The organism is Vibrio sp. L3-7 (genome assembly GCF_963898195.1).
Taxonomy (GTDB): Bacteria; Pseudomonadota; Gammaproteobacteria; order Enterobacterales; family Vibrionaceae; genus Vibrio; species Vibrio echinoideorum.
In genome coordinates this window covers 1-57,671 of record NZ_CAWQUW010000005.1, presented here as the reverse complement: position 1 = coordinate 57,671, position 57,671 = coordinate 1, and the positions used below count along the sequence as shown (strand labels likewise).

General features: G+C 43.5%; 29 protein-coding genes (1 of these 29 running past the window's edge). 17 read left to right on the top strand and 12 right to left on the bottom strand.

Annotated elements, in window-relative coordinates; genetic code table 11:
• Both AACW75_RS05525 and AACW75_RS05520 read left to right on the top strand, forming a co-directional pair.
• Positions 1-627, top strand: the 3' portion of a protein-coding gene (locus AACW75_RS05525; RefSeq protein WP_017076730.1) for a FadR/GntR family transcriptional regulator. 96 nt of this gene lie to the left of the window's left edge; only the last 627 of its 723 coding nucleotides appear in the window; its start codon lies beyond the left edge, outside the window; it ends in the stop codon at positions 625-627.
• Between the two features lie 270 nt (positions 628-897).
• Positions 898-2,265 (top strand): MATE family efflux transporter, encoded by a 1,368-nt coding sequence (locus AACW75_RS05520; RefSeq protein ID WP_145570310.1) that lies wholly within the window; start codon positions 898-900, stop codon positions 2,263-2,265.
• 396 nt (positions 2,266-2,661) lie between these two features.
• Here the strand turns inward: AACW75_RS05520 and AACW75_RS05515 are convergent, their stop codons facing one another.
• Positions 2,662-3,699 carry a polysaccharide lyase family 7 protein gene (locus tag AACW75_RS05515; protein ID WP_017076732.1) on the bottom strand — a complete coding sequence of 346 codons (1,038 nt, stop codon included), beginning with the start codon at positions 3,697-3,699 and terminating at the stop codon, positions 2,662-2,664.
• A 538-nt stretch (positions 3,700-4,237) separates the two neighbouring features.
• Between AACW75_RS05515 and AACW75_RS05510 the strand changes: the two genes are divergently transcribed.
• Both AACW75_RS05510 and AACW75_RS05505 read left to right on the top strand, forming a co-directional pair.
• Positions 4,238-5,098 carry an oligogalacturonate-specific porin KdgM family protein gene (locus AACW75_RS05510; RefSeq protein WP_135456463.1) on the top strand — a complete coding sequence of 287 codons (861 nt, stop codon included), beginning with the start codon at positions 4,238-4,240 and terminating at the stop codon, positions 5,096-5,098.
• 192 nt (positions 5,099-5,290) lie between these two features.
• The gene (locus tag AACW75_RS05505) at positions 5,291-7,216 is read left to right on the top strand and encodes a LamG domain-containing protein (protein ID WP_145570169.1); all 1,926 of its coding nucleotides are present in this window, start codon (positions 5,291-5,293) and stop codon (positions 7,214-7,216) included.
• A 592-nt stretch (positions 7,217-7,808) separates the two neighbouring features.
• Here the strand turns inward: AACW75_RS05505 and AACW75_RS05500 are convergent.
• The 6 genes from AACW75_RS05500 to AACW75_RS05475 form a co-directional block, all read right to left on the bottom strand.
• A complete protein-coding gene (locus tag AACW75_RS05500) occupies positions 7,809-9,377 on the bottom strand; it encodes a polysaccharide lyase family 7 protein (protein WP_237297663.1) in 1,569 nt (522 codons plus the stop codon).
• 394 nt (positions 9,378-9,771) lie between these two features.
• Complete coding sequence (locus AACW75_RS05495; protein WP_145570167.1) at positions 9,772-11,523, bottom strand: polysaccharide lyase family 7 protein; 1,752 nt, start codon at positions 11,521-11,523, stop codon at positions 9,772-9,774.
• 256 nt (positions 11,524-11,779) lie between these two features.
• Positions 11,780-13,651, bottom strand: coding sequence for a methyl-accepting chemotaxis protein (locus tag AACW75_RS05490; RefSeq protein WP_237297681.1), 1,872 nt, complete (start codon positions 13,649-13,651; stop codon positions 11,780-11,782).
• A 1,161-nt stretch (positions 13,652-14,812) separates the two neighbouring features.
• On the bottom strand, positions 14,813-15,694 hold the full coding sequence (locus tag AACW75_RS05485; RefSeq protein WP_017076738.1) for an NAD(P)-dependent oxidoreductase: 882 nt from the start codon (positions 15,692-15,694) through the stop codon (positions 14,813-14,815).
• A gap of 604 nt (positions 15,695-16,298) precedes the next feature.
• Positions 16,299-18,377, bottom strand: coding sequence for a DUF4962 domain-containing protein (locus AACW75_RS05480; RefSeq protein WP_145570166.1), 2,079 nt, complete (start codon positions 18,375-18,377; stop codon positions 16,299-16,301).
• Between the two features lie 218 nt (positions 18,378-18,595).
• On the bottom strand, positions 18,596-20,374 hold the full coding sequence (locus AACW75_RS05475) for a sodium:solute symporter family transporter (RefSeq protein WP_017076740.1): 1,779 nt from the start codon (positions 20,372-20,374) through the stop codon (positions 18,596-18,598).
• Between the two features lie 974 nt (positions 20,375-21,348).
• Here AACW75_RS05475 and AACW75_RS05470 point away from each other — a divergent pair.
• From AACW75_RS05470 to AACW75_RS05455, 4 genes are all read left to right on the top strand, one after another.
• Entirely contained in the window at positions 21,349-21,819 is a 471-nt protein-coding gene (locus AACW75_RS05470; protein ID WP_017076741.1) for a hypothetical protein, read from the top strand.
• A 25-nt stretch (positions 21,820-21,844) separates the two neighbouring features.
• Positions 21,845-22,771 carry a tripartite tricarboxylate transporter substrate binding protein gene (locus AACW75_RS05465; protein WP_017076742.1) on the top strand — a complete coding sequence of 309 codons (927 nt, stop codon included), beginning with the start codon at positions 21,845-21,847 and terminating at the stop codon, positions 22,769-22,771.
• A gap of 84 nt (positions 22,772-22,855) precedes the next feature.
• On the top strand, positions 22,856-23,311 hold the full coding sequence (locus AACW75_RS05460) for a tripartite tricarboxylate transporter TctB family protein (RefSeq protein WP_017076743.1): 456 nt from the start codon (positions 22,856-22,858) through the stop codon (positions 23,309-23,311).
• Between the two features lie 9 nt (positions 23,312-23,320).
• Positions 23,321-24,820 (top strand): tripartite tricarboxylate transporter permease, encoded by a 1,500-nt coding sequence (locus AACW75_RS05455; RefSeq protein WP_145570165.1) that lies wholly within the window; start codon positions 23,321-23,323, stop codon positions 24,818-24,820.
• A gap of 218 nt (positions 24,821-25,038) precedes the next feature.
• Here the strand turns inward: AACW75_RS05455 and AACW75_RS05450 are convergent, their stop codons facing one another.
• A complete protein-coding gene (locus AACW75_RS05450) occupies positions 25,039-25,755 on the bottom strand; it encodes a FadR/GntR family transcriptional regulator (RefSeq protein WP_017076745.1) in 717 nt (238 codons plus the stop codon).
• A gap of 265 nt (positions 25,756-26,020) precedes the next feature.
• On the opposite strand from AACW75_RS05450, the gene phnD reads away from it, so the two are divergent.
• The 4 genes from phnD (at position 26,021) to phnE (AACW75_RS05430) (ending at position 29,641) form a co-directional block, all read left to right on the top strand.
• Positions 26,021-26,977 carry a phosphate/phosphite/phosphonate ABC transporter substrate-binding protein gene (gene phnD, locus AACW75_RS05445; RefSeq protein ID WP_145570164.1) on the top strand — a complete coding sequence of 319 codons (957 nt, stop codon included), beginning with the start codon at positions 26,021-26,023 and terminating at the stop codon, positions 26,975-26,977.
• A 143-nt stretch (positions 26,978-27,120) separates the two neighbouring features.
• Positions 27,121-27,939, top strand: coding sequence for a phosphonate ABC transporter ATP-binding protein (gene phnC / locus AACW75_RS05440; protein WP_145570163.1), 819 nt, complete (start codon positions 27,121-27,123; stop codon positions 27,937-27,939).
• Entirely contained in the window at positions 27,936-28,799 is an 864-nt protein-coding gene (phnE, locus tag AACW75_RS05435) for a phosphonate ABC transporter, permease protein PhnE (protein WP_237297662.1), read from the top strand. The genes phnC and phnE (AACW75_RS05435) overlap by 4 nt, the downstream gene beginning before the upstream one ends.
• An 11-nt stretch (positions 28,800-28,810) precedes the next feature.
• Positions 28,811-29,641 carry a phosphonate ABC transporter, permease protein PhnE gene (phnE, locus tag AACW75_RS05430; RefSeq protein WP_145570162.1) on the top strand — a complete coding sequence of 277 codons (831 nt, stop codon included), beginning with the start codon at positions 28,811-28,813 and terminating at the stop codon, positions 29,639-29,641.
• 75 nt (positions 29,642-29,716) lie between these two features.
• Here the strand turns inward: phnE (AACW75_RS05430) and AACW75_RS05425 are convergent, their stop codons facing one another.
• The 3 genes from AACW75_RS05425 to AACW75_RS05415 form a co-directional block, all read right to left on the bottom strand.
• Positions 29,717-30,553 carry a fumarylacetoacetate hydrolase family protein gene (locus AACW75_RS05425; protein ID WP_145570161.1) on the bottom strand — a complete coding sequence of 279 codons (837 nt, stop codon included), beginning with the start codon at positions 30,551-30,553 and terminating at the stop codon, positions 29,717-29,719.
• Between the two features lie 303 nt (positions 30,554-30,856).
• The gene (locus tag AACW75_RS05420; protein WP_017076751.1) at positions 30,857-33,010 is read right to left on the bottom strand and encodes a heparinase II/III domain-containing protein; all 2,154 of its coding nucleotides are present in this window, start codon (positions 33,008-33,010) and stop codon (positions 30,857-30,859) included.
• Positions 33,011-33,012: 2 nt separating this feature from the next.
• The gene (locus AACW75_RS05415; protein ID WP_029225293.1) at positions 33,013-35,211 is read right to left on the bottom strand and encodes a heparinase II/III domain-containing protein; all 2,199 of its coding nucleotides are present in this window, start codon (positions 35,209-35,211) and stop codon (positions 33,013-33,015) included.
• Between the two features lie 333 nt (positions 35,212-35,544).
• Between AACW75_RS05415 and AACW75_RS05410 the strand changes: the two genes are divergently transcribed.
• From AACW75_RS05410 to AACW75_RS05390, 5 genes are all read left to right on the top strand, one after another.
• Positions 35,545-35,880 (top strand): cupin domain-containing protein, encoded by a 336-nt coding sequence (locus AACW75_RS05410; RefSeq protein WP_010438329.1) that lies wholly within the window; start codon positions 35,545-35,547, stop codon positions 35,878-35,880.
• A gap of 34 nt (positions 35,881-35,914) precedes the next feature.
• Positions 35,915-36,847, top strand: a complete 933-nt coding sequence (locus tag AACW75_RS05405) for a sugar kinase (protein ID WP_017076753.1) — start codon at positions 35,915-35,917, stop codon at positions 36,845-36,847.
• Positions 36,848-36,920: 73 nt separating this feature from the next.
• Positions 36,921-37,547, top strand: coding sequence for a bifunctional 4-hydroxy-2-oxoglutarate aldolase/2-dehydro-3-deoxy-phosphogluconate aldolase (locus tag AACW75_RS05400; protein WP_010438323.1), 627 nt, complete (start codon positions 36,921-36,923; stop codon positions 37,545-37,547).
• Between the two features lie 1,038 nt (positions 37,548-38,585).
• Positions 38,586-40,352, top strand: a complete 1,767-nt coding sequence (locus tag AACW75_RS05395; protein ID WP_017076754.1) for a sodium:solute symporter family transporter — start codon at positions 38,586-38,588, stop codon at positions 40,350-40,352.
• A gap of 285 nt (positions 40,353-40,637) precedes the next feature.
• On the top strand, positions 40,638-41,402 hold the full coding sequence (locus tag AACW75_RS05390; RefSeq protein WP_017076755.1) for a transporter substrate-binding domain-containing protein: 765 nt from the start codon (positions 40,638-40,640) through the stop codon (positions 41,400-41,402).
• A gap of 136 nt (positions 41,403-41,538) precedes the next feature.
• On the opposite strand, the gene AACW75_RS05385 is transcribed toward AACW75_RS05390, so the two are convergent.
• Positions 41,539-57,671, bottom strand: a 16,133-nt coding sequence (locus AACW75_RS05385; protein WP_237297661.1) for a T1SS-143 repeat domain-containing protein, incomplete at its 5' end; no start/stop codon positions are given.

Genomic DNA, 57,671 nt, shown 5'->3' with positions numbered 1-57,671 from the left:
GAAAATCAGAAGTTACCCAGCGAAATGGAGCTCTGCGAGATCTTTGGAGTAAGCAGAACAGCACTTCGAGAGTCAACAAAGCTGCTTTCTGCAAAAGGGCTCATTGAGTCAAAGCCTAAAGTCGGCACTCGTATAAAACCAAGAACACAATGGCACTTTTTAGACCCGCAATTACTCTATTGGATTCAAGATTTAGAAGACACTAAACCCTTCTTATCTCAATTCTTGGGTTTAAGAAAAGCAATAGATCCAGAAGCGTGCGCTCTGGCGGCAACCAACGCAACTGTCGAGCAGCGTAAAGAGCTTTCTATTCTTTTCCAAAAAATGACACTCGCAGCTAACAGCTTTGACTATGAAGAATGGACAACGCACGACCATTTGTTTCACCAAACGATTTTTCTGTCGACTGGCAACCAGTTTTACATCCCGTTCGCAAATATATTGTCGACGATCTTCAAGCAGTTTATCGATCATTCCGCAGAAGGCGGACGCTTCTGTCTAGAAGAACACAAAGCAATATACGATGCGATCATGTCCGGCAACGCAAAGCAAGCGCGAGTCGCTTCTCAATTATTGCTTGATGATGAAAATCAAAAATTATCTAAGGTTGAATTAGCGTTCGCATAACCAAGACTTACTAGAACTGATTCGTGTTGATCAAAATGAGTGCTTTCTTAAGCACGAATCAGTCCTGTAGTTAATGTCTGCTGCTGTAGATGTCTCAGCTTTAACTGTCAGCTTACTCTAATGGTCAGTTTTACCTTAATCGTTAGCTTTCTTTAGCCGCCAATTTTGTTTTAGTTATCAATCTTGTCTTAACCATCAATTACCGTAGTGTTTCATCTTTAAACGTTGAACTCAGGTCATCTCAGTGAAGCTTACGGTTACACACATAAGGTGTTGTTTGTGTCTTCGCAATCGTACGTAAGGAAAAATTTCTCTCTCGCCTGGCCCCTAGCCTTAAACGCATTACTGATGCAGTCGATGTTAATGATCGATACCTTGCTCGTATCTCCGCTCGGTGAAATTCCTCTCGCCGCAATGGGTATTGCCACGACCATCATCGCCTTTGTGTTGGGCATCCAAATGGCATTGGCGAATGGTACACAACTTGTACTCAGTCGTGCTGTGGGCTCTGGTATCGCAGCTTCTCTTTCCAAAGCATTTTGGGCAGGTTTATTCATCAACCTCGGCGTTGCAGCGATATTTTGGCTTCTACTTACCTTTTTCGAACAACCTTTGATTCAAGCCTTAACCGACGATAAAACGCTTCATCTTGAAATCAGCCACTATCTGGATATTTCCAAGTATATAGTGATTTTCACGGCATTAACGCAAGTCATCATCGCGCTGTTTAATGGATTAGGAAGAACCAAAGTCCCCTTTAAGGGTTACTTGATCGAATTACCGATCAACGCTGTGCTCTCTTACGTACTTATTCATGGCTTCACTAATTTTGAAGGCATCGGCGTACAAGGTGCAGCGCTTGGCAGTGTTATCGCTATCACCATCCGTTTAGTGTATTTAATTCTGTGTGTGCACTACGATTCATCCGTTTCACTGAAATTGGATACTCAAAAGTCAGAATTCATCACCAACATCCGTCGCCACTTTATTGAGATATTCCCAGTAGCAGCGAATGTGACCATGCTATCGATTGGCGCGACGATTTATCAATTATTGTACTCGCAACTCAATATCAACGCGTACGTTGCGATTACCTTAGTTATGCCGTGGTTACGAGCTGGGACTCAGTTCATTACCGCTTGGGCGCACTCTTCCGCTATTACGATCAGCCAAGCGATCGGCTCCAAGAAAATGGGAGACCTAACTAAAAATGTTGATACCAGTATCGATGTCGCGGTAGGTATTTCTGTCATTTGTGCCGTTATGTTTGCCGGTTTAAGTGTGGTGATTGGCGACGTATACCCAGACTTAGATCCTTCAACCTATCAAGCACTGGCTGTTATTGCCCCACTCTACATATTCTTGCCGATCGTTCGGGGCTACAACACCGTGCACGGACATGTCTTGAGAGCGCTAGGTAAAACCACAGACGTATTTAAAATAAATTTTACAGGCCAATGGATAGTTTCAATCCCTTTGTGCGCATTGATTATCTTTGGCTTAGATGGCTCTATTTTTTGGGCATTTGCAGTTCAACCTTTCGAAGAGATAGTCAAAGCGTTCCCGTTTAGACACTTAGCGCGTAAATCTTTGAAAGAGTTTGATGCAAACAAAGCCAATGAGTTGATGTATGACTAAACGCCGTCGTTCCCTCTAAGCTCTAAGTTCTAAGTTCTAAGTTCTAAGTTCTAAGTTCTAAGTTCTAAGTTCTAAGCAGTTTGATTAACAGCCTTGTCCTTTGACAAGGCTGTTTTGTTTTAGATTTCATATTTGATTGGATTCTAGTTTGGGTTAATCAACCCTCTTGGGTTAACTAATTCTCGACAGCAAGAGTGAGATCCATTCATAAACCTCAATAAGCAGACTCCATATGACATTAATCAAGACCAGCAAACCGTCTTGATGTGTTGGATGCATTAATAAACACAAACGCCATATATAAAAGGCTCAAATAAAAAAAGGCCACTTAACATTGAGTTAAGTGGCCTTTAAAAATGCTTGATGAGCTAGCTTATTGCCTGCTCTATTTCGTATCTATTTACCGTTAAGCTTAAGTGCAGAGAAGGTCACACTGTTGTAATCACCATTCTTTTTATCAACAGCGAAATCGCCAGTGCCTGCACAACCCGGCCCCCAAACAGGGTGAGTATCATTTACGCTACATTGGCCGTATGCGCCAGCTTTGTAATAAAAATCATCTTCAGCATAGCCCGTTGGGGAATCAAGTTCATCGATACCTTTACTCAAGTCGATTTCGTACTTAACCGTATCGTGACGAGCCGTTTCAAATGTCAGGTACATCATGGTGCCTTTCACTTCCACTTTGTAACTAAACTCTTCACCTAGTGCAATGCCCGCTTTACCCGGCTCTGCTGGATTTTCCCATGTATTACCCCAAACAGGATAAGCAATATCAGCACGGTTAGGATCTTTCTTCTCTAGGTTACGTTCATAGTTCCAAAATACTGATCCCATCTCTTGATCAGGAAACTTCTTATAGAAGATCTTCAGTGGTTCATTGCCATGTCCATACCCAGTTCCCGCTTTAATAAGCTCGTTGTGTTTCTTAGCGTGTATTTGACCAACAACCACTGAATGAGCTGGATATCTCTCTGGGAATTTAGCGTTTACAGAGACATGATTGACTTTTAATGTCGCTTCCAACGTTCCACCTACCGCACTGTATTCAGTGGCAGATGGGTGGCTAGACAGTGCCCATTGGTTTCCCTTATCAGCAGTATCAATCGAGAAATCTGCACCACGTGGCATCTGACGCAATTCAGAGCGTGCATTTTTCGAGTTTTTAGTCGTAATAGCTTGATTCTGTACTTCAAATACAAGGTGGCCGTCTTTATCCAGATGAAAGAAGTCACTATGTGAGTAGCTCATCATCGCTACCCCTTCTATTTCATCAACACGACCATCTTCATTAATATCCGAAGGAATCGTTATTTTCCAATTACGCATATCAAACTTATCAGCAGGCACTGGATCAGAAACACCGTTATTTGCAAAAGTAACCATTGGCACAGTCGCTAATAACGCCACTGCTAATATGTTTTTCTTAAACATGACTCATCCTTTATCGTTAACCAATACCAAGTAACACTCTCAGTATAAAAACTACGTTAAACACCAATTCGTAATAATGACTATTTATTCCGACTTAAATACCACCTAAAAAGCAACAACACAAAAACGACTGATTAACACTTCTCTAACGCCAACTTTAAAATAGCTAACCTTGAATTTACCGTGCAAGTGATCATACCCATCAACCAACTCTGTTACTTGTATGCCATTAATAGTTATAAATTGAATTATTTGTCTTATTTTAACACATTGGTATCAGTTGATTTACGACGTTTATAAATATGAGATCCAAGTCATTATCGATTTAAAAAACAGAGTGATAATTGAGATATTCATAGCATTTAGCTATACATTCAGGCGATTATTCAGAAGTTTTTGATAGATCTCACAGAAATTTGACCCGGTAATAAATATCATATTTGTCATACATTAATTTAATACCACGTAAGGTGTTGATTTGTGAGCCATGGGTACATTGGATGTATCCAAAATAAAAAAATAATAGTGAGACAAAGGTATGAATTCTGTTACAAAAATTGCTGCAGCTGTTGCATGTACTCTTTTAGCGGGCACAGCTACTGGTGCAACTCTTGATTATCGTTACGAGTATCGTGCTGCGACGGATTATACAAAAACAAATGGCGATACTGCTCACGTAGACGCTCGCCATCAACATCGAGTTAAGCTAGGTGAAAGCTTTAAGCTGTCAGACAAGTGGAAACACTCTACAGGCCTGGAACTTAAGTTCCACACTGATGATTCTTACTACGATGAAGATTCAGGTTCTGTTAAGTCAGCGAACAGCCAGAGCTTCTACGATGGCAACTGGTACATCTATGGTATGGAGATAGATAACACTGCGACATACAAAATAGACAACAATTGGTATCTACAAATGGGTATGCCTATTGCTTGGGATTGGGATGAGCCTAATGCTAACGATGGCGACTGGAAGATGAAAAAGGTTACGTTTAAACCTCAGTTCCGCGTTGGCTATAAAGCAGACATGGGTTTAACAACCGCGATTCGTTACCGTCATGAATATGCTGACTTCCGTAACCATACGCAATTTGGTGACAAAGATTCAGAAACTGGCGAACGTTTAGAGTCAGCTCAAAAATCAAAAATCACACTAACCGGTGCTTACAAAATTGAGTCTCTACCTAAACTTGGCCTTTCTTACGAAGCAAACTATGTAAAATCTTTGGACAACGTACTTCTTTATAATAGTGATGACTGGGAATGGGATGCTGGCGTAAAAGTAAACTACAAGTTCGGTTCTTGGAAACCGTTTGCTGAGATTTGGTCGTCAGATATCAGCTCATCTTCTAAAGACCGCGAAGCAAAATACCGTGTTGGTGTTGCTTACTCATTCTAATTAGAAATAGTCAATTTATTAAATACCCCCTCTCCTCTTGTAATTTTCTGGGGCATATTTTAATTACTTTAATTTAAATAATAGGATGTTCTAATTTAGATTAGTTTCATCCTAATAAATATTTAACGGCTATTCATTATCTATTTCTTATGTGATTTACATATGGATTTAATATCATAAAGAGAATTTTTTATGCAGATTTCTAAAGTCGCTACTGCTGTCGCTCTTTCGACAGGTTTATTATTTGGTTGTAACAGTGATGGTTTACCTATTCCGACGGATTCAGGTGCAGGCAGCCAAGAATCAGTACTAACAACGGGTTACTGGCAAATCAGTGATGCCAATTCATCTTCAATATCAGCCTCGTCAAACGCTGACCTACCAAACGTTTATGTTTTCCAAGAAGATGGTAATCATAAATACTATGACGATGATGATGACTTAGGCACGTACACAATTAAAGATGCAAGTGCTTCTACCAATAATTATGATGAAGAAGCCGGAACAGTATCTTTCACGTATTATGAAACTGGCACCTCGACTCTTGAAATTTTAGATGGCGTTTTTTCTTTCGATGACGCAGGTGTGCTGAGTATTTCAGACAAAACTAATGGAATTGACTACTCTGGCTCTGATCAAGCAGCAACTGACGCCGTACAAGAAGCTATAAGTGAAGCCAATGAAGCAAGTGGCATTAATGGTTATGTTCAAATTCTAGACACCAACAATGGTGGCGTAAAGAATGATGTGGGTGAACTACGTTTGAAACTGTCTGACAACAGCACAGGAGCAACTGTAGACAGCATCGCATCAGGAAAGGTAACTGTTGATTTAATCTACCAAGTCGATGAAGACACAGAGCAAGAAGCGAATGGTTCAGGCAATAACTCTTACGTTAGTCTCTACGCTTCAGGTACATCTAACACTAACTTACACGGCGAAGTGATTTTTAACGCTGGAGAAATTTTCTACCGTTCTACAGTTACCGATAGTAGTGGTAAGCCTCAAATTCCTGATGAGCCTGTAGGCACTTACACTTTAGGTGAAGATCTCGCGGTTGAAATCAGTTGGGCGAGCGGTTACTACACATTCAAGGTAAATGACACCGTATACGACAATGGTGGCAACGGTTTTGAGGCTTTCGACAAAACTGCCGTTACTATCGTGTCATTAAAGCTTGGTGATACTTCCAACACAACACACTACGAGTTGAACGCTGACAACTTTAAAGTTTATTCGAATGACACAACTACTGATGAGTTGGTGTTTGAAGATAACTTTAACAATTACCCGAATGGCCAAGCGCTATCAGGTAATCCGTACAACAACAATACTGCGGAAGCAACAGTGATTGTTGACGGTGGCAGTACTGAGCCTGAGCCACCAGTAGATGGTGACTTTCCGGTTGCGTTAAATGAGTACACTTTTGACAACGCTGACTACACAACTGACAGCGGTAGTGCCGACAATGATTTGACCAGTAAATCAGGCTCTCCTTTGATCACTACGACCTCTGGAGCTGCAGGTACTGGAGCTATGCATATTGACCAAGATTCAGCTACAGGTGGAGGCTATGGTTACATTTACTACAATGCAACTTCGGCAACTACTACTGGAGCTCAAGCCATTGAGGATTCATTCTCTGTAGAGACGGTTATTAAAGCAGATCGTTTTGGGTATGATTCCGACGTTTCACTTGTTGATTTTGCAGAAACTAGTGATTACTTAGGGTTTAAACTCTACCTCGAGTCATCAGACAACTCCATCAAGTTTAAGGTTTACGGCGGTCTTGATGCAGACGACAAGGGCTTGAGTACAGAAGCGAAGTCTAGTGAAGGAGACGTTTATCTTGTTGAAGATAATTGGTATCACATCTTAGCGACTTACAACCACTTAGATTCGACTGCTAACTTATATATCGATGGTACTCTTGCTCACTCGAAAAGCGTCGATTTTTCTGTTATTGAAAATACAACAGATGACAAATTTATTCTTTTAGGTGGCTCTTCTAGTAGTGATAAAAACTTCGATGGGTCGGTGGACAATATCGCAGTTTGGAATACAGTTCTGACTGATGTACAAATTCAAGAACGTGTAACTCAATTTACTGCTGAGTAATAACTCTTTGATTACGTCAATAGCCTCTAGTTCTACTAGAGGCTTTTTTGTAATCGGTATTCCAATATATACCTCGAACCTAATCACCTAAATCTCTAAAATCTCCTTAACTTCAAAAGTAGTAACCTCCTAACCTCTCCATCCTGTTATTTGGGCTTTTAATAGCCAACTCAATTTCAGTTTACCAATACAAACCCCGTTGTTTATTCAATGACTTCCAGAACTAATCATCCTAGGTGCAAGGTATTATCAGCCAATGAATTGCCCTTAGTATCTAGTGTTAAATATAAGTATTGATAGCGATATGGCGATCAGTTTGAACAAACCAAAAGCAACCTAAGCCAATGTTTAACACTCACCCTAGATTGTTAATCTATGGCTTATTGATGCAGGTCTATGAACGAATGAAAGGCTATGCGTTGGATATTAGATTAGGGATCGGAAAGAGGATATTCAAAACAGAAGTTAAGGTCAGCCACCAGCTTTTAACCTATATGTTTATCTTTAACAACTGATGGTTTCTGCCCAAATAACAGACACAAAAAAGCCTCCGAACTCTAGGAGTTGGAGGCTGTGTTTTTATACGGTTAGATTACTTTTGGTATTGATCGTGCGATACGTCTAGTTGGTAGAAAGTCGCTTGTGAGTAATCGTCTAGGTCGCCGCTGATGTTTTGGTTGTAAACACCTGCTTTGAAGTACATATACTTACCACCTGCGTCGTAGCCGCTTTCGCTCATATCAACCACTTGCACTACGTCGTCTTTGCCTTCACGCATTAGAGTGACAGTCATCGTGTTACCCTTAACTGCGATGCGGTAGCTGAACACTTCGCCAAGCGCGATACCATCTTCACCCACTTCAGCAGTCATGCCACCAACTAGAGGGTAGAAGTCCTCTTTAGTCGCATCTTGACTCTCATGTGCAAAGTAAACCGCACCCGTTGCTTGGTTTGGCAGTTTACGGTAGTACAAACGAATTGGCTCATCGTTTTGATCGTGAATCTGACCAATGATAAAGCGGCCTACTTCGTTAGCATTACCTGTCGTTGTTGCGTGATCGATTTTCAAGGTAGCTTCTAGAACACCATCGATACCCGCTGCCGCTTCTAAATCTGATTCAGGCGCGCTTGAAAATACCCAGTTGTTCTTGTTAACACCCTTAGTGCTAATAGATTGGTCACCACGGCGCATCATTTCACGAAGCTCAGTACGTGCGTACTTAGTGTTTTTAGATGTACGTACACCCTTCACGTAAGCCTTGAATACTAGACCGCCATCGTCAGCGGTATAGAAGATTTCAGGGTGTTGGTAACCGTTTGCAAGGTTCCACTCAGAAACATCATCAGGCTTGCCATTTTTATCATGATCGAAAGGCTGAGATAGGTACCAATGAGTCATATCAAAGTTTTCGCTAGGTGCATTACCTGCTAGAGGTGTCTCAGGTAAGCCCGCTGGTAGAGGTAGCGCAGTGCGTGTTTCACATTTCACTGCTGTCTCACAAGGGTAAACCGCTGCGACACCGAAATTACCAGAACGTAGGTCTTTACGTGCTGCTTTACGCGCTTTATCCGCTGCTTTCATTTCAGCGATCATTGCTTGCTCTGCTGCTACTACTGCTGGAGTAATAATCTGGCTAGTAGGACAAGCGTTAACATTACAGTTAACAGCGGCTAGTTCAGTCACACTGTTCCAACCGTTTTTGGTGTTACCGTGACCAACATATCGTACGTAACGGGCTTTAACCGCAGGCTCAAATTGGAAGCGCTCTAAACCGATCGCTTTACCAGAACTCATTTGGTTCTCAAGCACTGTCGTCCAGCTTTCGCCATCAACACTAACTTGAATATCAAATTTAGATTGACGCTCGTTACCTTTGCTAAATGATGCTTGAACAGCGTCAAATTCTTGAACTGAACCATAGTCCAACATTGCCCACTCGCCGTCACCCGCTGAAGACCAACGTGTTGTTAGATCTTGGTCAAACAGGCGATCTGGGCCGTTACCATCATGGCTGCTAGCCGTCATAGCAACCGGCGTTAGGAGAGCTTCACCGGTTTCTTTGTTATTCGGGAAATCAACGCTAGGCGTGCTAGTACTCGCACAACCAACCGCAAGTATAATAGAAGAGGCAAGTAAGCTTTTTAGAATGATTTTTTTCATATTAAATCCATTATTATAATACAAAGGCAGTATTTGTAGGTGACATAAAAATCAGCAAACACGAGCTATAAGGCAATTCCTACCTCAATATTTGCGATAACATGGAAATATTACGTAATCTTATAATACAAATAAAACATTTCATTGAATAAATGAGACTGAGGACACTTTCCGTTTTACCATACTTTAACTGGATCACATTTCTTATTGATAAAAGACAAGGTATAAAAAATAGGAATGCAATATCGGTAGATAAACGGAAAGAAATCATCCGTTTAAAATGACGATTTTTTAGTTAAGTTGATCAATTTTTCAGAGAAAAAAGACCACATGATTAGGATCTAATGTGGCCTTTTTTTTAATATCAGTTATCGCTATTCAAGCATCGGCTCGGTCAAAAATGCACAGCTCGTAAAGAACTAAAGCTCACATCAAACACCTCATCTACATAGTCACTATCTGGCTTAAATTGGGGATAAATACCCGCCTTGAAATAGAAGGCGATATCTGTGGATGTCCAATCTGACGTTAGCGAAACAGTATCGCCATCTTTGTCTTGGTAATCCTCACCCCAAGGAATCAAGTGCGAAACAGTATTGGTTCCATCTGAATCATGGGTCGCCAGGTAAACACCGTCTTCGTCAGCACGAATCGTATATCGCCACTCTTCACTGGCTGTATATGTACCCAATTCAACACTGAATGGTTCGCAACCGCTGCAATCTTGATTATTGCGCTCAAAATCGGAGTTCAGTATTACTCGTACTGGCTTATCCTCTCCTTCCCAAAGAAGTTTCACCAATGCTTGATTAATCTTCCAACCATGAATTTGCCCAAGTACCACTTTTGGATCTTGGTTATTGATATTCGGGTAGTCTTCGATGCGTAAAGTTGCCGTTAGCTCATGGCTGGTTTTATTGGTTCTGGTGTCATTCAAATACCAGCTTGTGTCTTCATCACTGGTGCTGCAATCGGGTTGTGTATTGCTTTGATACAACTCCCTTAATTCAGAACGAATATAGCTAGAGTTTTGAGTTGAGGTTCCATACCCCATATCGGTTCTAAAATGCATCCTCCCTTCATCAGTATTGAAATAAGACAGGTTAATATCGCTGAGGTAGACATCACGGTCATCTGCGAGAAGGTCTTTGCTCGACTCGCAACGCTCAGGTTCTAATTCAGCAGCACTATCGCCGCCACTTCCATACCAAGTGTCTTTGCTAGCAGGAATCGTCAACTTCCAATCACTAATATCCCAATCGTTTGAGCCATTGATTTGAGTTGTGGTATATCTCAGCGCTTGGAAATAGGCCGTGGCTTCACCATTTTCAAACTGGTTATAGATACCGGCTTTGAAATAGCTCAGGAGATGTTCCCAATAGGCGATATCTTGGTTCACTTTTACTTCATCATTCACTTTGATCGCCAATGTATTCTGGTAAATAGAAAGATCAAACTTAGTAAAGCTATCAAGATCCGCCTCTCCTAAATCGTACCGATCATAAGAAGTGGCATAACAATTTGAAGAGTCTGAAGCACTGCTACAATCAATGGCGTTATTTTTCATTACCGCCCAATAGTGGCCTGTAATGCCATCTCGCTCTTGCTCCCAAACCACACGTAATAACGGATGAGGAATATAACCCGTTCCACTCTCGTCCGTACCTTTATTATGTATCTGTAACAGCGTCACTTCATCGTGATCAGCAGGTGAACTTGCCATTGAATGTTCGATATCTGGTAGGCTTATTTCTGCATACAGGCTTCGCCTCACACCGGATTCATTAACATCGAAGTTTCCTCCTTCGCGAACTTCAGATCGCATCTTATAGTTAGCCATTTTAAATATAAGATTCTCAGTCTCTTCATCAGCGTAAAAATAATCGCTGATGTAGCCATCGAAATCGCCATCTTTAACTTCAGAGGTTTTATTGCCTTCTTCTCCATTAGGATCAGATACCTGAAGATCGGAACTAGAAAGGATGTTTTGATACTTAGCGATATCGTAAGGTGCGACAACGCCATAAGACGTCCCTGGATTGCTGCTATCAGAAGGGTCATTGCTGTCACTTGAACTATTTGAACTGCTTCCACCGCAGCCATACGTAAGCGAAGCGAGCACGACGACAAAAATTGGCTTATTCACATTTATCTCACTTATCCATAAGAGTTAAGTGATAATGTATATTTGTACTATTTTATGTCAATTGAGTAATTATCAGAATGTGAGATGCGACAAATCAAGTGAAATGAGCAATGAATACGGCGTTTTCATATGATAGGGACGCAAAAAGGCCACTCTAAACGCGAACGTTATTGAGTGGCTTTCATTTTGATAAATAATTTTAAACCATTGAAAATTAATACCAATTAACACCTATTAGATGTTAGTTTTAAGTACACTAAACTTTAAAGCTGCTCATAAGCTCACTGACGCTACCATTAAGTGTTTTGATTTCTGCCGACTCTGTCAGTTGATCTTGGCTTAACTTGTTCAGCTCCTCAACGAAGCTTTCAATCTTGTGCATGTTCTTAGCAATACTCTGAATCAATGCATTTTGCTCCACAGAAGACCCAGAAATATCGTTATTGAAACGGCTCACGGTTTCCATCTGCTCAGTTAGCTTAGCCAGCATGTTTACCGCTTGGATAACTTGAGCACGAGTCATCTCACAATTACTCTTGGTCAGTTCAATCGATTTAACTAGACCATCCGATTTCGACTGTAAACCCAACAGCGCTTCTTCTATTTCCGAGGTGCTGATTTGTGTACGATTAGCCAGTGCACGAACTTCATCAGCCACCACAGCAAAACCTCGACCGTGTTCGCCGGCACGCGCTGCTTCGATCGACGCATTCAACGCCAGTAAATTGGTTTGTTCAGCAATACCGCCGATCACAGAGACAATCGACTGTATACTTTGCGTTTCGTTGGCCATAGAGCGAATGTCGTCGGAAGTCGTACACACTTGCTTTTCAAGGTCACTGATATACGTTTCAGTCACCGTATTGATTTGCTTGGTCTCATCACTGAACGCAGCCGCATCTCGCGCTGCGTGTGCCGCCGATTGAGAGCTCTTCTCTACTTCGTTTGACGCTTCTGAAAGCCCATTAATCGCAGAGACAACTTGAACGGTTTCGTCTGTGTGAACTTTCAATACATCGCTGGTTTCTTTACAACCTTCTCGAATACTTAAGACTTTGGTATCCAAATCTGAGTTCTTGAATTTCACGTCTTTAACCATTTCTTGCAAGCCAATGATGAACAAGTTGATGTCTTTAGCGATATGCCCTAAGTCATCATTACCCTTCTCTACCAACCTTTGAGTTAAATCACCATTACCTTGAGACAAATCATGAACAATCTTACGAAGTGATACGATTGGGCGGTAGAAACGATTCAGAAGCAATATCATCAATATCACCGAACCAAATACACAAGCAACAATCAGAATTCGAGTACTCGACATCACACCATTCAATTGGTCAAGAGCTAACTCGGGGTCGATACTGGATATCATGTACCACTCTTTTTGGTTACCGATATCAACCTTTTTAGCCATCAAGATTCTTGAGTAACCATTAATCACGCCTTCAATAAACTGATCAGGCAGTTCTATCGCGCTGTTTAATTTCATACGAGTATCCGCAGAAGATATATTGGTTTGCGGAAGCACGTTCTCTATTGTTGAAGCAACAACCATCCCTCTTTCATCAACAATGATGCCTTTCGCTTCGTAAATGCCATCCAACTGTTCGAGTTGCGCTTTTAAGTCATCAAATCGAATGTCTGCCATGATTACGCGGTCTTGATACGAATACGTCACACCAATCATAGGTACTTGAGTACTCTTAGTGAAAAATAGGTCACTAAAAGATAAACCTGACTTCAGTTTCGCTTGTTGATACCAAGGGCGAGTCGTTGGGTTGTACTTTTCTTTTAGCCCAACACCGTTAGGGAAAGACTCAGAAGGCCGAGATGTATAAGAACGTCCGTCGTCGAAACCCACCACAATTTTGTCAATGCCCCCTAGCTTAGCGGCATAATGCATAAGCGCTTCGTTAGGTACCTGGTATGGTGACTTCATGAACTCTTGTGCAACTGAATTTACGGTATCGATGGTTCTCTGAACGGTATTTTCAATGTGATTAATTTCTATCGTTAGCGAGTGGTCGATCTCGTTGTATATCGTTTGGTTGACCTGATCTGTGGCCAAGTCGAGCGTAAACCAGTTCGTAAATACCAGAGCACTGGAACTGACGATCGCCACCATCAAAATCAGCTTACCTTTGAACCCTAGAGACAGTTTTGAATTCATAAAACTCATTATCCGTACAACCTATATCTATTATTTTCATCCGAACAAAGTGGTTATTTTTTGCATTATCGTAGATACGGTGAAACGCAGCGTATTCATGTCGACACATCCGTACAACCACAACTTCAACTTCAACTTCAACTTCAACTAATATTGTATGTTTAATTAACTATCCTTTCTGTGAGCGACTTTGATATATTTAAAATGACTAAAAACACTCTGTGACATAGGTATCAGTTATTAGTCTTAACTTTTATCAACCTATAGTAAAAAGGCAAAAACTTGTAATTAAATCGAATCCACTGCGATAAGTTGGTATTTTCGTCGATAATCCACCTCACTAAAATCAATTTTTCTGCGTTATCTGTTTGCGTAGAAAAGTGAGGAACAACTCACACTTTCGCAAACCAACCATTCACTAAAGGCATTAAGTTTTAACATTTATTTGTAATACAATAACCCCTAAGGTATGGTGTGTTTGAATCAAAACTTAAGTTCTTTCTGGATACTTTTGTTCAATTCAAAGTGGTAATTGAAGCAATTTGCTTTGAGGTCATTGAACACTTTTAACGTAGAGACTGTCGGGGGATCTCGTTAATCGTTATTTCACTTTAAATTGTTCATCCTTTTTTTCAGACGGCTCGTCCGAGCACGCCCACATAGTCACCAGCTGTGTGGGCTTTTTTTTGCTTTCTTTTTAAGTATTCGATCGATGAGTAATGCAACGTCAGTGTAGGTTTTAAACGTTTGAGACGGATATGCTAGTAGCTTAGTTTACTAAAAGTTCTGTTTACCAAAAGATTGACGATTGGCTTACTGAAGGGAGAGTTGCTTGAAGATTTATGACGTTGAAAGTTGAAATCAAAGTAGAACTAACTAGAACAAAGGTAAAAGTAAGAACAGAAATAAATAGAGCTTTGCTTGGGTAACGCAAAGGAAATGAGGCACAAAAAGGAAGAAACAAAGCGAGCTTGAAAGGAAGAAAGGAAGAAAGGAAGAACGCAAGAAACGGTTATGAATGGATTTACGAAAAAGCAGAACTGCAGATAAAAACGAACCTCGCCGAGGTATCGCCGCCTAGAAGACAAGCAATACCCTAGCGAGGTCGTACGTCGATTACTTCTCTAGTTTAGCGAAGTAGTCGAAGATTACTGGTACGTCGTTGTTACCCATGCCTGCATCAACAGCAGCTTGTAGGCTTGTTGCAGTACCTTGAGCGATTAGAGACTCAGTACCTAGCTCGTCACAAAGAGCAAGGAAGTAACCAAGGTCTTTGTTTGCGTTTGCAACAGAGAAACCTAGCTTCTCTTCGCCGTCTACTGCGTAGAACTTACAGAATTGCATGAACGGAGAGTTAGATGGACCTGCAGACATGATATCAAACAGTTGTTGGCCATCAACGCCAGCGCGTTGAGCAACAGCGAAAGCTTGAGACATAGTCGCAACAGTTGTCATACCCATGAAGTTGTTCACAAGCTTAGTAACGTGACCTGAACCTAGAGCACCTAGGTGGAATACGTTTTCGCCTTGCTCTTCAAGAACAGGTTTAACTTTGTTGAAAGTTTCCATGTCACCAGCAGCCATGATGTTCAGAAGACCATCTTTAGCGTGTGCAGGAGTACGGCCTAGAGGAGCGTCGATCATGCCCGCGCCTTTTTCAGCAAGAGCTGCGCCGATTTTCTTAGTAGAAGCAGGGATAGAAGTACCGAAGTCTACTAGTACTGCGCCTTCTTTGATGCCCGCTAGAACGCCGTCTTCGCCGTATACGATTTTTTCAACAACAGCTGAAGTTGTAAGACAAAACTGAACAATGTCACTTGCCGCAGCGAGTTCTTTAGCAGAAGTGAATGCAGTCGCATTGCCACGGTCAGTAACGCGAGCAACAGCTTCAGCGCTTAGATCCATTACGTTTACGTGGTAGCCGCGCTTTTGCAGGTTTTCAACCATGTTGCCGCCCATAAGACCTAGGCCAATGAAACCAATTACAGGTTTAGTCATGTTCAAACTCCAAATATAGTATTGTATGATTATATGCTCATTATAATAACTACGTCTTTCTCGTTTCGCAATAGTTTTAGGGCATTCATTCGATGGTTAAGCGTAAGTTGTGACGGCGATACAATTTACGAGAAAATATGGCTTACGTTTTATATTTACCGGAACTATATCACCCTTAAAAAGCCGTTTATTTACAAAATGCCACACGCTATAGCTCATGCGATTAATATGAACAAACTACGCCTCAACCTACTTTAAGTTCACTATTCTCTTTTCAGCCTGTGACTGAGATTGTTCACTGTAAATAAGTGATAAAAAGCTCTTGGAAACTACAAAGCCATACTTACGGAGCTCGTATACGACTCCTGTACATTTTCATTCAACATAATTGTTGAATACATGTCCTGTCTTGGCCTACATCAGATTAATCAGGCTCTGCTCTGCACTATTGATTTGGCATCGAGAGGCCAATAAGTGGACTTCTGGCACGATTCCAACTTACATGGAGGTACATTTGCACCGCGTCTCCCATTTTCGCTAGGCAAAAAAAACTCCGAGCTTTCGCCCGGAGTTTTTAATATCTAGCTTCTGTTATTTCAACAAATTACAGTTCGATTGAAACCGTTTCGCCGTCAACAGTTAGCTCTAGCGTGTTGCCTACAAGCTTATGTGACACTTCAACTGGCTCGCCTTCGTTCTTATTAGGAACGAGAAGCGTCAAGATGTTGTGCTCTTTAGAGGGCTTGAATTCCACTTCAACGTGACGGTGGATTTCAAGATCTTTGAACTCGTATGGGTCAACTTCGCCAAAGCCTTCAACGTTCTTCACTGAAGTGATGTTGTCAGCAGACTCGTTGATGAAGTTTACGTCTAGGTGCGCAACTTCGCCGCGGATAGTGAAAGACTTATCAGCTACTTCGTTTGCGAAAGTCGTGTGCATTAGCCAAGTCATGTCTTTCTCTTCAGAAAGTATTGCCTTGTCTTGCATTACGAATACTTTACCTTGAACAAACCAGACCTTACGTTTGTAAGATTCGATTTCAGGAACGAAGTACTTGTAAGATGCCGTTGCATCACCTTCAACCATCTTCACATCAGATTCAGTGTCGAAGTCAGAGATAGTGCCGCCCGCTTCGATACAGAAGCGATCTTGGTGGTTTTCGTAGCCTGTATTCTTGTTCTCGCCGTACTGACCTTTACCGTCAAATAGTGGAAGGTTTTTAGAGAACGTTTGACGACGCCATTTCGTGTGCATGTCTACACCGAAACCACCGTAGTAACCTGTTACTGACGCTAGCGTTTCACCAAATGCGTGAAGCGTAAATGCGTTTTGGTCACCGTGAGAGTGGCTGATTGAGCCAAACGGAGAACATTTGAATACCATGTGAATATGGTTATCACGCTCAGTCATCTTGTTGTGGAATGCAGCCCAACCCGTGATTGGGAATACTTTCAACAGTGGATCGTTTGATGGTGCTTTCTCTTCAGGTGCATCCCAAAGGAAGTTAAAGCGAAGATCGTCGTAGCCGAAATCCCACCAACCAAAGTTGTAGAATTTGGTGTGTGCTTCAGTATCACGGCCTTTCAGTTGGTTGTAGTACCAAACGTACTCAGGCTTCTGGTTAACACCTGCGTAGTGCTTGATGTTGTAAGCCAATTTTAAACCTGGGAAATCGCCGATTGAAGACTGGTCACAGAAGCTCGCGCGCTTAGAGTGAACAGGCATACAATAAAGTGGGAAGTCACCGGTGTTTTCGTAGAATGTTTTGTTAAACATGTCTACACCACAGTATGCTTTCAACAGGTCGAATGCTTCGCCTAGGAATGCAGTTTGTGTGTTCCAGTAATCAGGGCCTTCAGCCCAACCGCCGTCTACACCGCCCCATGGTGGGTAGTGTACTGCGTAGTATTCTAGCGCGTAAGCGATGTACTCGCCTGCTTTCGGGTGATCGTGGTAAAGCGCGATACACGTTGGGATGATAGCAGAAGAAATAGAACGAACACCGTGGCTGTTTAGCGGGTTGTTCAATAGATCAACCGTCACTTTCAGGTGGTGCATGATTTCGTCTAGACGCTCAATCAAAGCATCTTGAACTTGCTGACGTTCTTCATCTGCGAAGTAGCCGTGTAGCCAGTCGTAACCCCAAGCCATTGCAGCGATGACACGGAAAGCCGCTTCGTCGTTGTAGCCACGAGAAGTCACGCCTTCTGGATCGTACGTAGACAGTTTTAGAGTCCAAGCTTTTGCTTTAGCAATGAGCGCTTCGTCTTCTTTTACAACACCAGCAATCGCTAGGTTACGTGTCGCGTTCAGTGCCATTTGGCAATCAACGTACATTTGACGCCAATAAGGACGCCATAGAGAAGCTTTACCTACCGTCTCAGCTGGGTATGCTTGAGGCTCTTCAAAAGGCGCAGTCTCAAGAAACTTAACGGTAGAGTTGTTGTAGAAGTCATCAAACATGCAGTGAGCTTCATCAGCTTTCACTTTTGCTTTGAATTCTTCTAGCTGATCAGCTTGAACAAGAAGACGCGGACGTGCTTCGCTCAAGGTGTCTAGGAATGATAAGTCGAAGTCACGTGTTTGAACTTCGATAGGGAGTAGGTCTACAAGATTACCTGCTGAAGTATCATTCTCCAGCTTCATCTTCCTGATTGCATCAAGAGATTTTTGGTCGCTCATTCTAACTCACTTATTTTTCAAGTTGATTGAAAGGAATTAGCAACAATATACGTCTTATTGTAGGACAATTGAATGTATTTCGATTCGATCGTACAATTTTTTACAGTTTTCGTGATTTAGGTCTGATGTTGTAAGCCAGGCGCGTTTACTCACTTCGCAAAACAAAAAATGCGACGCTCTTTCGAGTCGTCGCATTTTGTCTAAACGTTCGCTAGCTATTAGCTTTCAGTTACCGCTTTAGCTTGCTTGCCGCCGTCATCGACCGCTTTCACAAGTAGAACACCGACACCACCAACTATCACACCACATAAGATGAAGACTAGGCGTCCCCACATTGGGTTAGTCAGAAGAGCCATCAACATGATACCAACACCCGCTACCGCAATCAGTTTACCAAGCATTTGACGTTGTTTGTTATCCAACACTTTTTGCTCTGCCGATTCAGCTACTAATGGTGTATCTAAGTTGCCAAAGAACTTATCAACATCCGCTTGACGTTCTTTTGATAGAGGCTTGTAGAACATCGTAGATAGTACGAAGAAGCCACCAGTTAGCGTGATGTGAGCAATCAGACCAATCGCAACTTTAACATCAGACCATTCACGTCCTGTTAGAGTATCAAGACCAAACGCCGCTGCTACCATCTCTGCGTCGATAACAAAACCAACCACATAAGATACGATACCACCAACAACTAACGTACCCCAACCAGCCCAGTCCGGAGTCTTCTTGATGAAGAAACCAAGGAATGCAGGAATCGTCATAGGGAAGCCGATTAACGCACCTACGTACATCATCGTATCAAACAGGCTCAAACCTTTTAATGAGTTGATGAACTGTGCGATTAGGATAATAGCGAAACCAAATACCGCTGAAGTAATTTTAGATACGGTTACTAACTCTTTCTCTGATGCTTGACCTTTACGAACGATTGTTTCGTAGAAGTTCTTAACAAAGATACCTGAGTTACGGTTTAGACCTGAGTCCATTGAAGACATTGTCGCTGCAAACATCGCGGCAACTAATAAACCAACCATACCTGCTGGCATGTACTCTTGTACAAAGTATAGGTAAGCAAAATCACCCGCTTTTTTACCTGCATTCGGGTAAGCCGCTGATAAATCGACACCTTGACCTGCAATGAACCAAGAAGGCATGAACCAAATAAACACACCACACAACATCAACACACAAGCAAGCAGTGCGGCTTTCTTTGCATTCTTTGAATCTTTTGCTGCTAGGTAACGGTATGAGTTAAGCATGTTGTTCGTGATTGAGAACTGCTTAACGAAGATGAAGAATGCCCAAATCGTAAAGATGCTTAGGTAGTTGATGTTGTTGCCCCAAAGGAACGAACCACCATCTTGTACTGGGAAGTTGTTAACAATCTCACCAACACCACCACCTTGAACAACCGCTACAACCGCACAAGTTACCGTTACCGCCATGATGATAACCATCTGCATGAAGTCAGATGCGATTACCGCCCATGAACCACCTGTTACCGACATCGCCAATACCACTAGGCCAGTCACCCAGATAGTCATGTTCATGTCGAAACCGAAGATACCCGAAGCGATGATTGCTAATGCGTTTAACCACACACCCGCAGATACCACTGAGTTCGGCATTGAAGACCAAGTGAATACTTGCTCGTTCGTTGCACCAAAACGCATACGAATCGCTTCGATTACCGTAACAACGCGAAGTTGACGGAATTTCGGCGCGAAGTACGCGTAGTTCATGAAGTAACCAAAAGCGTTGGCTACGAAGATGACCGCTACTGCAAAACCATCGTTATACGCTTTACCTGCCGCACCGGTGAATGTCCATGCACTAAACTGGGTCATAAAAGCGGTTGCACCAACCATCCACCACAACATATTACCGCCCCCGCGGAAGTAGTCACTGGTGGTACTTGTAAATGTTCTAAACATCCAACCTATCGCAATCAAGAATAGGAAATAAATGCCGACAATAATCGTGTTGAGTTCCATCGTGTATCCTTTGTCCGTTTTAATTTGTTACGAGGACTATAGGAAATTCGACTCTTTATTTGTAGTACAATAATCCAAATAAGTGATGGTGATCTTATTTTGATTGATTAAGTTAATTATATATATGACATAGGATGGAATATGGCTAATCCATTAAGGAAATTGTTAGGGTTTTAGGTAAAAACCCAAAAGATCAAACACTTAAAATAAATTGAACTTTAAAAACAACAACTTAAAATGAAAGTGAGACTTTGCACACTTATTAACAAATACAACCAAACACATATAAACATAAAGACCTAAAAAATAATAAAAGAGAATCCGTGACCAAACCCACATCATTCATCACACAATAAACCAGTATTTTCTATCGAAACCGAGTGGGTAATATCATTAGAATTCAATTCAAACTTGTGTAGTGCTCTTATCTTTAGATCTAAATAAAAATGGATGTGAAATCACCTCTATTTAGACCATTTCCGGATGAGTTAAGAGAGGGAATTTAAGATGCTGTCTCTGGGATTGATAAAGAGAACATGCAAAGATTAGGGGTATTGAGCAACCCGAATAGTTTAAGAAAGATGGAAAATGATTGAACCAAAACAGTGCAACACGCTTCCTAAAAACAAACAGGTTAGCTCGCTAGCATGTCCGTATGTATCCATTGTTTTATAGGGTGCTCTATTATCACGCCAAAATTTTCGCCCTTATGAATTAACAGAACGGTGGCCATATGATGGTGAGTTTATACCTAATAAATAAGCCAAAATAAACTGGAGCTGAGTGCATTTATATCCAGTTTAATAAAAGACCAGAATCACACTATTTTCGACACAATATGGTTAAAACAAGATCGGAGTCTAGTTAGTAGACTTCCGCTTGTGATCGCTCCCCACTTCCAAGCCTTCATGAATTGAAGAATTATTGTCATACAATATTCTATATACATCTAATGAAACGTAAGGACATGTAGCATGCGATCAATGAAAGACATCACTCAAGACGCTATCGACATCGTAAAACCCTCTATCGACAAGCTTTTTGAAAGAACCAATAGAAAAGAACTGCATATTGTCGTTATGAATCCCCACCTCAAACCTTGGGAAGCCTCTTTCGAAGACGCCATTCTTTATGAGGAATCTTTAGGAGACCCTGGTAATTGGACTATCAAATTTGATCACCTTGCTCGTAAGAAAGCTCAACAAGCATGGCGAGAATCTACAAGTAATCTAACACTGCACTCACAACACCCATCCTCACTACGTGACGAAGACTTATTGTTCTACGGCTCATTTGTTTACGGAAATGTTGTTGTTGCCTGCAGTGGCGTTCAACAATGGTATGACATGCTAATCAGTGGCTGGATAGCGGTGGCTATTGAACAGTTAACAATGCACGAATACCAAACCGAAAAAGCTGAAAACCCTACAAAAACATATCGCTAATAATTAGAAACAGAAGGTACTTATTATGAGTAAACTATTAAAATCAATCATGCTAGCAGCTGGTATTCTTGTTTCTGCAACATCGATTGCAGCAGACTACCCTAGCAAAAACATTCGCTTGGTTGTGCCATTCGGTGCCGGCGGTGGTACAGATGCTGTTGGGCGTACTCTTGCCAATAGCGCCAAAGACATTCTGGGACAAAATATTTCAATCATGAACCGTACTGGTGGCGCTGGCGCCGTTGGTATGAGTTTTGGTGCCCAGCAGCGAGCTGACGGTTATACATTAACAGTAGTAACTCGTGAAATCGCTTCGCTTCCTCAAATGGGTTTGATGCGCCATACAGCAGACGACTTTAGATTGATTCGTTTAGTCAACTTAGACCCAGCAGTAGTATTGGTTGCAGCAGATAGCCCATACAACACCATCAATGACCTAATCAAAGAAGCCAAAGAAAACCCAGGCAGCGTAAAATTTGCTTCAACTGCTGCGCCAAACTTCTACCTCATGTCTTTAGAAAAAGACCAAGGCATTAAATTAAACGCTATCCCTTACAACGGTGCGTCTGAAGCAATTCCTGCCGTATTAGGCCATCACACAGACGTAACAATGGTTACACCGGGTGAAGCTATCGCTCAACTTCGTTCAGGCCAGTTAAAAGCATTAGGTGTCATGTCTGAAGAACGTATTCAGTACATTCCTGATGTTCCTACTTTGAAAGAACAAGGTATTGATGTTGTAACAGGTACATGGCGTGGTATTGGCGCTCCAAAAGATACGCCTGATGCGGTAATTGAGAAACTAGGTGCTGCATTTGATGAAGCAATGGCAAGTGAGGAGTTCAAATCTTTCATGGCGAAAGGTGCGATGACTATTCACAATCTTGATGATAAAGCATTCACTGCATTCGTTGCAGAAGATACAAAGTCACTTACTGAATTAATTCAATAATCTCAACTCATAGGCACAACGACAAGTTGTGCCTTTTTATCAGTTTGTATCTTTCCCTTGCTTTACTTTTTAGGGTTAAATTCTATGTCTAACGCCAACTTAAATCGAAATGTCGTCTTCCCTTCCATAATCATCATTCTTAGCGCAATAGCACTCGTGTTGATTACTCAGTTTGATCGTCCTATGTATCAAGATGCCAGTGTCGATGCGAAATTTTTTCCAATGATGATTGTGATTGCTCAAATTGCTATCTGCATTGTTCTCATCGTTCAACACAAACTTAAAGGTGTATCAGAACAACAAGAAGCGATGGTAAGTAAAATGTCCATCTTCGGCGTTGCTTATCTTATCGGCTACGCATTGCTCATCAGTGTCGTTGGTTACCTTTACGCTAGCTTGATTGCATTTATATTTTACCTTGTTTATTTCAAAGTTAAGAAGCCAATTTATTACGTTGTCGCCGTTGTTTTTGTGTTTGCGGTTTACTATTTATTTGGCGAGGTGTTCTACATCGCGCTTCCTGAAGCAATGTGGTCATAGGAGGTCATAATGTTTGAATATCTAATTGATGGTCTCGCGACAGCTGTGAGCTTTGCTGTACTTCCTGTCCTTGTTTTTGGTGTGCTAGGTGGGGTTATTTTAGGTGCATTACCAGGACTAACCGCAACAATGGGCGTTGCGATACTCCTTCCGTTTACATTTGGCATGGAACCAACTTCAGCCCTTGTGATGTTAATCGGTGTGTACATTGGTGGTATTTACGGTGGTTCGATTGCCGCAATACTACTTAAAACACCAGGGACGCCAGCTTCAGCAGCAAGTGTACTCGACGGTCACACAATGGCTGTTAGAGGGCAAGCTGCCAGAGCATTAAGTATTTCTGCTGTGGCTTCATTTATTGGCGGATTATTAAGCACTATCGTTCTTATCGCAATTGCTCCCAAATTGGCGACGTTCGCACTGCGTTTTAATGCACCAGAATATTTTGCACTCGCTCTGTTTGGTTTAACTATTATTGCGAGTGTTTCTTCAAACAACATTTTCAAAGGATTATTAGCTGGCACGATTGGGTTGTTGGTTTCTACCGTTGGACTCGATCCAATCAGCAGCGTACCAAGATTTACTTTCGACATTATGGATCTCTACAGCGGAATCAATGTCATCCCTGTTTTGATCGGTTTGTTCGCTCTTTCTGAAGCGTTAAACCAACTAGAAAAGCTGTTCTCCGAAAAGAAAGTCGTTGCGCCGAAATTTGATCACAAACTATTGAGCAAAAGCGATCTAAAAGAAATGCTACCAACAGCCATAAAAAGTGGTTTGATGGGAACAACAATCGGATCTGTACCAGGCGCTGGTGCTGATATTTCTGCATTTGTTTGTTACAACGAAGCAAAACGTTCGTCGAAAAACCCAGAAGAGTTTGGCAACGGTTCAGTTCGTGGCCTAGCGGCGGCTGAATCAGGCAACAACGGTGTAACGGGTGGTTCATTAGTTCCATTGTTAACACTTGGCGTTCCTGGAGATGCCGTCGCAGCGGTTCTATTAGGCGCTCTAATTGTACAAGGCCTAACACCCGGCCCTCTTCTATTTGCACAAAATCCAGAAGTGGTTTATGGCGTTTTCAGCTCAATGCTAGTCGCTAACCTTGTGATGCTGGTGATTGGTTTACTGGGTATCCGATTCTTTTGCCGCATTATTGAAGTGCCAAAGATCATCATGATCCCAATTATTGTCTTCCTATCGATTGTTGGTGCTTACGCGATTAATAACTCGATGTTTGATATAGGGATTGCGATCGGTTTTGGCTTACTTGGGTTTGTCTTAACTAAACTGGATATACCTTCTTCACCGATTTTGCTTGCGATCATCTTAGGGCCAATGGCAGAAACCAACTTAAGAAAATCACTATTGATGTACGACGGCAGTTGGTCTTTCCTTTATGAGCGCCCTATCGCTCTAGCGTTTATCTTGTTGGCGGTATTATCTGTTTACTCAACATTAAAGATGAAGAAGAAGCAGAAACGAAAGCAAGCTGAAGAACATCCATAATGAGCCGCTCGTTTAACCTATAACGTTCAAATAAGTCAAAGCCAGAGACACGTGTCTCTGGCTTTTTTCGTACACAAAAAGCAATGATTTTCGTAAACGACAGACAACAAAAAAGGCATGCGCTTGGCATACCTTTCTAAGTCGTTATTTTGAACAAAGCTGTCATTTCAATCTGAAATGGCTCAGACGTACTTTAAACCATTTCTATTACGCATCTACTACGCAGTCACCAAACGGTGGTTAGCATCTTGCAAGTGAACGGCAGAAGCAATTCTCGCCTTGTCACAATCACCGGCCATGATAGCTTCATAGATTCTACGGTGTTCATTGATACACGTACTTCCTTCTTCAGAAGAGTGCACGATGAAGTTGATGAACATCGTAGTCAGAATGTTACCAAATGGCAGGTAAAAATCGTTTCCTGTCGCATTAAAGATCAAGCTATGGAAACGAGTATCAATGTCTGTCCAACGCTCTTGGTCAAACACTTCAGCTTCATCCACTTCTACCATCTTTTGGAAGATCTCTGAAAGCTCGATACGTTGTTCAGCAGTCGCAAATTTTGCCGCCAATGCACACGCTTCAGGTTCAATCGCGCGGCGAAGACCCAAAAACTGTGAACAAAACTGATCGACGTCGGTTAAGCCGTCCATCCACTCAATCAGTTGAGGATCAAGGAAGTTCCAGTATGCACGGTCCACTACACGAGTACCGATTTTCGGGCGGGACTCTAGCAAACCTTTAGAAGTTAGCAGTTTAACTGCTTCACGAAGTGCCGTTCGGCTGATACCAAACTGTTCACACAACGCCATTTCACCAGGGATAATAGAACCTTGTGGCAAATTGCCAGACAAAATTCCACGAGCGATTTCGCGTGCTACTTGCACGTGTAGGCTACGCTTCGAGCCCGAAATTGAATTAAAAGTGCTAGCCATAAGTTCGCTTATTTATATGTTATGTTTATGTATTATTTAAGGAGTACTATAACAGTATTTCAACCTACATCCAATTGAGTAAAATCAACGCGGATAGTGCCCGATTAATTTACTCAACTAATCAAATGCTTAGAAAATATCTAATTCCAATTAGCTAGAAACACTATGTTACACCATTCATAAATCCGTCATCAAAATGCATCGGTTCTGTCATCCTCGATTTCTATACTCCATCCCCAACAGATAACTCAATTGGACTGAAATCATGAAACCGACAAAAACAAATCTCACGCTTAAAACCGCTATGACTGCTGCGCTGATTTTTTCTGGTTCTGCATTAGCAATGGACACGCGATATGAAGACCGTTCAGGAAACTTAGTGGCCGATATACCCCAAGATGAATCACAATGGGTTGATCCAAACACACTAATTTTTGCTTACACACCAGTTGAAGACCCCGCAGTATACGCTGATGTGTGGAGTGAGTTTTTGAGCCACCTTGAAAAAACAACGGAAAAAACGGTTCGTTTCTTCCCAGTACAAAATAACGCAGCTCAAATTGAAGCCATGCGTTCAGGTCGCCTTCATATTGCTGGCTTTAACACAGGTTCAACCCCTCTAGCCGTTAACTGTGCAGGCTTTGCACCTTTCACCATGATGGCGGCTGAAGATGGCTCTTTCGGTTACGAAATGGAAATTATCACTCACCCAGGCTCTGGTATTGAAAAAGTAGAAGACCTGAAAGGCAAAAACCTAGCATTTACAGCGCAAACCTCTAACTCTGGCTTCAAAGCACCTTCTGCGATTCTAGATGCTGAATACCAACTTCAACCGGATCGTGATTTTAAACCTGCGTTCTCTGGCGCACACGACAACTCTATCTTAGGCGTGGCGCACAAAGATTACGACGCAGCAGCTGTCGCTAACTCTGTCTTGAACCGCATGCTTTCACGCGATGTCGTAAAAGAAGAGCAAATCAAGAGCATCTATAAATCACAAACTTTCCCAACTACCGCATACGGCACGGCTCACAACTTAACGCCAGAACTACAAGAGAAGATTCAACAAGCATTCTTCACGTTTGATTGGGAAGGTACCAAGTTACAAGAAGAGTTCGAGCGCAACGGCGAAGCGAAGTTTGTTCCTATTACTTACCAAGAGCATTGGGAAGTGATCCGTACTATCGATACAGCAAACAAAGTGTCTTACACGTGTAGCTAAGTTCAACCGAACTAAAAAGCCAATCACACATTGATAAAACTAACTGCAGGCTTACGCGCCTGCAGTTACTCACCACTCTCAGCGGTTTGCTTCCCATGTCAACCTCACGCGAACTCTTAGTAAACCATCGCTATAGGAATTCTATGTCTACTCTTACCCTTAAAGGGCTTACCAAGCACTACTCCAGTTCTGATAAAGCCCTGACCAACGTTAGCTTGTCGGTGAATGCCGGCGAGGTCGTTGGATTGATTGGCCCATCTGGTGCGGGTAAATCAACGCTGATTCGCTGTATTAACCGACTAACCGAGCCCACCAGCGGCGAAGTTATCTTCTCCAACACCAACCTTGAGACACTGTCTAAGCGACAACTGAGACATTCACGACGTGAGATTGGGATGATTTTCCAAGAATACGCACTGATTGAGCGCTTAACCGTCATGGAAAACGTGCTTTCGGGCCGTTTGGGTTACGTGAATTTCTGGCAAAGTTTTACTCGCCGTTTCCCAGAGTCGGATATTCAGGCGGCTTATGCCCTACTCGACCGAGTTGGCTTATTAGAGCACGCAAATAAAAGAGCCGATGCACTGTCGGGAGGACAACGCCAACGTGTTGGTATTGCACGTGCGTTAGCTCAAAAACCGAAACTACTATTGATCGATGAACCAACGGCCGCGCTCGATCCGCGTACGGCACGTCAAATCATGCGATTGATCAGCGAGGTTTGTTCTGAGCAACAGCTCCCTGCCATCATCAATATTCACGACGTTCAGTTGGCAAAACAATTTGTTGACCGAGTTGTTGGCTTAAATGCAGGCTGTGTGGTATTTGATGACACACCAAACCTTTTGACTGAAGATGTATTAACACAGATCTACGGTGAAGAGGATTGGAGCCAACAAGCAGAAGAAGAGGCCGATGACCTAATCATCACAAGCCCTCGCTTGTCTGAGGCAACAATATGATTCAGCCATATCCAAAGCAAGCTCAACATCATTCAAAATCAGCTCAACAAGATCCCAAGTTAGCTCAGCAATACCCAACACAGTGGACAAAGCCACCACTGATTTCAAATCCATGGTTACGTTGGAGCTTAGTTATCATTGTTGCGGTTTACTTATATCTCGCGACGCAATCGGTACACGTCAACTGGACTCGAATTTACGAAGGCAGCGAACGTGGTTGGCAGTTCATTTTGGCCTTCATGAATCCAGATTTCGGTGGACGTTGGGACAACATCTCGCAAGGTTTGATTGAAAGTTTAACCATGACACTCACGTCAACCGTGGCAGGCGTCATTCTGTCCATTCCGTTTGGATTAGGTGCGGCCAAAAACCTTGCCCCGACTCCTGTTTACCTATTCTGCCGCTCGTTTATTTCTGTCGCTCGCAGCTTACAAGAGATCATTGTTGCGATTTTGTGTGTGGCTCTGTTTGGCTTTGGTACGTTTGCGGGTTTTGTCACGCTAACATTCGCTACCATTGGCTTTCTCGCAAAGCTGTTCGCCGATGAGATTGAAGCGATAGATCCTGCACCACTCACCGCAATGCGCGCAACTGGCGCAAGTTGGCTACAACAAGTGAACTATGCGATTCAAGCGCAGGTAATGCCACGCTTTATCGGGCTTTCGATGTACCGACTCGACATCAATTTTCGTGAGTCTGCCGTGATTGGCATTGTTGGCGCAGGGGGTATCGGCGCAACATTGAACACCGCGATGGACCGTTATGAGTACAGTGCAGCCGCCGCTATTCTATTGATTATTATCGTGATTGTGATGTTGTGTGAATACCTATCGACCATCATCCGTAAGCATGTGCAGTAAGGAACGACTAAATGAGCACGCTAAATGACACACCTTCAAGCGCCATGAATCGTACCCAATGGCAGCGTTACGACAGCAAACAGAGCCTAATGCTTTGGCTCGGTTGGCTTTGCTTTGTTGCTTTAACCGTTTTTGCCTGGCAGGTCATGAATAAAGAGACTATCTGGTATTTTGTAACGGATTCACCTAATCAACTTGCTGATATTTCTTCACGCATGTGGCCACCAAGATGGAGCTACTTAGAGTCACTTTGGAGCCCGATGTGGGACACGATTAATATCGCAACACTTGGCACCCTATTAGGGATCGTACTCGCGTTTCCAGTTGCGTTCTTAGCCGCACGCAACACAACACCAAGCACGACGTTTATTAGGCCTATCGCACTGTTCATCATTGCGGCAAGTCGTTCGATTAACTCATTGATTTGGGCTTTATTATTAGTGGCGATCATCGGCCCAGGGCTACTAGCCGGTATTATCGCGATTGCGCTGCGCTCGATTGGTTTCGTGGCTAAGTTGATGTACGAAGCGATTGAAGAAGTGAACGTCACTCAGATGTCGGCGATTCAATCGACGGGGGCGTCTCCACTGCAAGTGTTGAACTACGGCATTCTTCCGCAAGTAATGCCAAGTTTCATCGGCACGAGCTTGTTCCGTTGGGATATCAATATTCGAGAATCAACAGTGTTAGGTTTAGTTGGTGCTGGCGGTATTGGATTGAAACTGCAAGAGTCAATGGCGATGCTGGCATGGCCTCAAGTAACGGTGATTTTCTTTGCGATTCTAGTGACAGTAGTCTTCTCTGAATGGTTAGCTGCCAAAGCAAGAAAAGCTTTTATCTAGATAATAGAGCATCTCGAAGCCTACTCACTGAGTAGGCTTTTTGTTTAATGGAAACCCTATAAATTAATCCCACAATTAGAACCGCACTTCATTAGTGACCGTCCCTACACCTTCGATCGTCACCGACACTTCATCTTTATCAGACAATGCATGGGTTCTCCCCGGCGTACCCATGAACACTAGGTCACCCGGCTTTAAGGTAAAATAGTGGCTCAAATAACTGACGACTTTGCGCGGCTTGTGGATCATAAACGAGGTGTTCTCTTGCTGAACGATATCGCCGTTAACACGCGTTGTAAGTTCAACATTGTTATAGTCAATGCCTTTCACAATAGTGTGACCAATCGGTCCAAACCCATCCGATGCCTTGGCTCGCAACCACTGCAAATCACTGTTCTGCCAACTTCTTTCCGTTATATCATTACCCACCGTGACACCGAAAATTGCATCTTCTGCATCTTCTTGACTGACTTTACTGATTTCTTTGCCAATCACGACCACCAGCTCACCTTCAAAATGCACATTCTGAGCATCAAAAGGGGCGTGAATGGTTTCACCCGATAAAATCAAAGAAGACGGCAGTTTCAAGAATAAAGGAGGCGGTAAATCAGGATGAGAAGCAGCATGACTCACGTAGTTCATACCAACGGCAAAGACTTTCTCTGGCTCAGTAGGAAGCAACAGTTCAACTGATTCAAGTGGAATCGAGGTTTTTTCAATTGAATATTTGCTAAAGATGTCACCATTGATTGGAAAAATAGCGTCTTTAACCAACTTTCCGTAGCTGTTTTTGTCTTGATAATGGTAACGCACGAATTGCTCTGTATTTACATTGTTTTGCGTGCTATCCGCAACAGCATAGGCGGAACAAGAAGCAGTAAGTATTATCGCCAACCCTTCAATTAACTTCATGATTTATCCTTAATTATTTCATTTCTAACACATACTGTAGCCTACACATCGACACCACATTGACTGTTATCAATTATTTAATACGTTCTCCTTATCTGCTCACATTATTCCCTTTTCTACCGACATAAAAAAACCGAGCAACTCGCTATGAGTTACTCGGTTTGACTTATTCCCGATGTTTTCAGTCGTTGTTGGTTTCAACGAACGATTTTTCAATCACGACTGAATTTCAATGTGATGCTTCGTTCCCGCAAAGCACCACATCAATACATGTCATCGTTAAACGACATGTATGTTAATCATTTACAGTTGAGCAAATGATCCTTCCCACGAGTATGTCTCACCCGCGAACTCAACAGTGTGAGTTGCTTGCTGCGTGTCTTCAGCTTGGTTTGAGATACCGTAGTGGTAAGTGTTGCCAGAAGTAGTCTGAATGCGAACAACAGTCCCGACACTGTTATGACCCACAACAGACACTGATTTAACTAGACCACGAGCGCCTACAGAGGCTTCGATAGACTCGTTAAAGTAACCATGCGTTTCTAGTACAGAAGCAAACACGTGGTTTTGACCAGACTGACGTAAGATGAACGCAGGCTCACTCTTAAGGTTGAAGTCTGGATCGTTAGCACCAGTGCGAGCAAAAATCACTTCGCTGCCCGCATTCGCGCTGGTTACTAGGCTGTAGTAGCTGCTGTCATGTAGCCAGCTAACTAAAGAACCTTCTTCGTTCACTTTGCCTGAAGCAACGTTCCATAGATGTTGGTAACCGTTATCTTCACCTAATGGCTTAAGCGTTTTTTCCATGTTGTAATCAAAGTCAGTACGGATGATCTGCCCAGAGTGGTGAACGGGTAGGTCGTACTGGTGCTCAGCGTCAGCTTCAATGCGGTATACATCGATAACTAATGGCTTCTCGAACTCAGGAAGTTCAGCAAGAATCACGCTGCGTTGCATGTCTATGCCTGTGTAGTACTCAGAAATTGTGCCGCTCATGCCTTGCAGAGATTGGTCGTCTGCTACGAAGAAGTGCTTCTGACCAAACTTAGACTCAGCCAATGCTGTGTTGAAGTTGTTCTGCGTTTTCTGATCAACCGTTACTGTGTTGTGAGCAACCGTCTGCTTACAGTAAGACTTGTTCTCTGGAATGTAACGACCGCCAAATTTAGGCTCAACGTTTACCCAGCGACCGAAGCCGTAATCGTGCAGTACTTCGTGGCCACGGTTGAATACGCTTAGGTGCAATCCATCGTAGTGACCGTGGTCTAGAGCAGAGTGGTACTGGTGATCGCTGCCGTGTTGACCAAACCAGATCAATGCCATCGTGTCGTCATCTTGTTCGTCACGGTGACGAAGGATGCTTACGCCGCCTTTTTCGCCTTCAGGGCCATCGGTTACAAACAGGCTACCCCAGTTGAATGCTTTGATGTCGTCTGCTGAATCAACCGCGTCAGACAATGTTTTACCTGAAGCATGAACCCAAACGTTTTGTTGGTGGTTAGCCATACCAAGCAGAGTTTCAGTCTGCTCGTAACGGTGGTAACACACGGACGTTGCCATGATAACGCCTTCATCGTTGATAGAGATTGTCTTCGATGAATCGTTCAGAGCTGGCAATGTACCGTCTGGGAATGCGGTTTTGAATACAGAGTAAGACGTTGTCTTGATCACTGAATCGTTGAATTCATAGATACCAACTTCAGGCTGACGACGTTCAATCGCTTCTGCGAACAGGTAGATTGGACGTAGAGAGAAACGGTGGTAGTAAGGACCTTCCATGTAGTAGCCGTCTGGCGAGAACAGTTGGTCAAGTTGCGCTAAGAAACCGCCGCTTACTTTATCTAGTTTCAGGCCGTAAAGCGCTTTGTCTACAGATTCTTGGTCGTTGATCGCGTAACCACAGATACCAACCGCTGCCACTGCCCATAAGCCGTGGTTGTGTACGATATCGAAGTCGTGTGCGTAAGTAACAACGAACATTTCGATCATTTGCTTAAGAAGATCGTCTTCGATCAGGCGCTTCTGCTCTTCAGAGATTGTGTGGTAAATACAGCTGTACGCACAAGAAGCGTAAAGCATCCACATGTTCTCGTTCAACGTTTGGTGGAACAGCTTACCCGGAGGGTTAGAGTCACGGCTTACGTTGCTTTCCAATGTTGGGTATACCGTCGCGTACGCTGTTAGCATATCAACGATGTAATCACGGTACTTAGTTTCCTCAGTGATAAGGAACAAACGGCCCGCTAGATCCATGTGGATGTAGTTTTGCTTATGACGGTTATGTTCGTAACCGCCGCCTTCACCGTGACCTGGTACTTCAATGCCAACTTCAGCCATGTAAGCGTCAGTTTGTTTAATGTCGCGAGTCAGTGCGTTACCTAAAAGGCTATCCTTGCCAAGTTCTTTACGAAGCTCTGCTGCTTCATCAAAGTTAAGTAAAAGTGGTTGATAGCTCATTATTATTTCCCCTGCTCTGCTGTACTTGCTAATTCTGGATTTAAAATTGTTTCTACTGAGTAGAAGCCCGTCCAGCTGTATACTTTGCCGTTCAGTTCTACTTTGTGTTCAGTGCTGTCAGTTGCGCCAAGTTGGTTGCTGATCATCACTGTCACGTTTGATTTCTCTGTCGTAATCTCTACTACTGAACCTACATTCGTGTGAGCAACAACATTGATGTTTTTCACAACACCACGAGCGTTTACTGATTGCTCGAATTCTTCGTTAAAGTAACCGTGTGTTTCTAGAACAGAAGCAAACAATGTTGTTTCGCCTTTGCTGCGTAGAATGAATGCAGGCTCTGAACGTAGGTTAAAGCTTGGATCGTTAGCACCAGTGCGAGTGAAGATGATTTCTCCGTTCTCGTTTGAACTTGTACCCAACCAAGTGTAGTACGTGTTGTTTTGTAACCAGCTAACTAACGCAGTGCCATTCACTTCACCACTTGCTACATTCCATAGGTGTTGGTAACCGAAGTCACTACCTAGTGTATTTAGCTCTTTGTTTGCTTGGTATTCGAAGTTAGTGCGAACAATTTGACCTTGATATTGATGAGAGTAGTCAAATTGGTGATCGCCTTCGCCGCCTTTTGTAGAACCTAAGCGGTACAAGTCTAGCAATAGCGGAGACTCAAACTCTTCAAGGTCTAGCATGAACACGCTGCGTTGCATGTCAAAACCTTCGTAGTGATCGTTAGCAAATGCGCTCATGCCAGTGATTTTCTCGTCTTCAACTTTGAAGAAGTGAGGTAAACCGTGTACCGCGTCTGCACGTTCAACGTCAAAGTTGTTCTGACATTTTTCATCAATCGTTACTGCGTTATGAGCAATCGTTTGACGAGCGTAAGATTTGTTTTCGTCTAGGTAACGACCACCGAATTTTGGCTCAACGTTAACCCAACGACAGAAGCCGTATTCACGTAACACTTCTTGACCGCGGTTGAAGAAAGAAATACCCAACGTATCGAAGTTGCCGTGGCCCATGCCGTGTTGGCCGTAGTTCATAACAAGTTGAGAAACGTCGCCTTTCTTATCCTGCATACGGATAAAGCCTTGTGCGCCGTTGTGGCCTTCAGGACCCTCGCTCAATTCAACACTTGGCCAGAAAGGCATACCGATTTCTTGTTTAGCTGAAGCCTCTTCGTAGGCTTTAGATAGCTCAAGACCACATGGGTGCATCCATACTGCGTCTTGAATCTTCGCCATACCAAGAATGTTTTGGTCAACGCCACTTTCAGAAGAGTAATGCTTGCTGTAAACGCTAACCGCTACTTGAACACCCATATCTGTGATGCCCATAGTACGAGACGCATCGTTTAATGCTGGGAATTCACCGTTCGGGTAAGCCGTAGAAAGCATTGCTTGTACTGTGTTACCAATCACGCCGCCTTTGTAGTTGTAGATATCAACTTCAGGCATGTGACGGTGAATAACTTCAGCAAATACACACGTTGGACGAATCGCGTAACGGTGATAGTAAGGACCTTCCATGTAGTAACCAGAAGGTGCAAACAGTTGAGAAATTTGCGCTAGGAAACCGCCAGTATCGTTACGGTCGATGCCGTACACTGACATTTCAAGGTACTCGCGCTTGCCTAGAGCAAGACCACAGATACCCACAGCGGCTACAGCCCAAATTCCGTGGTTGTGAATGCGGTCGAAGTCGTGTGCGTATTTAACCGTGAACATTTCTAACATTGGTTCGAAAATGCGAGACTCAATGTTGTCACGTTGTTCTTGTGTCATTGTTGAAGCAACACAAGAGTAAGCTAAGCTTGAGAACATTAACCAGCAGTGCTCGTTCAGGATTTGGTGGAACAAACGACCTGTTGGGTTAGTGTTTTTCTGTACGTGGTAATCAAACGTTAGATATTTGTCTGCGTACACTTCTAATAATTTTGTAACGAAGTCAGCGTATTTTTGCTCTTTAGTGATCAAGAACATGCGACCAGCTAAGTTCATGTACGTGTAATTTTGCTTATGGCGGTTATGCTCGTAACCCCCTGCTTCACCGTGACCTGGAACATCAATAGGTAAACGCATAAACGCTTCTAAGTCTTTCGCGTTCGCTGCAATGGTTTTGCCCATTAAGCTAGAACGGCCCACTTCAAGGTGAAGTTGCTCAATTTCTGCTTCAGTCAACAATACTGGTTTGGTAGTCATATTCTTTGTCACCCTCAATAAAGAGTTTATCTGTTTAAACTTTGATTAAATTTTCAAACTCCATATAAAGTAATACAATATGAGCTTTAATCATACCTATTCGGTGCTAAATGATGAGTAGAATCACATAAATCACCATAAGTCATTGATGTAGTTAAATAATGACAAATATCGAGCATTTGTTAAGTTGTTGATTTATTTACGCTATATAAAGTATCACTTGATCAATATCACACAATTTTAGATATATTGTATTACAATTAGGCTCATTCCCTTATTATGAATGTAAGCTAAGTAACACTTAAAAGATTTAAACAGATTAGGAGATACACAATGAACTCTTTCTTTATGCTAGATGAAAATCCATGGGAAGAACTTGGTGGCGGTATTAAACGTAAAATCGTTGCTTACACTGACGATCTAATGGCTGTACACCTGTGTTTTGATAAGGGTGCCATTGGCCATCCTCACACACACGAAATTCATGACCAAATCGGTTATGTTGTTCGTGGTAGCTTTGAAGCTGAGATCGAAGGCGAGAAGAGAGTACTTAAAGAAGGCGACGCTTACTTCGCTCGTAAACACATGATGCACGGTGCTGTTGCACTAGAGCAAGACAGCATCCTTCTTGATATCTTCAACCCTGCGCGTGAAGACTTTTTAAAATAATGAATAGCGCAACCTCAGTTGCTAAGGTAAGCATATGAAATCATTAAACATCGCGGTCATTGGCGAGTGCATGGTTGAGCTACAAAAGAAACAAGATGGGCTTAAGCAAAGTTTTGGTGGCGATACGCTAAATACTGCACTTTACCTGTCACGCTTAACAAAAAAACATGGCATCCAAACAAGCTATGTAACAGCACTTGGCACTGACCCATTCAGTACTGACATGTTAGAAAAGTGGCAAGCTGAAGGTATCGACACAAGCTTGGTGGCTCAGCTCGATCACAAACAACCAGGGCTTTATTACATCGAGACCGATGAAACTGGTGAGCGTAGCTTCCACTACTGGCGTAGTGATGCTGCAGCGAAGTTCATGTTTGATCAGCAAGACACGCCTGCTCTACTTGATAAGCTGTTCTCTTTTGATGCGGTTTACCTAAGTGGCATTACGCTTGCTATCTTGACAGAAAATGGTCGCACACAGCTGTTTAACTTCTTAGACAAATTTAAAGCTCAAGGCGGTCAAGTATTCTTCGACAATAACTACCGTCCTAAACTTTGGGAAAGCCAACAAGAAGCAATTTCTTGGTACTTGAAAATGCTTAAGTACACCGACACGGCTCTACTAACGTTTGATGATGAACAAGAGTTATACGGCGACGAAAGCATTGAACAATGTATTGCTCGTACGTCTGAGTCTGGTGTGAAAGAGATCGTGATCAAACGTGGCGCGAAAGACTGCTTAGTCGTCGAAAGCCAAAGTGCTCAATATGTAGCTCCAAACCCAGTTGACAACATCGTAGATACTACGGCTGCTGGCGACTCGTTCAGTGCTGGCTTCTTGGCTAAGCGTTTGAGTGGCGGTAATGCTCGTGACGCAGCATTTGCAGGTCATATTGTGGCAGGAACCGTGATTCAGCATCCAGGTGCTATCATTCCTGTAGATGCGACGCCTGATCTGTCTCTATAATTACGCACTTTATATATTAATCAAGGGTTTGCTTAGTTAAAAGCAAGCCCATAATTAACGTGAGAAAGAATTCATGACTACATTAAATGAACAACTAGCAAATCTAAAAGTAATTCCTGTAATCGCTATCAACCGTGCTGAAGACGCTATCCCTCTAGGTAAAGCACTTGTTGAAAACGGCATGCCATGTGCAGAAATCACACTACGTACAGAATGTGCAATCGAAGCGATTCGCATCATGCGTAAAGAGTTCCCTGACATGCTAATCGGTTCAGGTACAGTACTGACTAACGAGCAAGTTGACGCATCTATCGAAGCGGGTGTTGATTTCATCGTAAGCCCAGGTTTTAACCCACGTACTGTTCAATACTGTATCGATAAAGGTGTTGCTATCGTACCGGGCGTAAACAACCCAAGCCTAGTTGAGCAAGCAATGGAAATGGGTCTTCGCACGTTGAAGTTCTTCCCTGCTGAGCCTTCTGGCGGTACTGGTATGCTTAAAGCACTAACAGCGGTTTACCCTGTTAAATTCATGCCTACTGGCGGCGTAAGCTTAAAGAATGTAGATGAATATCTATCTATCCCTTCTGTACTTGCGTGTGGCGGTACTTGGATGGTTCCAACTAACCTTATCGACGAAGGTAAATGGGACGAACTAGGTAAGCTTGTTCGTGATGCTGTTGCTCACGTTAACGCTTAATCTGTTTTAGATTTCGTGATAAAGCCTCACTTCGGTGGGGCTTTTTGTTATCTGAGGTTTTTCAATAACTGGATTTTGTTATCTAAATCTTTTGGGTAACTGAAGTTTGATCGTTGATAGTTTGAGGCTGTTACCTGAAGAGCACGACGCTCAAACAAGTTAAGACCTCTACAATACATTCCCGTTTATCAGGCCATCCACCAGCTTTGTGACTGGTAATTTGTAATTTTGTGCACGTGCTATTTCACTGTGCTAAAACGCCTTACACGACCTGGCAAACACTCTAAGCACTCACTTATGTAATCTAACTCACTCGACTCATACCGTGTCTTGAGCCCTGTATCGACGCATCCGCCCTTACTCACCATTAAGCATACAAACCTCTTACATATAGTTAGAAATCGCCATGAAGCAATACAAGGCTTATGGCTATGATTATCGCTTATCGCTTATCGCTTATCGCTTATCGGATATCGGATATCCGATATCCGATATTGGGTATAATTCTCGCTAGCGCCTACTCCAATTTCGAGCGGTTGGACAAACCAAGACTCTAAACACAAGAACAGCAGAAAAATTGAGCGGATAAATCGCGTAGATAAATAGTACGGATAAATAATGAGCAATTCAGGGCGTGAAATAGAAAATAGCGACATAAAAACAATAAGCTACACTTAAATGCTAGAAACAATATTTTGCGATTTAGTACGGAGATTTAACGTGAATCCCGTCGCACAACCACGTTCAGTTGTAGCACATTTGTTACGGTTATAATTAAAATCTTATAAATAAGGCAAACTAAAGCCTTATTACTTATATTGTAATACATATAAACATTTGAGCTTCAATTTATCTTGGATCTAGAGCAATTCATAAAAACAATTAAAGACAATAAAAACAGCAGGTTAAGACAGCCTGTCGTGTGTACTCAAAAATCAATGCGACCTAGATCATACTAAAGACATATTGTAGTACAAATAAACCTTTGGACGCGTTAATCTAAGCCCAGTTAATTATGATATTTAAAAGGCTGAAAAGATGACTATTGATACTTTTGTTGTTCTCGCCTACTTCTTCTTTTTAATCGCTATTGGTTGGATGTTCCGTAAGTTCACCACGTCGACTAGTGATTACTTCAGAGGGGGCGGCAAAATGTTGTGGTGGATGGTTGGTGCAACCGCCTTCATGACACAGTTTTCAGCATGGACGTTTACTGGAGCCGCAGGACGCGCATTCTCCGATGGTTTTGTTATTGTAATTCTGTTCTTAGCCAATGCATTTGGTTATTTCATGAACTACATGTACTTTGCCCCAAAGTTCCGTCAACTTCGTGTTGTAACCGCGATTGAAGCAATCAGACAGCGTTTTGGTAAAACTTCAGAGCAGTTCTTTACTTGGTTCGGTATGCCGGACAGCCTAATTTCTGCAGGTATTTGGCTAAATGGTCTAGCAATCTTTGTTGCTGCTGTATTTAATATCCCTATGGAAACCACCATCATCTTCACCGGTGCTGTGTTAGTCATCATGTCGGTAACTGGTGGGTCTTGGGCCGTTGTCGCATCTGACTTCATGCAAATGCTAGTTATCATGGCGGTTACGATCACTTGTGCGGTTGCTGCTTACTTCCACGGTGGTGGCATTACGAACATTGTTGATAATTTCCAAGGTGACTTCATGTTGGGGAATAACCTCAACTATGTAAGTGTATTCGTACTATGGGTTGTTTTCATCTTTGTGAAGCAGTTTGGTGTAATGAATAACAGTATCAATGCTTATCGTTACTTATGTGCTAAAGACAGTGAAAATGCGCGTAAAGCGGCAGGCTTAGCATGTATCCTAATGGTTGTTGGCCCTCTTATCTGGTTCCTACCACCTTGGTACGTAAGTGCATTCATGCCTGATTTCGCATTGGAGTACGCTTCAATGGGTGATAAAGCGGGTGATGCTGCTTACCTAGCATTCGTACAAAACGTAATGCCAGCAGGTATGGTTGGTCTATTAATGTCTGCGATGTTCGCTGCAACAATGTCTTCTATGGATTCAGGTTTGAACCGTAACGCTGGCATCTTTGTAATGAACTTCTATAGCCCTGTTCTTCGCAAGAATGCAGAGCAAAAAGAACTCGTGATTGTAAGTAAGCTAACGACAATTCTGATGGGTATAATCATTATCTCGATTGGCCTATACATTAACTCGTTACGTCACTTAAGCTTATTTGATATCGTAATGAACGTGGGTGCATTAATCGGCTTCCCAATGCTTATTCCAATCTTCCTAGGTATGATTATTCGTAAAACACCAGATTGGTCGGCTTGGACTACATTGATTGTCGGTGGTTTTGTTTCTTACATCTTTGGTATTTCTCTACAAGCAGAAGATATTGAACACCTATTTGGTTTAGAGCAACAATTGACTGGTCGTGAGTGGGCAGATCTTAAAGTTGGCTTAAGCTTAGCTGCACACGTAATCTTTACTGGTGGCTTCTTCTTAGCAACTCAATTCTTCTATAAACCTCTATCAACTGAGCGTGAGAAAGAAGTTGATACATTGTTTACTAACTGGAATACACCACTTGTTGCTGAAGGTGAAGAGCAACAAAACCTAGATACTAAACAGCGTTCAATGCTTGGTAAGCTTATCAGCACAGCAGGTTTCGGTATTCTAGCAATGGCTCTAATTCCAAACGAACCAACAGGACGCTTGTTGTTCCTACTATGTGGTTCGATGGTACTAACCGTTGGTATCCTACTGGTTAACGCATCTAAAGCCCCGGCTAAGATGAACAACGAGTCAGTTGCTAAATAGCTAAACAGCTAAACAGCTAAACAGCTAAACAGCTAAACAGCTAAGCAGCTAACAAGTTAAACCAAAATGAAGCCCATGTTATTCGATAACATGGGCTTTTTGTTTGTCTACGGTTTATCAAAATTGAACTTGGTACGTACACGCCTCTATTTTCAAGACTCTATGCAAATCCCCCAACCTTCCCTCGGTGTTCATCTTCTTGACAACCATTTCCAATGGTTTGATCTCTTTCTACTTTTCTTTCTGTTACTTTGAACAACAACACAAACACAACAGATAATTACAATGACAAAAACATCACTATTACTCGCTTCCATTACTCTGGCGCTCTCTGGTGTAGCACAAGCTGACCAATTAGAAGACATCCAAAAATCAGGCACACTTCGCGTTGGCACCACAGGCGACTACAAACCTTTCTCTTACTTTGATGGCAAGAGCTATTCTGGTTATGACATTGACGTAGCTAAGCATGTTGCAGAGCAGCTGGGCGTCGAATTACAGATTGTCCGTACTACATGGAAAGATCTGCTAACCGACCTCGACAGCGATAAATACGACATCGCGATGGGCGGTATCACACGTAAAATGCAGCGTCAGTTAAACGCAGAACAAACTCAAGGCTACATGACCTTTGGCAAGTGTTTCTTAGTTGCGAAAGGCAAAGCAGAACAATACAACAGCATTGAGAAAGTGAACCTTTCTTCTGTGCGTGTTGGCGTCAATATCGGCGGGACTAATGAGATTTTCGCGGATGCTAACTTACAAGATGCGAGCTTTACACGTTACGAGAACAACCTAGATGTTCCGCAAGCCGTTGCGGAAGGTAAAGTTGATGTGATGGTGACAGAAACCCCTGAAGGTCTGTTCTATCAAGTGACTGATGAACGTCTTGAAGCTGCTCGCTGTGAAACACCGTTCACCAACAGCCAATTCGGCTACCTGATTCCAAAAGGTGAACAACGTTTGTTGAACACGGTGAACTTCATTATGGATGAGATGAAACTAAAAGGCGTTGAAGAAGAGTTCCTGATCCACAACTCTCTTAAGTAACCTCTTTTCGATTTATACAGTGACCAAAAAATAGGCCAGCATTGCTGGCCTATTTCGTTATGGTTTGATGGTTCGCTTCTAATCGCTATCGTGCCCTTAACTATCGAACACGTAACTAGCGCTCACCTATTTAACTTTAACCGTGAGTGATGACATTCTGCTGTACTAACGCATCCAGAATGTCTGACGGCATGGTGCTGCTTAGCGTCAACTGAGGTGCAAGATCTTCAACCACAATCACCTGTTCCGTGGTACCTAAACCATCAGACTTGATCGTAAGCTCAATATCATCCCCTTCCACTTTCGCGTCTATCTGTTGCAGTAACGCCGTCATGTCTGGAGATGTGTTCTTCAGCTCTGGCAATACTTCGCGCAAGTCGATCTGGTCACCTTCAGATAGGCTGAAATCGGTAATGGTGTCTTCAACGCCATCTTCGATATTAAGCCATACGAACGAGTCCATACCATCGCCACCAGTTAGAATATCTGAACCACCGCCGCCAATCAGTGTGTCGTTACCATCACCGCCAACAAGCGTATCGTCACCCGCGCCACCTTCCAGTCGGTCATTTCCAGAACCCGCAGTTAGGTCAGTCGCATTCGCGCTAGCCAATAGTTGAATATCGTCAGTTTCCGAAGCCAGATTAATATCGACCGCGTCAGACACAATATTCAGGTTAAGGTCGATTGAAGCTGATGTCGCCGTATCGTTGTTGTCAGTCTCTTCAGAAACCGCCTCAACTTTAAGCGTGTAACTACCCGGAGTTTGAGAAAGCCCTACTGCTTGCAAGCTATCGATCGCATCTGCCGTTGCCACCCAAACACCACCACCGAGATCGGTCACAGAACCAACGTCACTAGTGATTTGAGCACCAGCAGGCACATCGCTGATATGCAGCGTTAGCTCCTCAGTAATGTCCGTTAAGGCAGCGATAATTCCAACCAAAGGAATGCCACTCGCACTGACTGACTGACTCGCGGTAATATTTCTCACGTAATTAGACGCAGTATCAACCGACAAGGTTGGTGCATTCGCGACTGGCGTCACCGCGATATTGTAAACCACAGGCGTCGTCTCTATCGCGATACCCGAAGGGTTTCCGCTGTCTTTGGCGACAACTTCTAAGCCAATGCTATTGGTTGGAGACAGGCTCGCATCAAGGTAGACACCGTTTGGACTGGTTGGCGTATCAATCAGCGCATTTAGGTCACTCAAAGTGCCAACTAAGATAACCGAACCGGTGTTGTTGCCGTTGACCATCACCGTCGTCACTGCAGGAAGTGATACGTTCAATGTACCGTAATCCACTGTCAGCGTAACGGTCATGAGATCATCAGAAAATGTATCAACATAATCAGGGTCACTGACATTGATACCACTCAATAGCTGACCAACATCCTCGTTAATAATAGTAGTTACACTGTCACCATTAACAACAGGTGTATCGTTCACGCCGTCGACAATCGCGGTAATCTCTGCAGTATCCGTTAGGAAGTCATTAGCGCCGTTGGTGGTACCATCATCTTCAACGGTATAGGTGAATTTAACGTTACCGTTGTATTCATCAGCCGCCGTAAATATCCAGTACGGGCCAGAAATCATAGCGTCATCAGCACCACCTACGTTCTCGAAGCGCTGTAACTGGCCTTGGCCTTCATCGAGCACCAGATTAGTCACGGTAATCGTGTCATTTTCCGGGTCGCTTGTCGCAGCAATTAAATCGCCCTCTTTAATGATCAACTGACCTTCTTCAAGGATGTTTCCTAAGTCGATATCCGTTGCCACCGGCTGATCATTCACTTCCGTTACCACAACACTGATTTCAGCAGTATCCGTTAAGAAGTCATTCGCGCCATTGGTTGTGCCATCATCTTCCACGGTATAAGTGAATTTAACGTCACCATTGTAATCATCAGCTGCAGTGAATACCCAGTATGGGCCATTGATCGAGTTGTCATCTACACCGCCAACATTTTCAAACTTCTGAAGCTGTCCCTGACCTTGGTCGATAGCAACCCCAGTCACTGTAATCGCATCGCCTTCAGGGTCTGTCGTCGCAGCAATTAGATCTTCCGCTTTAATGATCAACTGGCCTTCTTCTGGCATGGTGCCTAAATCAACATTGGTTGCCACTGGTTGGTCGTTGACTTCTGTCACTACAAGGTTGATTTCCGCATTGTCTGTTAGGAAGTCAGGCGCACCGTTGGTGGTACCATCATCAATAATCGAATAACCAAGCTTAACATCGCCATTGAAGTCATTGGCTGCCGTGAATATCCAGAATGGGCCTGTAACCGTAGCGTTGTCAGCACCACCTGCGTTCTCAAAGCGCTGTAATTGACCTTGACCTTGAGTAAGAGTCACGCCCGCTACTGTGAGGTTATGATTTTCTAAATCAGAACTTGCTGTAATCAAATCACCTTCAACAATCACAAGTTGACCCTCCTCGGCAATCGAGCCCAAATCAACATCGGTAGCGACCGGAGCGTCATTCACTTCTGTCACTTTAATGGTGAAAGTAGTTTGATTGGTTTGAGCGGTATTCGGATCACCCGCGTCAATCAGACCGTTATTACCACCGTCATCAAGCGTTGCATTGATCGTAACCAACCCATTCTGATTAAGGTAGTTCTGGTCAGGGTCTGGTTTGAATGTCACAGCCCCATTGGTCAAAGCGGTATTGATGTCAGCTTCTTTACCTGTAATCACAAGCGAGCCATCAGCCTGCAATACAAACGACACGTCAGGTGAGCTAGTGAACTCAAACACGCCTTGCGCTCCCGGCAATGTTGGATCCACTTGCAACGTAAGAATATAAGGCGCATCTGGGTTATCAAAGTTAGCGTCAACATCGTAGATACTAAAGTTGTCGATAGCGATACTGATGTCTTCCGGCGTTTCAATGTTGGTCACATTCACAAACGTCGGTTGATCGTTAATAGGATCAATCACCAAATCAACATCGAAACTGGTTGGCGTACCCAAGTATTCCGTATTGTCAGCGTCTGTATCCACAGAACGCACCGTAATCTGCAGTGGTCCAGTGATGCCAAGCGCATTGCCCGCATCGCTGTTGTGTTCACCCGAGTTAAATACGATCTTATCGAGCGACTGAGCCGGAACATCAAGTGTCCATAGTTGTGTTGCCGGATCGTAGCTAGCCAATGTCGTACCGTCTGGATAGAAAATAGAAGCATCTTGAGGCACACCCGCCACTTCAACCCGAAATGTTTCTGGTGCGTTTTCGGTAAACGTTCCGCTTCCTGTTGCCGACAGCTCTTTGTCCAAAATGGTCGCATTGATTTCGATATCAATATTTTGGCCTTCATTGCCTGTAACAGAATCGGTCGGGTTGGTATCAACATCGTCACCAACAGGTACTACATGCAGTTTGAAGCTTGGTAAGTTTGCCGCCGCTGTAGGTACACCCAGCAAAGATTCCTGAGTGAATACTTCAACGCCAAACTCGGCAGTTCCACTGAAGTTTTTAGGCGGTAAGATCGAAATCTCACTCAGGTCGAATGAAAGCCCTGAAGCTTGAGGCAGTTGAACACTCCACTCTCCATTACCGTTATTTTTCACGGTGTATGTCGAGCCAGCATCCGCACGCATCTGGAAACCATCAGGAACATCCGTAAACTTAATCGAAACAAACTGCTCTGATCCATCAAGGTCAGTCAGTGCGATCGATACAGGCCCCGTTCCTGACAAAGAAATAAGCTGGTCTTCGTTACCGGTAATCTCGATAACATCCGGATCGCTGCCCGGACCTGTAACAAGTACATCATCGACAACAGGAACAACATCAAAGCTAACGCTTGTATTAAAAGTATCGCTGTCGGTCGCAGTGCCGGCAGGTGAAGCAGGATCATTATAGGTTGCTGTATCAGTGACTGTTCCGCTGACATTAACCTGCACTTGGTTAATATCATTACTCGTTGGGTAGTTTGTTACAGCTCTAAAGAGCACATTATCTAGAGCACCTGCCGCTATTTCAGCCTGATTAAACGTGACAGATGTACCTAATGAGGTACCCGTATTGTCATAGAATGCACCAATTGAAGGGTCGTCCAACGTTAAAGTAATAGACGTAAACTCTTCTTGACCACCCTCGATGCCTGAAACTTGATCCGAAATGGTCGAGTTGAAATCGAGCTGAATATAGGTGTCTTCGTAACCAACTGGATCTTGTCCACTCTGACCATCAGTATCGACAGGGTTAAAGGCATCATCAAAAGATCCCACGACAGTGACATCGATCGTTGGATCCGTCTCTGCATCAGGTGCAACTTTGATGACGACTTCAGTAACTAAGGTTTTCTCATCACCAGATTGTAGATCTTTGGTCACTATGGTCATCGGCAACCTAAAGTCACCTGAGTAGTTTGGTGGCAGGTTCAGTAACAAGCCCGATGAATCAACAGTTACACCCTGTTCTACTGTAGTCTCGTAAACATATTTTCCGTTCACAAAGTCAACATCACTTGTTCCCGACAGGCTAATTGGGAATGATGTATTAGAATCTATAACCAGAGTGCCATCGATGATTACCGTCACTTGGTCGGTAGAACCGTCTCGACCAGTAAAGCTCAGAATACCGTTTAACGCCGCACCGAGATCAAGCTGAATATCTTCTACAGCATCGATAACGCTGTCTGGCACAATCGCAATATCTGCGGCAACCTCATTTCCACCAACAAGCACTTCTGGGAATGACAAGTTCACTTCACCTTCCCTCTGAACTGCTGGTGACGACTCAGTTTCGAAACCATCACCGCGATCAATCACTGTACTAAAGATGGTCATCTTAATGTCATTGAAAACGTTCGGGAGATTAGAGACAGGAGGAAAAGTAAGCCCGTTCGGTGCACTGATACTAAACAGATCTTCATTGGTAACAACCCAGCGACCGTTGCCTTCATAAGCAGCACCAATAACAAGTAACTGATTGAGCACATCATCTGATAGCGCCGAGTCGTCCACGTTTGTTAATTGAATAACTAACTGGTCCACTTCTTCGATAGCAGACGAAGCATCAGTTTCTTCGTAACGAATAACGAACTCATCCGTTACCGATGTATTGTCACTATTGGTTGTAAATTTAAGGACACCGGTCAGAGCATCTGCAACCGCTGTTGTTAGATCTGTAAGACCTGCAATCTCATCGACAACAAGTTTGTTATTGGCATCTCCTGGTTCAACCACAGGTCGTACTTGAACGTTAATGATTCCGGTTATATCTGGATCGGCTTCGACATAACCACCATCTTTATCCTCTAGGCCGCTAGACGTATACTCATGATCTCGCTCTTCCATTTTAAGTTCGGTGGTCAACGTAAAATCTGCACTAGAATCAGCCGGAGGCGTCATTTGAATGAAGTTATTCGCTAATGCAATTTGAGTAAATTGTTCCGGTGTTTGACTCGCGTCTTTAGGTGTAATCGTTAACGTACCTGCACCATCATTTACAACAGTAACATCACCATTTACGGTAGGTGTGACACCCGATGGAATACCGGAAATCGTAATCGAAGTGAAATGCTCATCAGAATCAATATAGTCTGCACCTTCGGGGTGCCAATCAATGTTGATAGCCGTATCTTCATCACCGTTAGTCGTATTGACATAAGTTGCTGATGTGTCGATTCGAGGTATAACAAGCACTCGAACCTCTTGATCGAAGGACAGTGTATGACCATCATTCTCAGTAACAATCACTTTACCTTGAATGTGAATATTTTCGGTTGAAGAGTCGACAGGTCTGATGCGAATACCTGAAGTTTTACCCGCCTCAGTAATGTTCGCTTCATAGATAGGTTTGGATAAGTCAGGACTGCCGCCCGGTCCAGTCTCGTAACCAACAAAGTTAAGATCAATCACTGTACCGTCGCCGTCTTCAAGAATAACTCCGTCGGGTATGCCCGATAGAATCACAGTGATGGATTCTGAACCATCATCAGCTAATGGCGTAGTACCAGTATCAGGTCTTCTTTCTCCAGACAATACAGTGAAGTCAAGCAGAGCAAAGCTATCGCCATTTTGACTCTCTTCAATGGTAGTTTGAACACCGTTTGTCGAGCCATCTGTAAACGTTGTCCAATCTGTACCATTCGTCCCACCGTAAGGAACATCAGCGACACCTTTAACCTCAACATTAACCGTTTTAGTCCCTAAAATTTCTTCATCGACTTGCGAACCAGTAGACAAGGTCGCAGTGTCTTTAACTACACCCGTTACATCGAAGGTAAAATCAACATTGCTGTGTTTAGTCGGAGTAACTTCAATTTTCGCTAAGTCAGAATAAGCAATCTCTTGGTAAACGATGCCATTGATAGTCACAGTGTTGATGATTACATTGCTATCAGTACTGCTAAGCACCGCGCCTTCAGTAATATTGTTAATACGAACAAATAGTTTTTCAGAGCCGTCAGTATCCACCGACCCTGTCATGGTAATGACTTCGTCTAGCGTGAACGCATCTTTATTGTCCAAAGGACCTAGATAATCAGGATCATCAATATTGTCTTCGTTGATCTGAATTCGACTGATACTGAATGTGCCAGGGTCCGCATCTGCGGTCACATCAATAATAATGTTTTGCTCTACCGAGCGAGCTGTCGTCTTATCGTTAGCTCCACCGTTGGCCGCATCATCGTATGGGTTACGCGTCTCTTCCGTTATCGCTGTTGCTTTAAACTCAATTTGACCAGAGAAGTTATCAATAGGGTTGACCACGGTGCTATTGATATCACCAGCAGCGATAATATAAACACCACCAGTAGGCGTAAGCACGTTGCCACTTTGATCGAGTAACTCAAACTCACCGCTGCCCTGCACAGCTTCTAGTTCATAGGTGATAGTTTCAGTGCGGCTGTTATCTTGTGATTCTGCGTTCAACTGTAACGTGACATTGTCTTCATCTTCGTTCACTTGATACTGATACGTACTATTGGTGTCATCCCAAGTCGCGATATCAGCCACAGCTTCAATCTCAATTCTAAAGTTTGAATTAATGGTGTGATCAGGAGTGCCATTGTTATCAATTTCAAGTTCATAATTGATTCGCACACCATTGTTATTTGACCCAAAGTTTTGGTCAGGGACAAAGAACAGGTTGTCGATCGTCGCAATGGTTTGTCTTACTTCATTTGGGTTTGGAGCAAAACTTTGGTCCATCACAGAGGCATCAAATATGATATCGCCGTTAGGTTCTGGATCTAGCTTGTGATACTCCATGCCATCAAAGTAATAGAACGAGCCTCTGTGGTTGCTGTTTTGAATCGTCAGTTGGCCGATAGACTCGTTGTTATCTTGGTCATACAGGTTAACTTGCAGCGCAACTTGAGCTGGCGCATTAGGCAAACCACTCTGGTTATCTTGAACGTTCTCAAGAGTCGGCGCATCGCCCGTTGCATAAGGTATCGTTGAATCTCTACCCGCGTCCTCGAAGGTCGTCACTTTCAGCGCTATTCTGGTAGAGTCCCTATCAGTAATAGTGATATCTAACGGTGTTTCAGAGGTGTCTAAGTCTCCATCTGTCGCAATCACGTTAATGGAGAAGTCGATAGTGTCACCATCATGATCTAGGTAGCCATTGGCTCTAAATTCCACTTCACCATTTGAGTTAATACGTAATCGGCCAAGCTCTCTAGTAACTACACCACTACCATCATCGGTTTGCTCATAAACACGAACCTGTTGAGTATCACTGTTTAAATCGAAACCATCATTGTAAGGACCACTATTTCCTGTACGGAAAACAATATCTGCACCGTTGCTAGTAATACCTTCAATTCGACTGAGAACCGCCCCATCAGCACCAATATCAGTAGCATCAGCAAACATGTTGACTTTGGAGTTGCCATAGCCCTGACCTTCAAGACGAGTGATCGATTGAGTTGTCACCAACGGAACATCATCCGTTACCGTGATTTTCAGGTCGATAGCGTTCGATTGGTCCTGGTCAAAATCTTCTGCCACAACAGAGAAGTTAAGATCAATCGAGTTTTCATCTGCGCCGTCAGGATGCTTGAGGGGTTTAAACAGTTCAAACTGATAACTGTTGTTTGAGGTATCGAAAACAATTTTGAACACCTCTTCATTGCTCGTCACTGTCTGGGCAACATAAGTAAATGTTGTGCCAATCGGTGAAACAGCTCGCCACTCTAAACTTTCTCCATCGGAGGTTAAGCCCGTCAGAACTAAATCTTCATCAACCAGTTCATACTTCACAACGCCATCAGCACCTTCATCGACGGTGAACAGTCCATTGATGATGGTGTCTTCAGATTGATCCGAACCAATGCCTGAAAGATCGTCTTCATCAACAGTCATTTCACCCGTTGGTGCTGTCATCACAGGTGCATCATCTAGCACCTCGATTGGCAATACATATTGGTTGGAATCATCGCCATCACCATCAACAGCGACAACATCAAACGGTATAGTTAACGTATTGAGGTTGCTCGGTGTCGTGGCGTGATTTAGAGGGCCAAGCAAGGTAAAGGTGTAAGCACCATCATCAGTCAGCACTAATGTGAATATTGGCGTTCCACTTGGGTCGGTCGCCCCTTGGTAGGTGGTCGTGTTGGCAGCACCGGTGATCTCAGTGATCTTAATACCTTCATTGCCTGACGATAGCGTTGCTTCCAGAGTTGCGATATCGCGTAGTTCGTAAACCTCGACTTGGTCTGCACCTTCTGTGGTTACAAACGAACCCGTCGCTTGTGCCAGAACACCAAGATCATCTTCATCAACCACAAACGTACTCGCGACAGTGGTGTCAGTGATGGTTGGAACATCATCGGTAATGGTCACCGTAAGAGGTTTCATCGCTGAGTCAGTATTGTCTTTATCGACAGCGATTACTGGCAAAGTGAAGATTTGGTTATTGTTGCCTTGTACTGGCAGGTGATCTAACTCTTCCAGCAAGGTGAATGTGTACTCGCCTAAAACCACGCTACTAAAAGTGATGGTGAAGATGTCCGTTTGAACACCGCCGCTTTCCACAAAACCAATATAGGTGCCGCTGTTGGTAGGATCTTCTTTTAGCTGAACAACCAAACCATCCGCTTTCAGGTCGCCCGATGTGTTGAATTGGGCCGTATCAATACGGAAATAGCTCAAGTCATCACTGCCTTCCGTGAAGGTAATAGTTTCAGTCTGACTCACAGGTAAGATCGGTGAAGAACCATCAGCCAAATTCGCTTCAGCCAACGCAACCGTGGGTACTGTGTCGATAGTTGGTGGAGCACCATCCGCAATAGTTAGCGTTACTGTCGAGGTGACAATATCACCATCCTTATCTTCCGATGTCACCGTAATGGTCTTAACGATGTTACCACTCGAATGATCCAGATTGCGGTTAGGTTCGAAACGCACATCACCTTCGAGGTTGATAAACAGAGAACCTTCAATGAACACAAATTCTTGCTCACCCGTGTCGGTTTGTACCAGAGACTCTTCTGGTTGGCTACCATAGGTAAACTTAGTGATTGTGGCGCCATCTGCACTTTGCGCAGGCATTACATCAAAGACTGTTGTGGTGGGTGTTCCCGTAGTTGGCTCAGTGATGTTGAGCGCACCTGACTGCATCAGCTGAACATCATCGGTAATAGTGACAGTCAATGGTTTAGACGCTGAGATATCACCGTCGGTATCTTCTGCGTAAACAGAAAGATCAAAGCTCAGATCGTTATTTCCTAAGCCATCAACATGATCCAAATGCTCAAATAGGGTGAATGTATATTGACTCGGATTAGCATCATTAAAATCTAGAGTGAATATGGTTTTTTCTACACCCATCCCGTCAGTAGTAAATGCAATATAGTCGCCCGAATTTGCAGGGTCTTCACGCAAACTCAGTGACAAACCATCCGACTTTAGCGCGCCGCTCGTATTGAATAGCCCTACTTCCACCACTATTTCAGCAATATCATCACTGCTTGCAAGTGAAGTGATCGTTTGAGTCACACTGACCGCGGCTGTACCAGGGGTAGAACCATCAGCAAGCAAGCTTTCCGACAGGCTAACACTCGGTACAACATTTAACGTTGGGCCATCGCCATCAATAATGGTGAGCGTGACTGTTGAGGAAAAGATATCGTTATCAAAGTCTGAAGAGGTGAACACAATTGACTTAACAATGTTACCTGCAGAATGATCTAGGTTGCGGTTTGGTTCGAATCTTACATCACCCGCTAACGTGACAAACAATGAACCTTCAGTGAAAACAAATTCCTGTTCGCCATTGTTGTTTTGATTCAGAGTAATCGGAGAACCACCGTCGTACGTGAACTGCGTAATATTCGCGCCGTCTGCACTTGGTATTGGCATCACATCGACTGTCGCCGTTGTAGGTGATCCAGTATTTGGTTCGGTAATGGTTAAGAAGCCATCTTGCATTTGCTGGATGTCATCTTCTATCGTAACCACCACATCGCGCTTCGTTGATTCAGAATCATCGGTATCAACGGCATAAACCGGTAGACGGAAAGTTAGATCGTTATGCAGTACACCATTAAGATGATCAAGCGCCTCAATCAAGGTAAAAGTAAACTCACCTTTGTTGACACTATCAAAGCGAATTGTGAATACGTCAGTGACGTTGCCCGCGCCATCATCAGTAAAACCGATGTAATCACCTGCTGAAGCCGGATCTTCTTTAAGTTGAACGACAAGACCACTTGATTTCAGCAGGTCGCCAGGATTGAATTCGTTGGTAGCAATTCTAAAGTGACTAAAATCATCACTTCCTTCGGTATAAGTGATTGTGTGAGTCGAACTTACCGCAGAACCACTTGGCATCGAGCCATCCGCTAGGTTGACTTCCGATAAGTTAACATCTGGAACCACGTTAATAACTGGATCGATACCGTCTTTGATCGTCAAAGTGACATCCGCAGTATCTGTATCGTTATCAAAATCACTGGTGGTGACGACAATCGTTCTTACGATATCGCCGGATGAATGGTCGAGATCTCGGCTCGGTTCAAAACGAACCTCCCCTTCAATGGTGATATACAATAAGCCATCGGTTACGGTAAAGACCTGTTCTGTGGCGATGCTTGGGTCTAGCGTAACAGCTGTGCCACCATCGTAAGTAAACTGTGTCACTTTCGCGCTATCAGCACTCTGTGTTGGCATAACATCAATGATTGGCGTCGTAGGTCGCGTACCCGATGTCAAATCAGCTAATGAAGGCTCAGTGATACTCAAGGTACCATCTTGAACACCTTGTACGTCATCGGTGATCGCAACCGTCATAGGCGACATTGCTGAATCATCACCATCCGCATCAACCGCCAAAACAGGGACATCGAAGCTTAGTATATTGTTTTGTAATCCATCTACATGATCTAATGCCTCAAGCAGTGTGAACGTATATTGCCCTAAATTGCTCGTCGAGAAGCTGATCGTGAAGACGTTGGTTTCTACGTTAGAACCGTCTTTCACGAAACCAATGTAATTACCGGAATCTGCTGGTTGCTCTTTTATCTGAACATCAAGACCATTCGATTTCAAAGCCCCTGAAGTATTGAACTGCGTAGGGTCAATTCTGAAATGGCTTACGTCGTCACTACCCGCTGTGTAGGTAATGGTTTGTGTCATCGTTACTGGGTTGCCCGTTGGCACAGAGCCATCAGCCAGATCCACTTCAGATAACGTAATTCCGGGAACAAGGTCGATTGTAGGAAGGTCACCATCGATAATCTTCAGCGTCACAGTCGATGTGACAATATCGCCATCGAGGTCAACAGACGTCACCTCAATAGACTTGGTAATATCACCCCCAGCATGATTTTGATTACGTACTGGTTCGAAACGTATCTCACCTTCCGTCGTAATAAATACTGAACCCTCAGTGAAGACAAACTCTTGTTCACCATTCACATTTTGATTGAGGTTTTCTGCGCTGTTCCCCTCAAAAACGAATGAGGTAACTTTCGCCCCATCAGCGCTTTGTTTCGGCATCACATCAATAACATTCGACGTTTCTACACTCGCAGCAGGCTCATTACTAGTTATTGTACCGCCTTGCATCAGTTGTACGTCATCACCAATGGTCACGCCAAGCTGAGAAACTAACGAGTCATCGCCATCACTATCAACCGCATACACTGGCAGATCAAAGCTTAAATCGTTGTTGCCACGCGCGTCTTGATGATCCAGAGCTTCGATTAAAGTAAAGGTGTATTCGCCTAAGGTTCCGGCGTTGAAGTCCAGTGTAAATACCGTTGTCTCTACATTAGACGAACTAGTAGTAAAACCGATGTACTGACCAGAGCCTTGAGGATCTTCACGCAGTTCGACCGCTAAGCCATTCGATTTAAGTGCATCGTTGGTATTGAACTCGGTTGGTTCTAGGCGGAAACGAACCACATCGTCACTTTGGTTGGTGAAAGTAATCGTCTGTGTTGAGCTTACCGCGCCGGCACTTGGTGCAGAACCATCCGCTAAGTTTGTTTCTGAGAGCGTAACACTTGGCACTGCATCGATGGTTGGAATATCACCATCGGTAATGGTTAGCGTAACGGTTGAGGCCACCGGATCGTTATCGAAATCACTTGAAGTTACCACTATCGACTTCACGATATCTTCGTTGGTCGTATGGTCAAGGTCACGATTAGGTTCAAAGCGCACTTGGCCTTGAAGAGTGATAAATAACTCACCTTCGGTGAAGCTGAACTGCTGCTCGCCTACGATGCTTTGATCGAGTGTTTTGACAATACCGCCAAAAGAGAACTGAGTGATCGTTGCACCATCGGCACTCTGATTTGGCATAACATCAATGGTATTGGTTGTGATTGTGCCATCGGTAAGATTTGGCTCGGTGATATCTAACGTACCGTCTTGCATGATTTGAACATCATCACCAATGGTCACATTCAATTGAGACACCAATGAATCGTCGTCGTCGCTGTCTACCGCATAAACGGGAAGATCAAAGCTCAGATCGTTATTAGCTAGGCCATCTGCATGGTCTAGCGCTTCAAGTAGGGTAAAGGTGTATTCACCCAGCGTCGTTGCCGAGAAGCTAATGGTGAAGACAGGAACTTCAGTGCCTGAGCCATTGGTAATAAAACCGATGTAGGTACCCGGATTAGCAGAGTCTTCTTTTATCTCGACCGCAAACCCATTCGATTTCAACGTGCCACCAGTATTAAACTCAGTTGGCTCAATGCGGAAGTTAGTCACATCATCACTTTGATTAGTGAAAGTAATCGTCTCAGTTTGGCTTACTGCACTGCCGCTAGGCGCAGAGCCGTCACTTAAGTTAGTTTCCGAAAGCGTAACGCTTGGCACTGCATCAATGGTTGGGATATCACCATCGGTAATGGTCAGAGTTACTGTTGAAGTCAATACGTCATTGTCTGAATCGCTTGAGGTCACCACAATCGACTTCACGATGTCTTCGCTAGACGTGTGGTCTAGATTACGGTTGGGCTCAAAGCGCACGTCACCTTGAAGAGTGATGAACAACTCACCTTCTGTGAAGCTAAATTGCTGCTCACCATTGTCAGTTTGATCCAGAGTTCGAACTTGCCCGTCATAAGTAAACTGAGTGATCGTCGCGCCATCGGCACTTTGCTCTGGCATCACATCAATGGTATTCGTTGTGATTGTGCCGTCTGCAAGATTTGGTTCAGTGATATCTAAGGTACCATCCTGCATGATTTGGACATCATCACCGATGGTTACACTCAATTGAGAAACCAAAGAATCATCGCCATCGCTATCGACAGCGTAAACAGGAAGATCAAAGTTCAAGTTATTATTCAATAAGCCATCAGCATGGTCTAACGCTTCAAGCAAAGTGAATGTGTATTGGCCTAAGTTGGTATCCGAGAAGCTAATCGTAAACACGTTGGTTTCAACGTTCGAGCCATCAGTAACGTAACCAATGTATCCGACCGGTGTGGTTGGATCGGCTTTCAACTCAACTACTAACCCATTCGATTTCAACGTGCCGCCAGTATTGAACTCAGTAGGCTCAATGCGGAAACCCGTCACATCATCACTTTGATTCGTGTAAGTAATCGTCTCGGTCTGACTTACTGCGCTGCCGCTTGGTGCAGAGCCGTCATTCAAATTAGTTTCAGAAAGAGTAACGCTTGGCACCGCATCAATGGTTGGAATATCACCATCGGTGATGGTTAACGTGACGGTTGAGGACACAACATCGTTATCAGAATCGCTAGAAGTGACGACTATAGACTTCACGATATTTTCGCTGGTCGTGTGGTCTAAATTACGATTAGGTTCGAAGCGCACTTCACCTTGAAGAGTGATAAACAATGAACCGTCAGCTACCACAAACTTCTGCTCACCCGTATCGTTTTGGTCAAGCGTTAATACCGCCCCACCATCGTAAGTAAACTGAGTTATCGTCGCACCATCAGCACCTTCTTCATCAAGTACATTAACGGTAGCTGTCGTCGGCGTACCTGCAGCTAAATCTGCAACAGTTGGCTCTTCAATAGTGAGAGAGTCATTAACCATCACTTGAATATCATCAGTGATAGTCACGGCTAATGGCGACATCAAAGAATCATCACCATCGCTATCGACTGCGTATACTGGCAAGTTGAATGTTAAGTCGTTATTGCCTTGAATAGGCGTGTGATCAATGGCTTCAAGAAGCGTAAAGGTATATTCACCTAAAGTGGTGCTGCTAAATTCGAGAGTGAATACCGTGGTTTCGACATTCGAAATATCGGTCGTGAAACCAATATAATTGCCAGAGTCTGTTGGTTCCTCTCGAATCTCAATAATCAAGCCATCGGACTTGAGCGCGTTGTTAGTATTAAACTCACTTGGCTCTAAACGAAATATCTCAACATCGTCACTTTGATTAGTGAAAGTGATGGTTTCCGTTTGGTTAACCGCACTACCAGTTGGCGTGGAACCATCAGCAAGATTAGCTTCTTCAAGTGATACGCTCGGCACCGCATCAATAGTTGGATTGTCACCATCAGTAATGGTTAGAGTAATGGTTGAAGTCACCGGATCATTATCAAAATCATTTGAAGTCACCACTATCGATTTCACGATATCTTCGCTCACCGAGTGGTCTAGGTCGCGGTTCGGCTCAAAGCGCATTTCACCTTCAAGGGTGATAAACAGCTCGCCTTCCGTGAAGCTGAATTGCTGTTCGCCAGTGTCATTTTGGTCAAGCGTTCGTAGCTGACCGTCATAAGTGAACTGAGTGATCGTCGCACCATCGGCACTTTGGTTTGGCATCACATCAATGGTGTTGGTTGTGATTGTGCCGTCGACAAGATTTGGTTCGATGATATCTAACGTACCGCCTTGCATGATTTGGACATCATCACCAATGGTCACGTTAAGTTGGGACACCAGTGAATCATCACCATCGCTGTCTACCGCATAAACGGGCAAATCAAAGCTCAGATCGTTATTAGCTAGGCCATCTGCATGGTCTAGCGCTTCAATTAGAGTAAAGGTGTATTCACCCAACGTGGTACCTGAGAAGCTTAAGCTGAAGACAGGAACGTCCGTTCCACCGTCATCAATAAAGCCGACATAGATGCCTGAGTCTGCGGGGTCTTCTTTAAGCTCAACCGCAATGTTGTTCGACGTTAACGCTCCGCCGACATTGAACTCCGTCGGTTCGATTCGGAACTTCTCAACATCATCACTTTGGTGAGTAAACGAGATAGTCTCAGTTTGACTCACCGCACTGCCGCTTGGTGTCGAGCCATCAGAAAGTTGTGTTTCTGATAGCGTCACGCTTGGTACGGACTCGATGGTTGGAATATCACCATCGGTAATGGTCAGAACAACCGTCGCCGTTTCAACATCCACATCGCCATCGCTGGATGTCACCACAATCGACTTCACGATTGGGCCAGACTCATGGTCGAGGTTACGGTTTGGTTCGAAGCGTACGTCACCTTCAAGAGTGATAAACAACTCACCTTCTGCGAAGCTAAATTGCTGCTCGCCATTGTCAGTTTGATCCAATGTTCGAACTTGACCGTCATACGTAAATTGAGTGATCGTCGCGCCATCGGCGCTTTGCTCTGGCATCACATCAATGGTATTAATTGTGATTGTGCCGTCTGCAAGGTTTGGCTCAGTGATATCTAACGTACCACCTTGCATGATTTGAACATCATCACCGATGGTTACATTTAACTGAGACACCAGTGAATCGTCGCCATCGCTATCAACTGCATAAACAGGCAGATCAAAGCTCAGAACATTATTTGCCAAGCCATCAACATGGTCTAACGCTTCAAGTA

Coding starts and splice junctions, on each gene's coding strand:
- AACW75_RS05515 (WP_017076732.1), bottom strand. CDS start 3,699: ATGTTTAAGAAAAACATATTAGCAGTGGCGTTATTAGCGACTGTGCCA.
- AACW75_RS05510 (WP_135456463.1), top strand. CDS start 4,238: ATGAATTCTGTTACAAAAATTGCTGCAGCTGTTGCATGTACTCTTTTA.
- AACW75_RS05505 (WP_145570169.1), top strand. CDS start 5,291: ATGCAGATTTCTAAAGTCGCTACTGCTGTCGCTCTTTCGACAGGTTTA.
- AACW75_RS05500 (WP_237297663.1), bottom strand. CDS start 9,377: ATGAAAAAAATCATTCTAAAAAGCTTACTTGCCTCTTCTATTATACTT.
- AACW75_RS05490 (WP_237297681.1), bottom strand. CDS start 13,651: ATGGTGGCGATCGTCAGTTCCAGTGCTCTGGTATTTACGAACTGGTTT.
- AACW75_RS05485 (WP_017076738.1), bottom strand. CDS start 15,694: ATGACTAAACCTGTAATTGGTTTCATTGGCCTAGGTCTTATGGGCGGC.
- AACW75_RS05480 (WP_145570166.1), bottom strand. CDS start 18,377: ATGAGCGACCAAAAATCTCTTGATGCAATCAGGAAGATGAAGCTGGAG.
- AACW75_RS05475 (WP_017076740.1), bottom strand. CDS start 20,374: ATGGAACTCAACACGATTATTGTCGGCATTTATTTCCTATTCTTGATT.
- AACW75_RS05470 (WP_017076741.1), top strand. CDS start 21,349: ATGCGATCAATGAAAGACATCACTCAAGACGCTATCGACATCGTAAAA.
- AACW75_RS05465 (WP_017076742.1), top strand. CDS start 21,845: ATGAGTAAACTATTAAAATCAATCATGCTAGCAGCTGGTATTCTTGTT.
- AACW75_RS05460 (WP_017076743.1), top strand. CDS start 22,856: ATGTCTAACGCCAACTTAAATCGAAATGTCGTCTTCCCTTCCATAATC.
- AACW75_RS05455 (WP_145570165.1), top strand. CDS start 23,321: ATGTTTGAATATCTAATTGATGGTCTCGCGACAGCTGTGAGCTTTGCT.
- AACW75_RS05450 (WP_017076745.1), bottom strand. CDS start 25,755: ATGGCTAGCACTTTTAATTCAATTTCGGGCTCGAAGCGTAGCCTACAC.
- phnD (WP_145570164.1), top strand. CDS start 26,021: ATGAAACCGACAAAAACAAATCTCACGCTTAAAACCGCTATGACTGCT.
- phnC (WP_145570163.1), top strand. CDS start 27,121: ATGTCTACTCTTACCCTTAAAGGGCTTACCAAGCACTACTCCAGTTCT.
- phnE (WP_237297662.1), top strand. CDS start 27,936: ATGATTCAGCCATATCCAAAGCAAGCTCAACATCATTCAAAATCAGCT.
- phnE (WP_145570162.1), top strand. CDS start 28,811: ATGAGCACGCTAAATGACACACCTTCAAGCGCCATGAATCGTACCCAA.
- AACW75_RS05425 (WP_145570161.1), bottom strand. CDS start 30,553: ATGAAGTTAATTGAAGGGTTGGCGATAATACTTACTGCTTCTTGTTCC.
- AACW75_RS05420 (WP_017076751.1), bottom strand. CDS start 33,010: ATGAGCTATCAACCACTTTTACTTAACTTTGATGAAGCAGCAGAGCTT.
- AACW75_RS05415 (WP_029225293.1), bottom strand. CDS start 35,211: ATGACTACCAAACCAGTATTGTTGACTGAAGCAGAAATTGAGCAACTT.
- AACW75_RS05410 (WP_010438329.1), top strand. CDS start 35,545: ATGAACTCTTTCTTTATGCTAGATGAAAATCCATGGGAAGAACTTGGT.
- AACW75_RS05405 (WP_017076753.1), top strand. CDS start 35,915: ATGAAATCATTAAACATCGCGGTCATTGGCGAGTGCATGGTTGAGCTA.
- AACW75_RS05400 (WP_010438323.1), top strand. CDS start 36,921: ATGACTACATTAAATGAACAACTAGCAAATCTAAAAGTAATTCCTGTA.
- AACW75_RS05395 (WP_017076754.1), top strand. CDS start 38,586: ATGACTATTGATACTTTTGTTGTTCTCGCCTACTTCTTCTTTTTAATC.
- AACW75_RS05390 (WP_017076755.1), top strand. CDS start 40,638: ATGACAAAAACATCACTATTACTCGCTTCCATTACTCTGGCGCTCTCT.